A 55,507-nucleotide genomic window follows, 5' to 3' on the forward strand; every position below is an offset into this window, starting at 1 on the left:
TGCATTTCATCGCCGCGGACGATGGCGCCCACACCGGCCGGCGTGCCGGAAAAGATCAGGTCGCCCGCCTTAAGCGTGAACAATGTCGAGAGATAGGCGATGGTTTCCGGGACATTCCAGATCAGCTGCCTGAGATCACCGCGCTGGCGTTCCTGACCGTTCACCTTGAGCCAGATGGCACCGGACGATGGATGGCCGATCTTTGCAGCCGGAACGATAGCGGAACAGGGTGCGGAAGCCTCGAAAGCCTTGGCCACGTCCCACGGGCGCCCCAGTTTCTTGGCTTCCCCCTGCAAGTCGCGCCGGGTCATATCGAGGCCGACCGCGTAGCCGAAGACATGATCGAGTGCGCTGTCGACGGCGATGTCGGTTCCGCCCTTCCCTAGCGCAATGACCATTTCCATCTCATAGTGAACATCGCTGGAGCCGCTGGGATAGGGGAAATCGCCATTGCCGGTGACCAGCGCATCCGGATTCTTCTGGAAAAAGAACGGTGGCTCGCGGTTCGGATCATGACCCATTTCGATGGCGTGATCGGCGTAGTTTCGCCCGACACAGTAAATCCGGTGCACGGGAAACAGCTTTTCCGAACCGGTCACCTGCAAAACCGGCTGGGAAACGGGCTGGAAAACAAATTGATCGTTCGGCATTATGGGCCCTTCACATGAGATTGATGACCGTGATCGGATTCGATCTTGGCAAGCTGTTTGGCACGCTACACATGGTATAGAAGTCAGACAATCGTCCAATGCAATCCGGCAAATGCAGCGTCATTGTGCCCTGTAGCAGGAATGTTCAGCCTTTATGGATCAAAGATTCGTGCATGAAAGAACAGGCGTCACCGACGATGACGCGGGGTTGCTGGACCTGGTCCAGCATGCGTGCTTCCAGTATTTCTGGGATGGTGCTCATCCCCATAGCGGGCTGGCCCGCGACCGCACCGGTAAAAATGCCGACCCGAAGAACGATCTCGTTGCCGCAGGGGCAAGCGGATTCGGTTTCATGGCCATACTGGTGGCAATCGAGCGCGGCTGGATCGAGCGGCAGGCGGCCCTCGGCCGGATCGGAACAATGCTGACGGCGCTGGAACAGACCAAACGCTATCACGGCGTGTTTCCGCATTTCTTCCATGGCAGAGACGGGTCCACCATCCCCTTTTCCAGGCGCGATGACGGCGGCGACCTCGTCGAAACCGCATTCCTGCTGCAGGGTTTGATCTGCGTGCGGCAGTATTTTGGCGCACCAGTTCCGGAAGAAACTGCGCTGCGCGACCGTATCAACCATCTCTGGCACGCTGTCGAATGGACCGCACACATCAAGCATGACGAAAAGGTCCTGTACTGGCACCACAGCCCCCGCTATCACTTCGCCCGCAATGTACCGATCCGCGGCTGGAATGAAGCGTTGATCGCCTATGTCCTGGCGGCAGGCGCCCCAAGGCACGGCATTGATGCCGACATCTATCATGAGGGTTTTGCCACCGGCAGCCAGTTCATCAACGGGCGGGATTATTACGGCATCACCCTGCCGCTCGGCCCCGATTATGGCGGGCCGCTGTTCTTCGCCCATTATTCGTTCTGCGGCCTCGATCCGCACGGGCTTTCCGACCACTATGCCAATTACTGGCAGCAGAACTGCAACCATGCCCGCATCAATTACCAGCACTGCGTCGAGAACCCGCATGGGTATCGCGGTTATGGCCCGGACAGCTGGGGCCTGACCTCGAGCCACGGCCCCACCGGCTATGTCGTCAGCTCTCCGGCCTCGGATTTCGGCCTGATCGCGCCCACGGCCGCCCTTTGCAGCCTGCCCTATCTGCCCGAGGAGGCCATGAATGCCTTGCGGCACTTTTTCCAACTGCCCCAGGCCAAGATGTGGGGACGCTTTGGCTTTGTCGACGCATTTTCACCGACCAGCGGATGGTTTGCCCGTACCTATCTCGGTATCGATCAGGGACCCGTGGTTGCCATGATCGAGAACCATCGCACCGGCCTGTTGTGGAACCTGTTCATGAGCGCTCCGGAAATTCAGGACGGGTTGCGCAAACTCGGTTTTTCCAGCCCGCATCTCGCCGCTGCCCGGCAGGAAATTTTGGAACCATTGGGCTGATTGTGCATTGCCACAAGCGGAGCGGCCGGCCACATTCTGCCGGATCGCGGCAGCCATCGGGGAGTATTCATGCAGGTTCATGCCGTTTTCAACCGCGATGGCGGCACCTTTCGCACCCTCGACATTGCGGCATTCGCCCTGAAGGCAAAAGAAATCTTCGAACAGCATGGCCATACCTTCCAAAGCGATATCGTGGCCGGCAAGGATATCGTGAAGGCGCTCGAGAATGCGGCCGCGAGGGATCGGGACGGCGTGCTGATGGCAGGTGGCGGCGATGGAACCATTTCCGCCGCTGCAGCCGTCGCCTGGAAGACCGGAATTCCGCTGGCAGTGCTGCCCGCCGGAACCATGAACCTCTTCGCCCGGTCGCTGAAAATACCGCTTGAGCTGAATGCGGCGCTCGAGAGCCTCGCCAGCGGTGTGATTAGCGCAACCGATATCTCGACCGCCAATGAGCGCGCTTTCGTGCACCAGTTCGCCATCGGCTTTCAACCGCGGATGATCAAGCTGCGCAACACGCTGGAATACAGTTCCCAGTGGGGAAAGCGCCTGGCCAGCATGCGGGCATTTGCCAAGGTGATAGGGCGCCCGCCCCGCTTTGCCGTCCGGCTGACCATCGACGGCGCATCAACCGAGCGGACAGTCTCGGCGATTTCCGTCTCCAACAACCCCTATGGCCGGGGCTTGCTGCCGATCGCCGACAGCCTGGATCAGGGGAAGCTCGGTGTGTACATCGCCGACCGGATATCGCTTCCATCCCTCGCCAAATTGGCCGCCACCGTCCTGATGGGGTCATGGCGCAACAACAACGACGTGGACGAGATATTGGCCGGGGAGGTCGACCTGCATTTTCCGCATCTTCATGGCCGTAAAAGAGCCACCATAGATGGCGAGCTCATCCCGCTGGAACGCGACGTCGTCATCAAGGTGCATGCGGGCGCGTTGCGGGTGCTGGTTCCGGCAGAGCCTTCACCCAAATGAAAACGGCGTGACTCTCGCCACGCCGTTTGAACGAAAGCTGAAGGCAATCAGCCTTCCTGCTGCTGCGCCTGCTTCTTCTTCGACTTCTTGGTTGGAGCTGCCGTGCCGCCAGCGGCTTTCTTGGCAGCAGCCGCCTCTTCCGCGGCAACCTGGTCGGCGCTCTTGGGCATTGTGTCGACGACGGAGCGGACTTTGCCCTTGTCGGTGACGGTGCACAGCGCATTGCGGATATCGACTTTCAGGGAGACTTCGTTGACGCCACCGCCGACAGCGCGTTCATCGACGGCCTTGATATTGCTCGCCGAAAGCACGTATTTGCTCGCTGCGGCAGCAATGCACGGCGCTGCGAGTTCCGAACTGACGGGCGGGCGGACCGGAGAGAATGTTGCGAATGTCGGGCCTGCACTCGGCTCGCCGGTTGTGGAACATGCGGCAAGGGGAATGAGAACTGCCAAGGGGGCAATCCGGCTTAGAATAGAGGTAGGCAGGCGCATGGCTTTCTCCGCAAAGTCTCGTCGCAGGATGATGTCTGTTTAGGCCGGAAACTATTCGCTTTTACCCATTTGTCTAGTGGCACAATCGCCACAATGGGACTTTATTGCCACAATCCCCAGATCGCTCCTTATGGTGTAACAGTGAGCATCCAGTTCAGAACGCCGCGCCAATCCGACATGCGGATGGGCGTTCCGTGGTTGCCTGTCTCGAAACGGACGAACCGCACCGGATAACCTTTCGTCGTACTGCGTATTTTCTGGTAGAACGCTTCCTGATTGTCGATCGCGAACACCGGATCGCGGCTGCCGTGACCAAAGAAAACCGGTATGCGCCGCTTGTAGGCGGGCGAACCGATGAACTTGTCCTCCCACAGGGAACCCAGCATTACCAAGCCGGAAATGTTTTTCGCTGCTTCCGCATCCTGCGCCAGTCCCCAGCACAGCGAGCCACCCATGGAACCGCAGGCGACAAACAGCTTTGCCTGCGGCGATTGCGACTTGAAGTAGGCAATGAGCCCGGCAACCTGTGCCACACCCTTGTCGCCAAAGTCGCGGAAATCGGGCGTGAGATAGAGCCCGCCATTGAGAACCATCAGGTTCTTGATGCGGTTGAAATTGCCGCCGAAGGTAAAATCATTCATGCCCTGCTGGCGGTTGCCGCCCTGCCCGTGCAGATAGATCGTGATCACGGATGCGCCGGGCTCGATTTTCCCTGCAGCCATCACCTTGACCGGGCCGATGGCGGTGGTCACCACCAGATCCTTCTGCATCCGCTTGGCGGCAAGATCGATATACCGGCGCTTGACCCGCAGTTCCGGCACATCGTCGCGGCCATTGATATCGCGCATCTCATTGTAATCGACCACGGTGTAGTCGCCGCCATCGGCTGTCTTCATGATGCCGGGATAGGCGAACAAGTCATCCTTGAAAGGCGCAAGCTGCGCGGCACATGCCGCGCTGGAAAGACCGATGGCAGCCAGCGCGCCAAGAAAAATAGTCCTGAACAAATGCAAATCCCCTGATTATCGTGCCGCTGCCACGATGGTGCCTCCGGCCAGCCGAAGCATATCGGGCGTGTCGACGTCAATGGCCGCCGCTTCGCCAAGCTCTACATCAATGACCGGAATATCGCCACGCTCCACCAGATGCCGTGCGCCGACATCGCCGGCCAGCGTAAAAACCTCGTCGAAGAGGAAGCGCGGCAGGATGACGGGATTGCCACGTTTGCCCTTGAAGGTTGCGCGGACGACCGTTTGCCCGCCGACACCCTGGAATTGCCGGATCATGGTTTGCAGATCGGACGCGGACAAGGCAGGCATATCCGCGAGCATGATCATGACGCCGTCCGAGGATGCCGGAACGTGACGGATGGCCGCGTGCAATGACGAGGCAAGCCCGCTGGCATGATCCGTGTTGAGCACAATGTTCACGGGCAGCCCGTCCAGCGCGGCGCTGCATTCCTGCGCCATGTAGCCGAGGACGGCAATCACCGGCTCGCCTCCGGCCTGGACGGCCAGTTCCGCTGACCGGCGGATCAGCGGCACGCCATCGAATGTGGCCAATAATTTGTTGGCGCCGCCCATGCGGCTCGACCGCCCGGCGGCAAGAACGGCTATGGCGACCGCCGGCCTTGGCAGCGGCGGCCTGGGGTCTCTTGGCTGTGGCCGGGTCGGAATTTCCATCAGGAGGCCGCCAACGCCCATACCGACAATATCCGCCTTGGTGACCGGAATATCGGCCAGGAGCCGGTCGATCACCCAGTCAAATCCATTTTCCTTCGGGCTTCGGGCACAGCCGGGCGCGCCAATAACCGGCTTGCCGCCGAGTTCGCCCAGCACCAGCAGGTTGCCGGGATCGACGGGCATGCCAACATGATGAACAATGCCCCCCACGTCCCGGATGGCTGCGGGAACCACGTCATCCCCATCGACCACGGCGGACGCGCCGAAAATGATCACCATATCGCTGTTGCGATGCATCTGCCGGATGGATGCCGCCAGCGCGGCTGTCTCGTGGACCGGGCGTAATTCTCCGATCAGGCTCCCGCCGCTGGCGCTCACACGCGCATCGACAACCCGCATGGTCTTGTCGAGCACCGAGGATTTCACCGACGCGAGCGTCGTCTGGATCAGGCCGACGCGCGCACCGGAAAAGGCATGAACACCAAAAGCATCACGCTGGTGTGCAAGCGTGGCGATTTCATCGAGAACGGCCTTCGATACGGCAAACGGGATGATCTTGATGGTGACAACCATCTGCCCCGGCTCCACCCGCTCGAATGGTTTGAGCGTGGCTATCGTGACCGACGCATCCACCGAATTGATCGCATTGATCAGGTCGGCATCCACCGTAAAAAGCCCGGCGGTCTGCGCGTAGCAGTTCACCCGTCCGGTGGAGGCAGGGCCGGCCTGAATGCCGAAGCACTGCAGGGCAGCGGTTATCTGCCGGGCGGCAGCATTTTCCTCGACGTCACCGGCATCAAGGCGCGCCGCCGTGACATGGGTAACACCGGCACCGCGCAATTGCGCGATATCGTCTCCAGTCAGGACATGTCCCTTTTTCAGCTTGACCGCGCCCGCATGGGTGGAATGGGCAAGAATGGCGCCGATGGCCTGATCGAGGGGGGTATCGCCGAAAATCATGCGGTCTTTTCCAGTGTTTGGGCCGTACGCAGCCGGCGTGCCCGGAAGGCCTTGATGACTTCCGCCAGCACGGCGACGGCAATTTCCGCCGGACTTGCCGCACCGATGTCGAGGCCGATCGGCGCATGGATGGCGGCAATGCTTTGCTCGTCCAGGCCGAGTGCCTGCAACCGCTCCACCCGCTTGGCATGGGTTTTGCGGCTGCCGAGCGCACCGATATAGAAGCATCCGGCCTTCACGGCCTGTTCCAGCGCATAATCGTCAATCTTCGGGTCGTGAGTCACCACGGCAACAGCCGTATAGGCATCGAGCGGGCGGCCTTTCAGCGCATCCTGCGGCCATTCGGCCAGAAGCCGCACATCGGGAAAACGGTCCGGCGTGGCGAAGGCCGTGCGCGGATCGATGATCTCCATGTCATAGCCCGCCAGCCGTGCCATCGGCGCCAGCGCCTGGCTGATATGCACGGCACCGATCACCACGAGACGCGGCGGCGGCAGGTGAACGTTGAGAAAGAACGACCGGCCGTCCACCGCGGCGACGCCGGACTGTCCGGACAGGAATGCCTTCGCGATCACTTCACCCAGTTGCCCGGCGACAGGATCGCCCTCCCGGATGACCCGGTCGCGGCCGTCGCCGAGATCCGTCAACAGCAGCGCCGCCCTGCGGGCCCGGCGTTCAATATTCAGTTTCTTGAGGCAATAGGGATCCATGATGCAATCTCAGCCAAGCCGTTCAACATAGACTTTGATGCGGCCGCCGCAGGACAGGCCGACCTGCCATGCCGTTTCGTCGGCAACACCAAACTCCAGCAGCCGGGGTTCGCCGGTGGTGATCACATCCATGGCCTCGGCGATCACCGAACCCTCGACACAGCCGCCGGAAACCGAGCCTTCAAAATTGCCCTTTTCATCAATGACAAGGTGGCTGCCGACCGGACGCGGCGCCGATCCCCAGGTTTCGATGACCGTGGCAATGGCAACGTCACGCCCGCCGGACATCCAGCGCTCGGCGACGAGCAGCGGATCGTGTTCACTTGTGCTTTGCTGTGTCATGGCCATGCCTCCCGTACCATTATGCGTATAAGCTGGGTTGCTGGGAAGAACTTTGCAACCAGCGCTTGGGATCATCGCGCTTTTCCGATGGGCGGCTCAATGCCTGGCACAAATCCTCCAGCGCATCGAGATTGTGCACGGCGCGAAAATCATCGACATAGGGCAGCATGGCCCTGACGCCGCGGGCGCGCGGCTCGAAACCTTCAAAGCGCAGCAGCGGGTTCAGCCAGATCAGGCGGCGGCAGGATTTTGCCAGCCGTTCCATCTCCGCCTCAAGCCCGCTGGTTTCCTCGCGCTCAAGGCCATCGGTAATCAGCAGCACCACCGCCCCCTGCCCAAGCACCCGGCGCGACCACTGACGATTGAACACACGCAGCGTCTCGCCGATGCGCGTTCCGCCCGACCAGTCGTGCACGGCGCCGGTGCAGTGCGCAATCGCATCGTCCGGGTCGCGGTAACGCAGCGGGCGGGTGATATTGCTCAGGCGCGTTCCGAAGACAAAACAATGCACACGGCGGCGCTTGGCCATCATCGCATGCATGAAATGCAGGAAAATGCGGGTATACTGGCTCATCGAGCCGGAAATATCGGCAAGAACCACCAGGGGCGGGTGAATTTCCCGCCGCGACCGGAATTTCGGCAGGATGAGGTCGCCGCCGGTTTTCAGGCTCGACCGCATCATCGCCCTGGGATCGATGCGCGGGCCCTTCGGATCGGCCCGGAAGCGACGCGTCGCCACTTCATCGACCGGCAGGCGGAGCTGATCCATGGCGCGCCGCGCCTGCGCCAGTTCATCGGCAGTCATCTGGGCGAAATCCTTCGACCGCAGCACTTCCCTGCCGGAAAAGGTGAAACGCGCATCGATATCGATATCCGGCGGCCGCTCTTGCGGCGCGTTGCGGGCCGTGCCCTTGAACAGCGCTTCAGCAACACGGGCTTCCGCGGCCTTCGGCTTCGGCCGTTCCCGTGCCACGGCAACCGGCGAGAACATCGCCAGCATTTTCTCGATCAGCTCGCGCGAGCGCCAGTACAGCCGAAATGCCTCGTCAAAGGTGGCGTGATCCTCGCGCCTGGTGACAAGCACGCTGTGCAGCGTCCAGTAAAAATCGTCGCGCGAACCGATGCCGCCGGCAAGCACCGCCTCGATGGCGTCCTTGACCGCCGCCGGGCCGACCCGCAAACCCGCGTTGCGCAAGGTCCTGGCGAAATAGACGATGTTATCCGCCAGCCGGCTGTCCTGCCGGGGAGTTTGCGGGGAAGAAGCGAATGTCTCCATGTCAAGCCGCGTTCAATTCTGCCTTGACCTCATCGAGAATGCGCCGTCCTTCGCCCGTTGCGATGCGCGCAATATCGTCCTGATATTTGAGCAGCACGCCGATGGTGTCGGAGATGGTTTCCGGATCGAGCGCCAGCTTGTCCATCTCGGTCAAGGCACCCGCCCAGTCGATGGTTTCGGCAACGCCGGGCAGCTTGAAAAGGTCCATGTCGCGCAATTTCTGCACGTAGCGGACAATTTCCGCCGACAGCCGCTCATTGGCGGCAGGCACCTTGCGCCGGACGATTTCCAGCTCCCGTTCCGCCGAGGGATAATCCACCCAGTGATAGAGACAGCGGCGCTTCAGGGCGTCGTGGATTTCCCGCGTGCGGTTGGTGGTGATGATGACAATCGGCGGTTCGGCGGCGACAATGGTGCCGAGTTCCGGCACCGTCACCTGATAGTCCGACAGAACCTCCAGCAGAAAAGCCTCGAAGGCCTCATCGGTCCGGTCCAGCTCATCGATCAGAAACACCGGCGCCCGGCCAGGTTGGCCCGAAAGCGCCTGCAGAACCGGCCGCCGGATCAGGAATTTTTCAGAAAAGACATTGCGTTCGATGGCTGTCTTGTCGGCTATGCCGGTCGCCTCATCCAGCCTGATCTCGATCATCTGCGCGGCGTAATTCCATTCATACACGGCGGAGGAGATATCGAGGCCTTCATAGCATTGCAGGCGGATCAGCGGCCGATCCAGCGTCGACGCAAGAACCTTGGCAATCTCGGTCTTGCCGACGCCGGCTTCGCCTTCAAGAAACAAGGGCCGTTTCATCCGCAGGCTGAGAAACAGCACCGTCGCCAGCGCCCGGTCCGCCACATAGCCGCCGGTTTCAAGCAGTGCCAGCGTCGCGTCGATCGATTGCGGCAATGATGAAACAGTCTGGTCGGCCATGAAATCTCCGTTTTGGACCTATTCCCCTACACCATGATAGGAGCGGTTGAGATAGACAAGCGATTGGCCGCGTTCCCCGGTATTGAGCGCGGTGACCTTGCCGTAGATGACATAATGCGTGGCAACCTCATGGGTGGCAATGATGCGGCAATCAAAACTGGCGAGTGCGTTCATCAGCACTGGCGCACCGGTCTGCAGCGTTTGCCACTGCCCGAGGGCGAACCGGTCCTCCTGCGGCAAATCCCCCTTGCCGGAAAAGGCCTCGGAAATCGCCCGCTGGTCCGCCGAAAGCACGTTCAGCGCGAAAACCTGGTTTTCGATGAAAAGATGATTGAATTCGTGTTGCCGGTTCAAACAGACCAGAATGGTGGCCGGATTGTCGGATACGGAACATGCGGCAGAAATGGTCACGCCGCGTCTGCCCGCCGGTCCATCGGTGGTAATGACGTGGACCGCTTCCGCAAAATGACTCATGGCATTGCGGAATGCGAGAGGTTCTATTTTCTGGTCCTTGGCGATGAGCACAGTTTTATTTCCGTTGTCCAAATCATCACTAACGCAACACGCGGCCGAACTATAGCTGTAGAATATTTTTTCTGCGGCTTGGACTCTTTCCGGCGGAACGAGCCAATATTATCGCGCTATGCTTACCCTTTTATATAGAGCCGGATTGCACAGAGTGAAGGAAACAGTTACCCAAATCGAAAGTTTCGTCATCCGCCATCTCGAAGGTACGGCAATATCGCAATGAATCCCATGATACGAGCCGCGACGCTTGGTCTGTGCCTGTTGTTCGGCAGCGTCGCCTATGCACAGGACAAGATCGGCGTCATTGCACCGCTCTCCGGTTCCTTTGCGCGGCTTGGCAATCAGTTGGTCGACGGTGCCAATGCCGCGGTTGCCGGCAACAAGCAGGGGCAGGACATCAGCGTTGTGACCGCCGACGACAAATGCGATGCGGCAGGCGGGGCCGCCGCCGCCCGGGAAATGGTGCTGGCCAATGCGACGATTGTGGTCGGTTTTCTCTGCACGGAATCGCTTGAAGCCGCCCTGCCCATCCTCGGGCAGAAGGGCATTGCCGTCATTACACCCGGGGTTCGGGATTTGACCCTGACGGAAATGCGCGCGGATACGCCCTATCCGGTGTTCCGCATCGCCTCCTCCGAGCGCAATGCCGCCCGTGAGACCGGCGACATACTGGTGAACCTCTGGCGGACCACGCCCTTCGCCATCATCGATGACGGCACGATTTTCGGGCGTGAGATCGCCGCCACGGTGCGGGGGCGGCTGGAGGAAAAGGGCCTGAAGCCGGTGTTTGCCGATACCTACCGCCCCGGCCTCGACAATCAGAATGCGCTGGTCGGGCGCCTGAAGCGGGCCGGAGCGACACAGGTTTTCGTCGGCGGCGAACGGGATGACGTCGCTGCCATCGGCCGCAGCGCCGTGGCGCTCAACTATCCCCTGACGATCATCGGCGGTGAATCGCTCAAGGCAACCGCCAGCGGCGGCGATCTGTCCGTGGGAACGCTGATGATCGCACCGCGCGATCCGGAAACCCTCGAGAGCGCCCGCAATGCCAGCAACGCCATGGAACTCGCCGGCAAAGTGCCCGAAGGTTATGCCATTCCCGCCTACGCCGCAGCGGAAGTTGCTGTCCAGCTGCTGACGACCGCGCAGGCCCAGGCCGCTTCCCTGTCCGATCTTCTCAGGAAAAACGTCTTTGAAACCGCCATCGGGCCCGTGCAGTTCGACGCCCACGGCGAGCGCATTGCCGATACGTTTCGCCTGCAGCGCTATGATGGAAAACAGTTCGTGCAGGAGACCAACTGATGCCGCTGAAGACAGGACCGCGCAACCTCATCACCGATGTCGCTGGTCTGAGCATCGGCAATACAGCGGATGCAACCATCAAATCGGGAACCACCGTCATCCTCTGCGATGAACCCGCGACGGCCGCCGTACAGGTTCTTGGCGGCGCGCCCGGCACCCGGGAAACCGATCTGCTCGAGCCGCACAACACGGTTGAAACCATCAATGCACTGGTTCTGTCGGGCGGTTCGGCCTTTGGCCTCGATGCCGCATCGGGCGTGCAGGCGGCCCTGCGCGAAAAGCGCATCGGCTTCAAGGTGGGCGGCCAGCGCATTCCGATCGTCCCTGCCGCCATCCTGTTTGACCTGATCAACGGCGGCGACAAGGATTGGGGCCTTTATCCACCCTATCGCGAGCTTGGCTATCAGGCCGTGCAATCCGCATCGCGCGATTTTGCCCTCGGCAGCACCGGCGCCGGTACGGGCGCACTGGTGACCGGCCTGAAAGGCGGGCTCGGCTCGGCCTCATCCATCCTGCCGAACGGCGCGACAATGGGCGCGCTGGTGGCCGTCAATGCCCTGGGATCGGTGACCGTCGGGCGCAGCCGCCACTTCTGGGCCGCTCCCTTCGAAATTGGCGACGAGTTCGGCGGACTTGGCCTGCCGCATCCGCTTCCCGCCGACGCGGCAGAGATCAAGACAAAATTCAAGGAAGCGGCAGCAGATACCAACACGACCATCGGTGTCATCGCCACGGACCTGCAATTGACCAAGGCACAGGCCAAACGTCTCGCCATCGCGGCGCATGATGGTTTTGCCCGCGCCATCTGGCCCTCGCATACGCCATTCGACGGCGATCTGGTGTTTGCCCTTGCAACCGGCACCGCCGGCCGCGCGCCCGAGATCGACGAATTCATCGAATTGTGCGCAGCAGCGGCTTCCACCATGGCACGGGCCGTCGCGCGCGGCGTGTTTGCGGCAACAGCGGCTCCAAACGACCTGTTTCCTGTGTGGAACACCCGGCCCTGACGGTTTTCATTGTGCGGTCCGGACGCGCGTGGTAACGGGCGCGCACAACATTTCTACCGGAGAACGCCATGAGCCGCCCGCTTGTCATCGCCCCGTCCATTCTCGCTTCCGACTTTTCGAAGCTCGGTTCGGAAGTCACCACCGTGCTCAAGGCAGGGGCCGACTGGGTGCATATCGACGTCATGGATGGCCATTTCGTGCCGAACATCACCTTCGGTCCCGAAGTGGTCAAGGCCATCCGCCCGTTGACCTCAGCGGTTTTCGACACCCATTTGATGATTGCGCCGTGCGATCCCTATCTCGAAGCCTTTGCCAAGGCTGGCTCGGATATCATCACCATTCATGCGGAGGCTGGTCCGCACGCCCACCGCTCGCTGCAGGCCATTCGCGCCCTTGGCAAGAAAGCCGGCATCGCCATCAACCCCGGCACGCCAGAATCTGCCATCGAATATATGCTGAATGACGTCGATCTGATCTTGGTCATGACCGTCAATCCCGGCTTTGGCGGCCAGAAATTCATTTCCGAGACCCTGGACAAGATCCGCAAGGTCAAGGCGATGATCGGCGACCGCCCGATCGATCTGGAAGTGGATGGCGGGATCACCGCCGACACCGCCGGATTGGCAACACAGGCGGGCGCCAATGCGCTGGTTGCCGGTTCTGCCGTGTTCAAGGGCGGATCGGAAGCAAGCTACCGCGCCAATATCGAATTGATCCGCAACGCAACCATCAAGGGCTCGTGATGCGCCTTTCCCTCCTGCTTCGCGCCGCCCTCGCCGTTCTGGCCGTGGGTTTTTCGCCAGTGGCGGCACGGGCAGGCGATGTTGCAAAACTCGACATTCTTGGCTTTTCCAAAGACGGCAAGGTTTTTGCCTTCGAGGAATATGGTGTCCAGGATGGCTCCGGCTTTCCCTACGCCAACCGCTATTATATCGACACGGCGACCGACGCCTTTCTTCCCAAGACACCGGTGCGGGTGCGCCTCGACGATGAAAAGGCTTCTCTTGCCGATGCCCGCGAAAAGGCTGGCCGGGATGCACAGGGGCTCACCGGGCTTTCCGACACGGAACTGCGCGCCAATGCAGGCGATACGGTCGCAGCCAACCCGATCACCGAACTGTCGGCCGACAAGTTCAAGACAACGTTCAATCCGCGCCCGGTTTTCCCTCCCATGGATGAGCCGCTGACGGTGCAACTGCAGGAAATCGATGTCCCACGTCCGGACAAATGCCCGGAACCGGAGGGGTACAAGGGGTTTCGCCTGACGATCCAGCAGGGCGCATCCACCGATATCAGGACGCTACACGAAGATAAATCCATCCCGTCGAGCCGCAATTGCCCGCAAGGCTACAGCATCGGCGCCGTCCAGACTTTCTATCTGCCGGATGGCAAACCTGCCCTCGCCATTCTGATCGCTGTCCGTTCCATCGGCTTTGAGGGCCCCGATTACCGCTGGCTGGCGGTCACCACGCAGCACTGATTTCCGGTCATTTGCCCTGCCGGGCCGAAAAGGCGCGTTGAGTACGGCGCCTTCGTCTGTTAGAGCAGGTTTCACACTCATCCGCCCACCGATTGCCTATAGGAACACACAATGATCCCGCGTTATTCGCGGCCCGAAATGGTCGCCATCTGGTCCCCGGAAACGAAATTCCGCATCTGGTTCGAAATCGAGGCCTATGCCTGCGATGCACTGGCGGAACTCGGCGTCATTCCCAAGGAAGCCGCTGCGACAATCTGGGAAAAAGGCGGCGCCGCGACATTCGATATCGACCGCATTGATGAGATCGAGCGTGAGACCAAGCACGATGTCATCGCCTTCCTGACGCATCTGGCTGAGATCGTCGGTCCCGACGCACGCTTTGTGCATCAGGGCATGACCTCGTCCGATGTGCTCGATACCTGTTTCAACGTCCAGCTGATGCGGGCCAGCGACATCCTGCTGGCTGACCTCGACAAGCTGCTGGCAGCCCTGAAGAAGCGCGCCTTCGAGCACAAGGACACGGTCACCATCGGCCGCAGCCACGGTATCCATGCCGAGCCGACGACGTTCGGCGTCAAGCTGGCACAGGCCTATGCCGAATTCGAGCGCTGCCGCACCCGTCTCGTGGCCGCACGCGCCGAGATCGCCACCTGCGCCATTTCCGGCGCTGTCGGCACCTTCGCCAATATCGATCCCTATGTCGAAGAGCACGTGGCCAAGTCGCTGGGCATGGAGCCGGAACCGGTCTCCACGCAGGTCATCCCGCGTGACCGCCACGCCATGTATTTCGCCACGCTCGGCGTCATCGCCTCGTCCATCGAGCGCCTTTCGGTGGAAATTCGCCACCTGCAGCGCACGGAAGTTCTGGAAGCGGAGGAATATTTCTCCCCCGGCCAGAAGGGTTCCTCCGCCATGCCGCACAAGCGCAATCCGGTGCTGACGGAAAACATGACCGGCCTCGCCCGCATGGTGCGCGCCTTTGCCCTGCCTGCCATGGAAAATGTGGCGCTCTGGCACGAACGCGACATTTCGCATTCATCCGTCGAGCGCATGATCGGCCCGGACGCGACGATCACGCTTGATTTTGCCCTTGCCCGCATGACCGGCGTCATCGACAAGCTGCTGGTCTATCCGGACAACATGCTGAAAAACATGAACAAGTTCCGTGGCCTGATCCACTCGCAGCGCGTTCTGCTGGCCCTCACGCAGGCCGGTGTGTCCCGCGAGGATTCCTACCGCCTCGTCCAGCGCAACGCGATGAAGGTCTGGGAACAGGGCAAGGATTTCCTCGAGGAGCTGCTGGCCGACGCGGACGTCCGCGCCGCGCTGTCGGAACAGACCATCCGCGAGAAATTCGATCTTGGCTATCATACCAAGCATGTCGACACGATTTTCAGGCGCGTGTTCGGCGAAGCTTGAACACGTCACGTTGATCAAAAGAAAAGCCCGCGGTTTCGCGGGCTTTTTATTGGCAGAAAGCGATCAGGCCTTTGCCGGTACGATGCGCATGACATTGCCCCAGGGATCGACGATTTCCCGCTCGTCCCGGGCATCGCTCGACACGAATTCGGCCCAGGCGAGACCGGAACGGTCATTGTCCCGCTTGCCCGCACCCTTGCTCTGCCAGGAATTGGCAGCAACATGGTGATGGTAGCCGCCAGTCGACAGGAACACGGCACTACCGCCGAAACCAGCGACGGTCTGCATGCCGAGCTCACGATGCCACCATGCCTCCGCGTCCCCGGCATTGCCGACCCGCAGATGCAGATGGCCAACCATGGCGCCATCGGGCGCGCCATTCCATTCCGCCGTATCCGGCTTCAGCTCGCCAAGCAGATTACCGACATCCAGCGCAGCGGTGCCCATCTCGACGGATGAACCGTTCCATTGCCAGTTCTCATGCGGGCGATCCGCATAAATCTCGATGCCATTGCCTTCCGGGTCCGTCAGATAGATGGCCTCGCTGACAATATGGTCCGATGCACCGACAATCGGTGTGCGCTGGTCGATGGCGCGCCGCGCCCACCGGGCAAGATCGACCCGGCGCGGCAGCAGGAACGCCGTGTGATAAAGGCCGGCGCTGTGCGGATCGTCGGCACGGATCGCCGCCGCCTGCTCGATTTCGAGCAAAGGCATCTCACCTGCTCCAAGGATGATCGTCTGCCCCTTGCGGGAAAGCTCCCGCAAGCCGACAACCTCGCTGTAATATTTCGCCAGCTGATCGGCATCCCTCGCCTTGATGCCAACTTTTGACACATGGGTCGGGGCCGTTGCTGCAAAGGGAACGCTGTTCATATCTGTCTCCGCGCGGGCTGATCCCGCAATCGCCTGGAAAGCCAGCATTCCGGCACCGCTGACGACATCTCTGCGTGTGACCTTCATGTGCACTCCCGGCGATCCACCTGTTATACCGCATCTAAAATCGGCCGTTACATCAACGGATACAAGCCATGCAGCGGCGAACAGCATGTTCACCATTCGCGAACCATCAAATCCGGATTGTTTACAATCTTGTGGCGTTGCGGTTCCCCGATATTTTTCCTAAATGGGGAGCATGAAAGTCAAAGACGCTGATATCCTCATCATTCCCGGTTACACCAATTCCGGTCCCGATCACTGGCAGACACGCTGGGAGGCCAAGCTTTCCACGGCACGGCGCGTCGAGCAGAAGGAATGGTCGAAGCCCGTCCTTGCCGACTGGGTGGCGGAAGTGGTCAAGTCCGTCAACGAAGCGACCCTGCCCGTTGTCGTTGTCGCGCATTCCCTGGGGGTGCCGACCTTTGTGCACGCATTGCCGCAGATCGGCAGCAAGATCAAAGGCGCTTTCCTGGTGACGCCGCCTGACGTGTCAAATCCGAAAATCCGGCCGAAGCACCTGATGACATTCGGCCCCTACCCGCGCGAGCCTTTCACATTTCCATCCATCGTCGTTGCCAGCCGCAATGATCACTATTGCGAATATGCCGTTGCAGAAGACCTGGCGGCGGCCTGGGGATCCCTGTTCATCGATGCCGGTGAATCAGGCCACCTCAACGCCGAATCCGGCCATGGTCCGTGGCCGGAAGGCACGATGGTCTTTGCGAAATTTATTTCGCAACTATGATTTAATCGCTGCCAGCAATGTCTGCACACCCAGTTGCAGATAGGCCGTGTCGACGGAGATCGGCACATAGGTGAAACCGAGACCGGTGAACCGTTTTGCAAGCTCCGCATTGGGCGCGTAGATGCCGCAGAGTTTGCCTGCGGCGTGCGCCTTGGCGGCGATTTCCCGCAGCGGCTCGATGATCGCCTGCGACCCGGCATCCACCTCGGCACCGTTGCTCCAGCCGATGGAGAAATCCGCAGGGCCGACAAAAACGCCGTCGATACCATCGATGGCCAGAATACCGTCCAGCGCGGCAAAGGCGGCGCGTGTCTCGATCATGGCGAAAGCCAGCGTCTTGGCATTGACCTCAGTCAGATAGCCGCCGGAACCGCTGGCGCCATAGCTTGCCGGACGCCCGCGCAACTGCCCCCACGACCGCTCGCCGACTGGCGGATATTTCATGGAAGCAGCAAAACGCCGCGCATCTTCAACCGAATTGATCATCGGGGCGATAATGCCCTCGGCGCCGAAGTCCAGTGCCCGGCTTGCCATGTCGAACCGGTCGACGGGAATGCGCACCACCGTATGCTTGCCTGCGCTCTGGATGATACCGATGCTTTGCAGAACCGATTGCGTATCGAACGGGCCGTGCTGCATGTCGAGCATGAAGGCGGTGAAATCCGTCCGGCACAGGGTTTCCATGACCAGCGGATGAGGCAGGTTGCACCAGGCGGAAAAAACCGTTTCTCCCGCCCTCAGACGTGATGCTAGCGACATGATCTCTCCCGGAAATTGTTGCTTGTAGTCGAATCGCCTTGGAGTGAAGCAAAAACAACGGAATAGCACCAACAAAAAACCGCCCTGGAAGGGCGGTTTTTACGAAGACCGATCAGGACAGATCAGGATCCCTGGATCTGGCGGATGGCTTCTTCCAGCATTTCATCCATTGTACGGCGGATGCGGTGGTCGGATTTGTCGACACCTGCCGCATCGAAATCGGCACGGATCTTGCGGAAAACGTCGTCATCACCGGCTTCCTGGAAATCCGCCTTGATGACTTCAAGCGCATAGGCTTCCGCTTCTTCGCCGGTCTTGCCCAGCTTTTCCGCTGCCCAAAGGCCAATCAGCTTGTTGCGCCGTGCCTCTGCCCGAAAGCGAACCTCCGCGTCATGCGCATATTTGCTTTCAAAGGCATTTTCGCGATCTTCCATTGTCATCCTCTCTTGCTCCCGCAAAATGAATTGGTCATTCCGGTGAAAGATGCCTCCCCGGTCTTGGCGTTTTTAGGGCAAGTCCCTGATAGGCATTGTTTCTTAGGTTCATATAACCATTCTGCACGAAATCGGAAGTCTGAAATGAACCTCTTCAGGCAAACATGGGTCACATTGTCGTAAAAAGCCCATATAACCCATAAATCCGGGGACCTACTAAGGGATCGGCACCATTAATCTGGTCGAAATGGTACGAGGCCATTTGTTCGGATCCGAGGAGCAAAGGCGATGGGAATGTTTATCCATTCTCAAGTCCTTTGCGACGATGGAGCCGGGCAAATGGACCATATCCTACGGACGCCGAAACGGCTGCAAGCTGCAGTGTCGAGCCGCTCGGCCGGGGGAAAGACCCCGCCCTTCGCACCTCTCCTCGCATCTTCTTGCCGTTTCTGGCGCCATTTCGATCATATTAATGGTGCCGATCCCTAAAGTATCATTGTAGAATGCTTGCTTTTACGATAGTTAGCGCGCCAACATGACGGCTGTGACCAAGGCCGACCGATAACTCCAATACCAGAGACCTGCAATGAACCGTCGCCGCCGTGTCTACGAAGGCAAAGCCAAAATCCTTTACGAAGGACCCGAGCCAGGAACGCTTGTCCAACATTTCAAAGACGACACCACCGTGCTGCATCCAAAAAAGCACGAAGTCATTGATGGCAAAGGTGTTTTGAACAACCGGATTTCCGAGTACATTTTCACCCAGCTCAACCGCATGGGTATTCCGACGCACTTCATCCGCCGCCTCAACATGCGTGAGCAGCTGATCAAGGAAGTCGAAATCATTCCCCTGCAGGTGGTCGTCCGCAACATTGCGGCGGGTTCGCTGGCAAAACGTCTTGGAATCGAAGAGGGCACGGTCCTGCCGCGCTCGATCATCGAATTTTACTACAAAAACGACGTTCTGGACGATCCTATGGTCTCCGAAGAGCACATCACGGCCTTTGGCTGGGCTGCGCCGCAGGAAATCGATGACATCATGGCACTGGCCATTCGCGTCAACGACTTCCTCAGCGGCCTGTTCCTCGGCGTCGGTATCCAGCTCGTCGATTTCAAGATCGAATGCGGCCGTTTGTGGGAAGGCGATATGATGCGTATTGTCGTCGCCGACGAGTTTTCCCCCGATTCCGCCCGCCTGTGGGACAGCCAGACCAGCGAAAAGCTGGACAAGGACCGGTTCCGCCGTGATATGGGCGGTCTGATCGAGGCCTATCAGGAAGTCGCCCGCCGTCTGGGCATCATGAATGAAAATGAACAGTTGCGGCCAACCGGGCCGGTTCTCGTTAAATAATCGCTGATTGAACAATCTCGGAGAAGACGATCGATGAAGGCACGTGTCACTGTAACCTTGAAGAATGGCGTCCTTGACCCGCAGGGCAAGGCAATTGTCGGCGCGCTGGGCAGTCTTGGTTTCGATGGCGTTGCATCCGTACGCCAGGGCAAGATCTTTGATGTGGAGATCGACACCAAGGACCGCGCCGTTGCCGAAGCCAACGTCAAGGCGATGTGCGAAAAGCTGCTCGCCAATACCGTCATCGAAGATTACGCGGTGGAGCTCGTTTAAAAAATGAAATCAGCTGTCGTTCTTCTCCCGGGCCTCAATCGCGACCGTGACATGATTGCGGCGCTGACGAAAATCTCCGGCCAGGCACCGCAGACGGTCTGGCAGACGGACACGGAAATCCCCGATGTCGATCTGATCGTCATTCCCGGCGGGTTCTCCTATGGCGACTATCTGCGCTGCGGCGCCATTGCCGCGCGCATGCCCGTCATGCAGGCGATCCGCGAAAAGGCCGACAAGGGCGTCATGATCATGGGCGTGTGCAACGGCTTCCAGATTTTGCAGGAAGCAGGCCTCCTGCCCGGCGCCCTGATGCGCAACGCGTCGCTGAAATTTGTCTGCCGCGAAGTGAAGCTGGAAGTGACCAATGCCAACACCGCCTTCACCCGCGGCTATTCGCATGGCCAGATCGTCCGCTGCCCGGTTGCCCATCATGACGGCAATTTCTTCGCTGACGAAACGACTTTGGCCCGCATCGAAGGCGAAGGCCAGGTGGTTTTCCGCTATGCGGAGGGTACAAACCCGAACGGCGCCATGAATGACATCGCTGGTATCATCAGCGAAAAAGGCAATGTTCTCGGTATGATGCCGCATCCGGAGAACCTGATTGAGGCTGCCCATGGCGGCTCCGATGGCCGCGCCCTGTTTGCGGGCATTCTTGGGATTGCCGCCTGAGTAAAATTCTATACGCTTGAGCCATGCCGTTCCGGCCCGCCATGGGCCGGAACGGCACTCAAACGGAGGAATTGAGAATGAAACTGTATTCGCGGCCGCTCTCCCCCTACTCCTCGATTGTTCGTTGCATCGCCTATTACAAAAAGGCACCCATCAAGGTCGTAGCGCCGCCGCCGGGTTTTCCGATACCCGAAGAGTTCCGCAGCATTTCCCCGTTCAACCGTATTCCGGTGCTGATCACAGGCTCGGGCCTGACCATCATCGAAGCCACGGTAATCTCCGAATATCTCGAAGAACATTTTCCTCAACCGGTTCTGTTGCCGGCGGACTCGCGTGACCGCGCCGTGGTGCGCATGGCTGCCCGTATCGCCGAACTGGAAATCCTCGTTCCGGTCATGGAGCTTTTCGAGCTCGTTCACACCAAATCCAAGGACGATGCGCGCATCACCAAGCTTTTTGCCCAGCTGGAAGCCGGTTTGCGTGAAATCGAACACCGCATGGGAGATGGCCCCTATGCGCTGGGCAAGCAGATGACCATGGCCGATGCCTGGCTGACGCCGATCCGCTTCCTGTTCAACCATTTCCGGGTGATGACGCGCCGCTCGCGCCTGCTTGAACCATTTCCGAAATTCGACGCCTATGAGCAACTGATTGTTCAGGATCCGGTGCTATCGCTGGTCTGGTTCGAGATGACGGATGCCTTGAAAGTGTTCCTCGGGGAACTTGAGGCAAGCTGATCAACCGCCCTTGTATCATTGGAGATAGCTGGATGAAAATGCAGACGATTGGCGTTGCCATGATGATTTCGCTCGTGGCGCTCGCCGGATGCCAATCACCCAGCAAGCCGGGGCCTGGCTCTCTGGCCTTCGGTTCGGACAAGGCCGCCCTCGCCACCATGGAGAGGGTGGCCCTTGCCGCCAATAATTGCTGGTTCAAGTCGAAGGATTCGGCGTTCAAGCCCTACCATCTCGCGCCGGAGCTGAATTCCTATTCCGGCCGCCCGCGCATCCTCGTCGTCCCGGCGGGCAACCCCGGCGGCCGTCCGCTGCTGGTCGTTCACGCGGAAGGCAACCCGGCCAAGGTTGAGGCCTTCGGCCCGCTGATGGGACATTCCATGGGAAATCGCATTGAATCCGACATACGCCGTTGGGCAGCAGGGCAACCGTCCTGCACCGCGCGCGGCTGAAGAATGAAAACGCAAGCCGGTGCGGTTATGCACCGGCTTGAGGCATCACGTCGACAGATAACGGTCGAGATCGGCTTCGACATGATCGCGGGTCAAGGCAAGATCCTTGAGCCCTTCGTCGCTCAGCTTGCCGAGCTGCAGCCGCGTGCGCCGTTTCATCAGGGCGCTTTCCACCCAGCCGGCAAATTGTGACAGGAAGTCCGGCTGTGAAGCATAGGTCAGCCCCCGGATAGCGGGACGGTTAGGTTCTACAAAAGTCGTACCCATATGCGCCTCCCTGAAACGATTGAATATGCAATATATAGGTAAATCACAAAAGATTCATTCAATATTACTGAGGGCGGGTATCAGCGGTCCTGATCGCGGCGCGCAAGGCCGTTCGCACCGACCTGCAATTGTCCGCAGGGCTGCTGTTCAGCGCTTCGGTCCTGCCCTAATCCCAGAAGAAACGGCGTGACTCACGCAACGCGTCAAGAGGCGTCATTCCGATGTCCTTCAGCTGTTCAGCGGAAAGTTCACTCAGATGAATGCGGGTGTTGTGCTTTCTCACAGCCACGTACAACCATTCCATCATGCGGCGGAACGCCGTCGTATTGTCACCCAATACGCGTGTTGGCAAGCCACGGCTTGCACGCTTTACATCGGAGCATTCTCTTTCAATTGCATCAATTGTACTCATAACATCCATCCTATCAAGTCGAATTGACTCGAATTGTACCGCTAATTGTAATGGATTGACTCAATTGGAATCGCAATATACATAATTGTCACCATGACAAATTGGCTTCCAGAACTGAAACACGGCAAAGGCCCGCTCTATCTGCAGCTTGCGGAGCGGATTGAAGCGGACATTGCAGACGGCGTGCTTGCACCGGGCGCGAAATTGCCTCCGCAGCGCAATCTTGCCTTCGATATCGGGGTGACAATCGGCACGGTCGGTCGGGCGTACAATCTCATCCGCGAGCGCGGTCTTGTCAGCGGAGAAGTGGGTCGGGGCACCTATGTCATTGATCACAAGGAGACGAAGCTGATCGAGCTTCCACCCGCCCAGCACTCCGAACCCTTCGGCGGCACGCGCAGCGCCGTCATTGCGCCCGGCAATATCCGGCTCGACAGCACGGCTGCGATTGATGTCGGGCAATCGGTTGTGATGGACCGCTTTCTGCGGGATATCACCCGATCCTATCCCGGCGAAATCGCCAGCTATTCCCGCACCCTGCCCCCGTCATGGCAATGGGCGGGCAGCCGCTGGCTCGGGTCGGCGGACTGGCGGCCCGATGCCGCTTCGATTGTACCGACGCTCGGCGCGCATTCAGCCATTCTAGCGATCATTGCCGCGGTTACCACACCGGGCGATCGTATCGCCTTCGAGGATTTGACCTATTGTTCCGCCGCGCGCAGCGTCAATCTGATGGGGCGGCGCAGCATCATCATGAACACCGAGAACGGCAGTGCCACACCGGATGACTTTGAACGGCTCTGTGCGCAGCAGCACCCGAAGCTGGTGTTCCTGATGCCGTCGCTGCAGAATCCGACGGCCACAACCCTCTCCGAGGAACATCGCCGCGCCATTGTCGAGATTGCCCGGCGTTACAATGTCTGGATCATCGAGGACGAGATTTACGGTTCGCTCCTCTGCCTTGATCACGTCAAGCTTGCAGAACTGGCGCCGGAACGGACCTTCCACATTGGCGGCCTGTCGAAATCCGTTGCGGCGGGTGTACGCGGCGGCTGGGTTGCCTGCCCGCCGCATCTGGCATCGCGCGTGCTGACAGCCCACAAGATGGTCACCGGCGGTATGCCGTTCCTCATGGCGGAACTCGGGGCGCAACTGGTCAATTCCGGCGAGGCCGACGCCATCCGGGTCAAGGTCCGGGAAGAAACCACCGAACGGGAAGCGCTGGCAAGATCGATCTTTGCCGGTTTCGATATCAACTCGCATCCCTATTCGCCGTTTATATGGGTGAAACTGCCGGAACCATGGCTGTCGGCGACCTTCAAGAGCGCGGCGCTCAATGAGGGTGTCCTCATTGACGACGAGGACGAGTTCAAGCCGGGCCGGACGGAAAAGACCTTCCACCGGGTGCGGTTTGGCTATTCGGTGCCTGCAACGCGCGGTGAAGTGGAAAACGGCCTGTCCATCCTGCGCCGTCTGATGGAAACCGACAATGCGAGCTATGACAGCTATTCGTGAGTGCTCTGAAGGCTATTGCGTAAGCATTGTGCGTGGTTCGACAAGCTCACCATGAGGGAGGGTCAGGATTGCAAGGAGTTATATTCTGCAACCTTTGCGATTGGCATTGCAGCCAAACCACTCCCCTCATGGTGAGCTTGTCGAACCACGTACCAAGCGCCATGCAAGGCTGATACGATTTACCATCCGACACCACCTGTTGACGAAACGCGGCAAGCGACAATTTTTCCGCCTTAGACGGTGTATTCCCCGCGCGAATTGCTCTAAGAGAACCCAAGAAAAGCGCAATGGAATTGGTATTACCGATGGTTCTCTCCAACACAATCCAGATCACGCCGGAACTCGTTGCTTCGCACGGGCTCAAGCCGGACGAATATCAACGCATTCTCGAACTGATCGGACGCGAACCCAGCTTTACCGAGCTCGGCATCTTCTCGGCCATGTGGAACGAGCATTGCTCCTACAAATCCTCGAAGAAATGGCTGCGTACCCTGCCGACAACCGGACCGCAGGTCATTCAGGGCCCCGGCGAAAACGCCGGTGTTGTCGATATCGGCGATGGCGACTGCGTTGTCTTCAAGATGGAGAGCCACAACCACCCCTCCTATATCGAGCCCTATCAGGGTGCGGCGACCGGTGTCGGCGGTATCCTGCGCGATGTGTTCACCATGGGCGCGCGGCCGATTGCGGCCATGAATGCGCTGCGCTTCGGCGCACCGTCACACCCGAAGACGCGCCACCTCGTGTCGGGCGTGGTTGAAGGTGTCGGCGGTTACGGCAATTCCTTCGGCGTTCCCACAGTCGGCGGTGAAGTCAATTTCGATGCCCGCTACAACGGCAACATCCTCGTCAACGCTTTTGCCGCCGGCCTTGCCAAGACCAATGCGATCTTCCTGTCCGAAGCCAAGGGCGTCGGCCTTCCCGTTGTCTATCTCGGTGCCAAGACCGGCCGCGATGGCGTTGGCGGTGCCACGATGGCATCGGCGGAATTCGATGAATCGATCGAAGAGAAGCGCCCGACCGTTCAGGTCGGCGATCCCTTCACGGAAAAATGCCTGCTCGAAGCCTCGCTGGAACTGATGGCATCGGGTGCCGTCATCGCCATTCAGGACATGGGCGCGGCGGGTCTCACCTGCTCCGCCGTGGAAATGGGCGCCAAGGGCAATCTCGGCATCCGGCTGAACCTCGATGACGTGCCGGTGCGCGAAGAGCGCATGACCGCCTATGAAATGATGCTGTCGGAAAGCCAGGAGCGCATGCTCATGGTTCTGCGTCCGGAAAAGGAAGCGGAAGCCGAGGCCATCTTCAAGAAATGGGGCCTGGATTTCGCCATCGTCGGCTACACCACGGACGATCTGCGCTTCCGCGTCATCCATCAGGGTGAGGAAGTCGCCAATCTGCCGATCAAGGATCTTGGCGATCAGGCGCCCGAATATGACCGTCCTTGGATGGAACCCGGCAAGCATGCACCGCTGCCCGCTGCCAGCGTTCCCGATGTCGACGATTACGGCGCCGCACTGCTCAAGCTGATCGGCTCGCCCGATCTGTCGTCGCGCCGCTGGGTCTACGAACAATATGACACACTGATTCAGGGCAACTCGCTGCAGGTACCCGGCGGCGATGCCGGCGTCGTACGCGTCGAGGGTCACCGCAGCAAGGCGCTTGCCTTCTCGTCCGATGTCACCCCGCGCTACTGCGAAGCCGACCCCTATGAGGGCGGCAAGCAGGCTGTGGCCGAATGCTGGCGCAACCTGACCGCTGTCGGCGCTGAACCGCTCGCTGCCACCGACAATCTCAATTTCGGCAATCCGGAACGGCCTGAAATCATGGGACAGCTGGTCAAGGCCATTGGCGGCATCGGCGATGCCTGCCGCGCGCTCGCCTTCCCCATCGTTTCCGGCAACGTGTCGCTCTACAACGAAACCAACGGTCAGGCGATTCTACCGACACCCACCATTGCCGGTGTCGGACTGATCCCCAACTGGTCGAAGACAGCCAAGATCGGCGGCATGCACGACAGTGACGTGCTGATCCTGATCGGCGGCGACGGCACGCATCTCGGCCAGTCGGTCTACCTGCGCGACCTGCATGGCCGTGCCGACGGCCCGCCCCCGCCGGTCGACCTCAACATCGAGAAGCGCAACGGCAATTTTGTCCGCTCGGCCATCCGCAACGGCCAGATCACCGCTTGCCATGACCTGTCCGATGGCGGCCTTGGCATTGCGCTCGCGGAGATGTGCATGGCTGCGGCCAAGGGCGCCAAGGTCACCATCGGTGAAGGCCCGGCACATGCCCTGCTTTTTGGTGAAGATCAGGCGCGTTATCTCATTGCCGTTGCGCCTGACATGGCCAACTTCGTCACGCTCAATGCCGAGGGGTCGGGCGTTCCGTTCCGCAAGCTGGGCACGGTCGGCGGCAGCACATTGACGATCGAGGGCCTCGCCTCCATATCAGTAGCAGACCTGACAAAAGCACACGAATCGTGGTTCCCTGACTATATGAGCGGTCAGGACGGCGAAGAAACACAGGCTGCATGATCCTGTCCCGGTAAAGGACAGGCGAAAGTTTGGGAGACAGAACATGGCTATGGACGCGCGCGACATCGAGAAAATGATCAAGGACGCGATTCCTGACGCGCAGGTGACCATTCGCGATCTGGCAGGCGATGGTGATCACTATGCCGCGGAAGTCGTGGCCGAGAGTTTTCGCGGCAAGTCGCGCGTTCAGCAGCACCAGATGGTCTATGATGCGCTCAAGGGCAATATGGGGGGCGTCCTGCACGCCCTCGCCCTGCAGACCAGCGCCCCGGAATAATCCTTCGAATAATCACTTCTTTGCGAACACGGCGAGAATCGGCCCCACGGGGTCGATCCCGCCAATCAGGGTTTTGCGGTTATTGGCGACGGCCGAGATCGTACCGTCGAGAAAGAGCGCGTTGGCGCAATTCAGCCCATCCCTGAACAGACGGGCGAAACTTCCCAGACTCACCGGCTCGATGGATATCGCCAGGATGACCGTGTTGGCGTCACGAACGCCGACGGCGTTGCGGATCAGGCGTGATGTTCCGTTCGGCTCGAACCGCGGATGCACCTGCCCGTTGATGACCAGCATTGGCCCCGACTGGGTGGCTATGCGGACATCGGGTTTTGCGGCATCAAACGCCGCTGTTTCCAGAATCCCGGCGGAACCGTCCTTCCCGATGAAGAAAACCCCGTTCGGCTTCATGTAGAAATTGCCGTCGCCGTCATCGGTCTGCAGTTCCGATGTCTCCTTGCCATCCTCGACATAGAGGCCGACCGGAGAAAGGTCCTTTTCATACATGCCGGCATTCATCGCCAGGATCGGGCGTGTGTCCAGCAGACGGGATTCCATGAACGTCTTCAGCGATCCGTAGGGTTCGCCGTCAGTGCCCGTGCGCACCAGATCGATGCGATGCGAGCGCAGGTCGATCTCGCAGACGATGGAATCGACATCCTCGAAGGTCATCTTCCGGCAAATGTCGGGCAGATCGCCATCGGAGATATTGATCGGCGGGTTGGGCGCAGGCTTGGGCGGCGATACCGGACGCATGAACCAGAAAATTCCTCCCAAAATTGCCAGAACGACGAAGCTGACCGCTATAATGATACGAGATGACACAGTGACCAGCCTTGTTTTGCCAGATTTGAAGCGCTATTTGTTTAAACGAGATCAATTTGGACCATTGATGACGATTCGTTGTCATTTGGTATGAAAGGTTGCCGAAATGAGCGGTATCAATGAATTTATCGACAATGAGGTCAAGAGCAACGACGTCGTCCTTTTCATGAAGGGAACGCCGGGCTTTCCGCAGTGCGGCTTTTCGGGCCAGGTCGTGCAAATTCTTGACTACATCGGCGTCGATTACAAAGGCGTGAATATTCTGACATCCAATGAACTGCGTCAGGGTATCAAGGATTATTCCAACTGGCCGACCATCCCGCAGCTTTATGTGAAGGGCGAATTCGTCGGCGGTTGTGATATCATCCGTGAAATGTTCCAGGCGGGCGAGCTACAAACCCTGCTCAGCGAAAAAGGCATCGCCACCAAGGCGGCCTGACTACGCAACAGTTTCAATCGGTTCCGGGGAAATCCGGAATCATTTTCTCAAGGCGTCGGCTATTCCGACGCCTTTGTCTTTGTTTTGCAGGTCTCATAATGGATACCACCACACCAACGACAGCGCCGCGCCTGATGGGCATGGGCAAGGTCGAATTCATCGGAATGATGGCCATGCTCATGGCGATCAACGCGCTTGCCATCGACATCATGCTGCCCGGCTTGCAGCAGATCGGCGCAAGCCTTGGCGTAACGAATGAAAACCACCGGCAATACGTGATTTCAGCCTATCTGCTGGGTTTCTCGGTATCGCAGCTGTTCTACGGCCCGCTGTCCGATCGCTTCGGCCGCCGCAAGCCGCTTCTATTCGGTCTGGTTGTCTACGTCATCGCCGCAGCCAGCGCGGCCTTCGTCCCGAGCTTTGCCTCCCTGCTCCTCTTCCGCCTGATCCAGGGTATCGGTTCGGCAGCCACCCGCGTCATCACCATTTCCATCGTCCGTGACGTCTATGGCGGACGGCAGATGGCCGAAGTCATGTCGCTGATCATGATGGTGTTCATGATCGTACCGGTGATCGCACCGGGCACGGGTCAGGCCGTCATGCTGTTCGGCGACTGGCACCTGATCTTCATGTTCATGGCTGTCGTGGCGGCTGCTGTGACCGTCTGGATGTATTTCCGCCTGCCGGAAACCTTCGATCCAGCCGACCGGCGTCCGTTTACGCTGGCATCGGTTGCGCAGGGTTTCAAGATCGTTCTGACCAACCGGGTGGCGCTTTGCTATACGCTGGCCAGCGCCTTCCTGTTCGGCTCGCTGTTCGGTTTCATCAACTCGGCCCAGCAGATCTATATCGGCATCTATGATCTCGGCATCTGGTTCCCGGTGGCGTTTTCATCCATCGCGATCATGATGGCGTTTTCGTCGTTCGTGAACTCGCGCTTTGTCGGCCGGTTCGGCATGCGCCGCCTGTCGCATGGTGCGCTGATGGGCTTCCTGACGATCAACACGGTCTGGCTGCTCTTGACCATATTCGGTCCGCATCCGACACCGTTTCCGATCTACCTCCTGCTCTTCGCCATGGCGATGTTCCAGTTCGGCTGGATCGGCTCCAACTTCAATGCGCTTGCCATGGAGCCGCTCGGCCACGTTGCCGGCACGGCGTCGTCAGTGCTTGGGTTTATGGGAACGGCAGGCGGCGGCGCCATCGGCGCCATCATCGGCCAGTCCTATGACGGGACAACCCTGCCGCTGGTCATGGGCTTCTTCGTTGTTTCGGTGATCGGCCTGATGTTCGTGCTGATTGCCGAGAAGGGCAAGCTCTTTCATCCCCATAATCCGCGGGTTTAGGCCCGCGGATTATTCGGACCAGAGTATCGCGCGCAAATCCTGCCAGTTCGCCTTGTCAGGCGCAATCAGCAGGCCGCCGTCCAGATGCCTCGGAAGGTAGGCAGAACCATCGAAGCGGGCCGCATGACCGCCCGCTTCCTGATGGATGAGAACACCGGCCAGATGATCCCACGGCATCAGCTTGTTGAAGATGGCAAAATGCGCATTGCCCGATGCAATCAGCCGGTATTCATGCGCGGCACAGCGGAAACCGAACGATGCCTTGCACTTGGCATGGTTGCGCGCCAGCGTCGACCGCAGGGGATCGGCCAGGAACTGCCATGAAATGGCCCCCAGCATCTCGCTGACCGCTGCTGGCGGCGCGACAGACACTTTCCGCCTGACATTGAAGGCCGAGCGGATGTGGCTTCCCGCCCCTTTGACGCCGATGATCCAGTCCTTGCCGACGGGATCGTGAATGATCCCGGCCACCGTCTCGCCATTGACAACGACCGCAAGCATCACGCCGAACAGCGGCACGCCGGTGGCAAAATTATAGGTGCCGTCCACCGGGTCGATGATGAAAGCCAGCGGCGCGTCCTTCAGCTTGCCGAGCAGTGATGCATCGAGTTCGCAGGCTTCCTCCCCCAGCACGAAGGCATCGGGATAACGCTCGCGCAGCCGCGCCGTGATCACCCGTTCGGCGCTGGTGTCGGCTTCTGTCACCAGATCAAGCGCCGAGGTCTTCTGCTTGATATCGCCGGTGCCGAGCTGGCGAAAGCGCGGCATGATTTCCTGAACCGCAACGGCGGCAAGCAGATCACTCAACCAATCGACGTCATTGTCATTAAACTGCACTGGCTTCGGCTCCGTGTGTGACAAGACCGGCAAAGTCAAAAATGCTCCGGTCGAGAAGATGGCTTGGACGCGTATTGGCAAGCGCGCGGATCATGATTTCCTTGCGGCCCGGCATGCGCTTTTCAATATCGGTCAGCATTGCCTTCATCATGTTGCGCTGCAGGCCGTCCTGGCTGCCGCAGAGATCGCAGGGGATGATCGGAAACTGCATCGCGGCGGCAAATTTTTCCAGATCATCCTCGGCGCAGTAGCTGAGCGGTCGCAGCACCATGACGTCGCCCTCGTCATTGAGCAGTTTCGGCGGCATCGCCGCCAGCCTGCCGCCGTGGAAGAGGTTCATGAAGAAGGTTTCAAGAATGTCCTCGCGGTGATGGCCGAGCACCAGCGCCGAACAACCCTCTTCCCGCGCCACACGGTAGAGATGGCCGCGCCGCAGACGCGAGCAGAGCGAGCAATAGGTCTGGTTTTCCTGCACCTTGTCCGTGACGATCGAATAGGTGTCCTTGTACTCGATACGGTGCTCAATGCCGTTCCTTTCAAGGAATTCAGGCAGGATATGCTTGGGAAAATTCGGCTGTCCCTGATCGAGATTGCAGGCCAGCAGTTCGACCGGCAGCAGGCCCCGCCATTTCAGGTCGAGCAGCAATGCCAGGAGCCCGTAGGAATCCTTGCCGCCGGATAGCCCGATCAGCCAGCGCTCGCCCGGCTTGACCATGGCAAAGTCATCGATGGCCTGCCGCGTATTGCGCAACAGGCGCTTGCGCAGCTTGTTGAACTCGACGCTGGACGGCACCCCGAGAAACATCGGGTGGCAACCGGCAGCATCGGTCAATTCCTGATCGTGAATGGTCATCGTAACACCTCTGGCGCCTTCATTGCCTTGGCTTGAAGGCGAAGGCAAGGGATGATTGCGGCTCAATCACCCCCCTCTGGGTTGCCACCCATCTCCCCCACAAGGGGGGAGATCAGCCTTCACAATTGTTTCAGTTAATCTTCAACGCTGAAAATGACGCGATATCCCCAATGCCGATGTGATCTCCCCCCTTGTGGGGGAGATGTCCGGCAGGACAGAGGGGGGGTGAAAACCACCCTAATGCCCGAACACCGACCAGCCCGTCCGTTGCGCCAGCAGTTCCAGTGCAGCCGAACCAAGCAGTGAATTGCCGTTTTCGTTCAGCCCCGGCGACCAGGCGGCAATCGATGCCTTGCCCGGCGCAATGGCGAGAATTCCGCCGCCAACGCCGCTCTTGCCCGGAAGGCCGACGCGATAGGCGAAATCGCCCGAGCCGTCATAGTGCCCGCACATGAGCATCAGCGCATTGATGCGGCGTGCCCGGCCCGATGACACCACACTGCCGCCGCTGAGCGGATTGCGGCCCGCCGAGGCCAGATACAGCCCCGCATGGGCCAGTTGCCGGCAGGACATGGCAATCGCGCAATGGTGGAAGTAGACGCCAAGCACGTGTTCGGCCGGATGGTTGAGATTGCCGAAGGAACGCATGAAATTGGCCAGCGCCACATTGCGATAACCCGTATTGGTCTCCGACCGCGCCACATCGTGGTCGATGGCGATGGTCTCGTCATCGGCGAGATAGCGGATGAACTGGACGATTTCGCCGATTGCCTCCTTCGGCAGGTGTCCGGCTAGGACGACATCGGCCACGGCAATCGCTCCGGCATTGATGAACGGATTGCGCGGCTTGCCCTTCTCCTGTTCGAGCTGGACAATGGAATTGAAGGCATTGCCCGAGGGCTCGCGGCCAACGCGCTTCCACAACCCGTCGCCGATCTTGCCGAGCGCCAGCGTCAGCGTGAACACCTTGGAAATACTCTGGATGGAAAAGGACGTATCCGCATCGCCTGCCGTATGCACCTGACCATCGACGGTGCACAGGGCCAGCCCGAACTGTTTCGGATCGACCGTGGCCAGTTCCGGAATATAATCCGCCAGCTTGCCCTCGCCGATGCGGCTGGCAAGATCCTGATAGACACTGTCGACGACATCCTGAAGATCGGTCATGCGCGCTCCGGCAAGGGATAAGACAAAAAAAGCCGCCCGGATTTCTCGGGGCGGCTTTTCTTAAACTCAGAACTGCGTACTGCGCCATGCGTCCTATTGGACGCATAAAGGACGCAGTACCAACATGAGTGACGCATAATCCTTTCCAAAAATTCAAGAAGATTTTTGGGGTTATGCGTTACCGCGAATAGAATTCGACAACCAGGTTCGGTTCCATCTGTACGGCGTATGGCACATCGGAGAAGGCCGGAACGCGGGTGTACTTGGCAACCATCTTGTTGTGATCAACTTCGAGATATTCAGGAACGTCACGCTCAGCAAGCTGAACGGCTTCCAGAACGATCACGAGCTGCTTCGACTTTTCGCGCACTTCAATCACGTCACCTGCCTTGCAGATGTAGGACTGGATGTTGACGCGGCGGCCGTTGACGTTGACGTGGCCGTGGTTGACGAACTGGCGCGCAGCGAAGATCGTCGGAACGAACTTGGCGCGGTATACCACTGCATCCAGGCGCGACTCGAGCAGGCCGATCAGCTGTTCGCCGGTATCGCCCTTGCGGCGGGCGGCTTCTTCATAGGTCTTGCGGAACTGCTTTTCCGAGATGTCGCCGTAGAAGCCCTTGAGCTTCTGCTTGGCGCGCAGCTGTACGCCAAAATCGGAAAGCTTGCTCTTGCGGCGCTGACCGTGCTGGCCGGGACCATATTCACGACGGTTAACCGGGGACTTCGGACGGCCCCAGATGTTTTCGCCCATACGGCGATCAATTTTATACTTGGACGATTCGCGCTTGCTCATCGCATTTCCTTTCAACCAAACACAAATCGAAGCTTGCGCCCCGATTCAAGGAAACGCGCCCTCCTCTGCCTCCTGTTTTTGAAGACTGACAGAATGATTCACGCACGCTTTGCGAAATCACTCACGGGACACGTCAAATGAAACGCAGAGCTGTTAAGCCCTGCGCTGGGGTGGCTTCTAGTGTGAAGGTTTCGCGATGTCAAGCGAGACGGCGCATTTCACGGGTTTATAAAGTTTGAAACCGATCCGGCGCATCAGACGTTAGGCTAGACGCTTAACAGGAGTAGAGCCGGAAATGACCCTATCCTTACAGCAGTCGCGCTGCTCGACATTGATCCTTTTATCCCTCACCGCATGTTTTGCAACAACGGCTTTGCTCGGCACGGCTGACATTGCCGATGCGCGCCAGCGGCGGCATCACAATGCCGCCAGCCGGCCCGCGCTACCCGTTGTACCGCCGGTCCCGCAAAGCAAACCGGGCAGCGAGCCTGCACAGGAAACGCCCAAACCGGAAGAAAAGCCCGAGGTAAAACCGGCGGAGCAGTTCGGCCCGGATCGTCCGGCGGATGCCAAGTCTGATTCAAAGCCGGATGACGAAGACACGGCGGAGAAAGCCGATCCCGCAACGTCTCCCGACCGGGTATACCAGAACGCCTGCCCCGCGCTGATGAACGGCGATGTCCAGGGTGAAATTGTCCCGCCGCTTGCCGAAGGCACCTGCGGTGAACGCTCTCCGCTCAGGATCACCGCCATCGGCAAGGACAATCCCGTAAAGTTTGCCGCGCCCATCACCACCAACTGCACCATGGCCGGAACGCTCGCCGGCTGGATCGGCGATGTGGAGAAAGCCGCGCAGGCATCCTTCGGCGCCGGGATCGCAAGCATTGCAACCGGTTCCGACTACCAGTGCCGCAAGGTCAACAACGGCAATAAGGGCCGCGTATCGGAACACGCTTTTGCCAATGCCCTCGATATCGTTTCATTCAAGTTCACCAACGGCAAAACCACGGAACTCGGCTCCGGCTGGAAAGGCACGCCGGAGGAGCAGGACTTCTGGCGCTCGATCCACAAGACGAGCTGCGAGCGGTTCATGACGGTGATCGGGCCGGAGGGTGACGCCGCGCATCAGGGCAATCTGCATCTCGATCTCGGCTGCCACGGCAAGGCATGCAAGGCGCGCATCTGCCAGTAGCGGCAGATGCGCCGCCATGTCATGTCTTCGGTTTGACCTTCTCGGGCAGACCTTTACGCGCCGTCTCGGCAAACTCTTCCAGCTGCTCTTCGCTCATCGATTCATACATGCTCTTCGATGCACCCTTAAGCTGGCTTTTCCGGGCTTCGCCGCGCTTGGCCGACAAGGCGGCCCCTGCGGCCTTCTGCTGCGCCTGGGATTTTGCAGGCATTGTCTGTCTCCCTGTCCGTTTCATACAGGGAAAACGCCCGTAATACGGGAGGGTTCCGAGACAGCAACCTGCAAAACCATCATGCGTGGTTCGACAAGCTCACCATGAGGGAGAGTGAGGATTGCAGGGAACTATATTCTCCAGCACGGATAATTGCCGTGTGCTGCAATGGCGGAGATTTGTATTGCAGCCAACCCCTCTCCCTCATGGTGAGCTTGTCGAACCACGCACAACATCCGATGCAGCAGAGTGTCTGAATCCCTATCCCTGCACTGCCTCGTCGAAAACCGTGCGGGCTTGCCGCAAATGATCACGATTCTTCACTGCCCAGTCGCCCAGGGCACCGATGGGAACGGCAATCGAATGGCCGATCGGGGTCAGCGCATAGGTGACCTCCGGCGGCGATGTCGGCTTGACGGTGCGCGATACCAGACCGTCACGCTCCAGCGAACGCAGCGTGACCGTCAGCATGCGCTGCGAAATCCCCTCCACCATGCGGCGCAGCACATTGAAGCGGCGCGGACCGTCCTGAAGATTGATGATCACCAGAAGGCTCCAGCTGTCGCCGACAATGTCGAGCACTTCCCGCATCGGGCATCTGCCTGCACTGTCGGCGACCATCGCAGCCGAGGTTGACAGCAGAGGCACATCGCCATTGGTTTTCGCATGTATACTCATCGGATAAAACCTCCAGTGTTTCCAGGCCGGTTACCTCAGTGTTCCCTGAAACGGAAAAAGTGCGTTCTTCACAGGAAGCAGCTTCTAGCATAGATGGTTATGAATAGTAACCAGAAAACAAACCGTACCCAAGCACTCAGGAGATCAAAATGAAAATCGCACTGATCGGCGCCACCGGCTTCATTGGCAAGGAACTGCTGCCGGAAGCTGTCTCGCGCGGCCATAGCGTGACAGCGCTCGTTCGCAATGCCGACAAGGTTGAAAAGCGCGAGGGCGTCAAGGCCGTCAAGGCGGATGTGCTCGATGTCGCCGACCTCACTGAAAAGCTGAAGGGCCACGACATCGTACTCTCGGCCTACAATCCGGGCTGGGGCGAGCCTGATATTCAGGCCATTCATATCAAGGCGAGCAAGGCAATCACCGAGGCCGCCAAGCAGGCGGGCGTCAAGCGCCTGATCGTCGTCGGCGGCGCTGGCAGCCTGTTGAATCAGGAAGGCAAGCAATTTGTTGATGGCCCTGATTTTCCTGCCGAATATCGTGAAGGCGCCCTCGGTGCCCGTCAGGCCCTGAACGACCTGAAGACGGAAAACGGTCTGGACTGGAGCTTTGTCTCTCCGCCATTCGCCCTCGTGCCTGGCCCACGCACCGGCACCTACCGGCTTGGCAAGGACAATCCCGTGGTCAACGCCGAAGGCCACAGCACCGTCAGCGTGGCTGACCTTGCCGTCGCCATTCTCGATGAAGCCGGGACGCCAAAACACGTCAGGCAGCGTTTCACCGTCGGATACTGATATCTGATGGCATGACCACACAGCCGCCCCATCCGGGGCGGTTTCCTTTTGGTGCCTCGGCAACTCCAATGTGCGTTCTTCACAAGCAACCGGGCTGTGCTTACCTAAGCAGCAACACAAGACATGAAGGTGAAGATCATGGAACTCGGCATCTATACATTTGCGGGCATGAGCCCTGACCCGACGAGCGGCATTGCCATCGATGCGCACCAGCGCATGCAGAACCTGCTGGAAGAGATGGAACTGGCGGATCAGGTTGGCCTCGACGTGTTCGGCATCGGCGAGCATCACCGCCCGGATTTCGTCATTTCCACACCCGCCGTGGTTCTGGCGGCGGGTGCTGCACGCACCAGGAATATCCGGCTGACCAGCGCCGTGACCGTCTTGAGCTCGGAAGACCCGGTTCGCGTATTCCAGGAATATGCGACGCTCGACCTGATCTCCTCGGGCCGTGCGGAAATCATGGCGGGGCGCGGCTCGTTCATCGAGTCCTTCCCCCTGTTCGGCTATGACCTCAACGACTACGACGAACTGTTCACGGAAAAGCTTGACCTTCTGTTGAAGCTGCGTGCCAGCGAACGCGTGACCTGGAAAGGCAATCTGCGTGCGCCGATCAGCAATCTCGGCGTTTATCCGCGCCCGCTGCAGAACCCGCTGCCCGTATGGATTGCCGTTGGCGGCACCCCTGCTTCGGTCATTCGTGCGGGCACGCTCGGCCTGCCGCTCGCCATTGCCATCATCGGCGGCGAGCCGCACCGCTTTGCACCACTGGTCGATCTCTACCGTGAAGCCGGGGCCAAGGCCGGTCATGCGCCGGAGACGCTGAAGGTCAGCATCAACTCGCATGGCTATGTCGCCGAGACATCGCAGGCCGCAGCGGATGGCTACTGGCCGTCCTATGAAGTGGTGATGAACAAGATCGGCCGCGAACGCGGCTGGCCGCCAAGCAACCGGGCGCAGTTCGAAGCAGGCCGCACGCCGCGCGGTGCGCTCCTGGTCGGCTCACCGCAGGAGGTTATCGACAAGATCATGCTGCAGCACAGCTACTTCAAGCATGATCGCTTCCTGCTGCAGATCGATCTGGGCAGCCTGCCGCATAGGAACACGCTGAAGGCCATCGAGCTGTTCGGAACAAAGGTCGCCCCGGTCATCCGCAAGGAGCTTGGCCAGCCCGTGAAGGCGGAAGAAACGGCATTGGCATAGTATCAGCGGCGGCGGGATTTCAGCCCCGCCGTTCACTGGAAATCAAGCCATGGCGAGCCCGAAACCCTGCATCAGGCGCCGGGTGGAAAAGTCGGGATTGCCCGAGGTGAACACGGCAATGTCGTCGCCATGCTCCGGTTCGCTGCCCGCACCGTTCGGCTTGAGCAGCGACAAGGCGCGGCGGGCGATCGCTTCAGCCGGATCGAGCCAATCCACCGGCCACGGCGCAAGGCGACGGAACACATTGGCCAGAAACGGATAATGCGTGCAGGCCAGAACGACGATATCGGTGCGCTTGCCATCCATTTCGACAAAGCATGGCGCGATTTCCGCCTCTATCGCCGCATCGTCGAGATGATCGCCGCGTATATGCGCTTCCGCCATGCGCGCCAGGTTCTGGCTGCCGACGAGCCGCACATGGCATTTCGTGGCAAAAGACTGGATGAGATCGCGCGTATAGGCACGCTTGACGGTGCCCGGCGTTGCCAAAACGGTAATGAGGCCGGACGAGGTGCGCTCTGCCGCCGGTTTGATGGCGGGAACAGTGCCGACAAAGGGCACGGCCGGAAAGGCCCGGCGCAGATCATCCAGCACCAGCGTTGACGCCGTATTGCAGGGAATGATCACGATCTCCGGATCGTAGGTGGCAATGAAGCCCTCGAACAGGCCGAGAATGCGGGCGCGCAGCGGCTCTTCGTCCCAGTCGCCATAGGGGAAACCGGCATCGTCGGCGATATAGACAAAGCGCCGGTCGGGGATGAGCACCCGCGCCTCGCGCAGGACGGTCAAGCCGCCAATGCCGCTGTCAAACGCAATGATCGGCCGGTCCGCTGTGTCATTCATCGCCTGGTATGTCCTCGCGTCCCGCTGGCTTGGCGGCCGTTTTCTTGGCCGCCGGCTTTTCCCGCTTGCGCCCTTCCGGCGCGCCGGAGCCGCGCGGCGTCTTCGGGCTGAAATAATCCAGCGAGACAACGACACCGCGCAGGAGCCTCAGTTCCGAGTCGGAAAAACCGGCACGGGTCAAAACGCCGCGCAGATTGTTGACCATGATTTCCTTGCGGGCCATGGGCCGGAAATAGCCGCGCGCCTGCAGCGCGTCTTCCAGATGGTTGAAAAAGCCCTGCAGCTGTTCCTTTGGCGCGGGCTCGAGTTCGGGACCGCGGAAAGCCGTGTCCGTTTCCTTCTCCAACCCTGACTTCATCCACTCATAGGACATGAGCAAAACCGCCTGTGCGATGTTCAGCGACGAAAATGCCGGGTTGACCGGAAATGTCACCAGTTCATCGGCGAGACTGACTTCGTCATTATTGAGGCCGAAGCGCTCGCGCCCGAAAAGAATCCCAGTTTTCTCGCCCCGGTTGAAGCGCTGGCGCAGTGTCTGCCCTGCTTCGACGGGTCCGCGCACCTGCTTGAACGCATCGCGTTCCCGCGCGGTCGTCGCGTAGACGAAATGCAGATCCTCGATAGCCGACGGCAGATCGTCATAGACCTTTGCCCCATCGATGATGTGGTCGGCACGGCTTGCGGCGGAGCGCGCCTTGTCGTTGGGAAATTCCTCGCGCGGCTTGACGAGGCGCAGTTCCGCCAGCCCGAAATTGGCCATGGCCCGCGCCACCATGCCGATATTCTCCGGCAATTGCGGCTCGACCAGGATGATTGCCGGCCCTTCGGCAATGAGTGTGCGCTGTCTGTCTGTACCTGCCATGATCAATCCATTGTGAATGCCGCCCTCATACAACGCGTTTTTTCAACGGGCAATCGTGCATCGGGCCTGTGCCCGGCTCATATTCCGCCAAGATTGCGATTAAACACTTAAAGCCAGTCTTTGCGTTCTGGTTTGCGAGTGCTATAGGGGCGCGAACCCTCAATGAAAACCGATGCTGGCATTCCCAGACCAGTAATAAAGAGGCTGATTATTCATGGCAAAGATCAAGGTTGCAAACCCGGTCGTCGAACTTGACGGCGACGAGATGACCCGCATCATCTGGCAGTACATCAAAGACAAGCTGATCCATCCCTATCTCGACATCGACCTGAAATATTACGATCTGGGCATCGAACATCGCGATGCGACCGACGATCAGGTGACCATCGATGCGGCCAATGCAATCAAGCAGTATGGCGTCGGCGTCAAGTGCGCCACCATCACGCCCGACGAACAGCGCGTTGAGGAATTCGGCCTGAAGAAGATGTGGAAGTCGCCCAACGGCACCATCCGCAACATTCTCGGCGGCGTCATCTTCCGCGAACCGATCATTGCCAAGAATGTTCCCCGTCTGGTTCCCGGCTGGACCCAGCCGATCATCGTTGGTCGCCATGCCTTCGGCGATCAGTACCGCGCCACCGATTTCCGGTTCCCCGGCAAGGGCAAGCTGTCGATCAAGTTTGTCGGCGAAGACGGCAAGACCATCGAACACGACGTCTATGATGCGCCAAGCGCCGGCGTTGCCATGGCCATGTACAATCTGGATGATTCCATCCGCGATTTTGCCCGCGCCTCGCTCAACTATGCCTATAACCGCGGCGTTCCCTGCTATCTGTCGACCAAGAACACCATCCTCAAGGCCTATGACGGCCGCTTCAAGGATATCTTCCAGGACGTGTTCGACGCCGAATTCAAGGACAAGTTCGCCGAGAAGAAGATCACCTATGAGCATCGCCTGATCGATGACATGGTTGCCTCGGCGCTGAAGTGGTCCGGCGGTTATGTCTGGGCCTGCAAGAACTATGACGGCGACGTGCAGTCCGACATCGTGGCACAGGGCTTTGGCTCGCTCGGCCTGATGACCTCCGTGCTGATGACGCCGGATGGCCAGACGGTGGAAGCGGAAGCCGCTCACGGTACGGTGACACGCCACTACCGCCAGCACCAGAAGGGCGAGGAAACCTCGACCAACTCCATCGCCTCGATCTTCGCCTGGACGCGTGGCCTTGCCCACCGCGCCAAGCTCGACGGCAACACCGAACTCGACCGCTTTGCCAACACGCTGGAAAAAGTCTGCGTCGATACGGTTGAATCCGGTTACATGACCAAGGATCTGGCGCTGCTGATCGGTCCGGACCAGCCCTGGCTGTCCACCACGGGTTTCCTCGACAAGATCGACGAGAACCTGCGCAAGGCCATGGCCGCCTGATCAGGGGCCGCCTGATCTGGGCCGCCTGATCAGGCATCGCCATCGAACAACACAAGCCCCGGTTCGCCGGGGCTTTTCTTTGACCGCTTGGCTTTCCCCGCGGGGCTTCCCGGCCTCGATTCCTGGCCGGTCATTTCCCCGGCAGCTTTCCCGCAGCTCCATCTCCCTGCGGTTTTGCGATCCGGGAGCCCTTTTCACAGGACCTCCGGCCTGCCGGTTTCCATATCCGGTCATCCGATTATTCCGCAGTCTTTTTCGCCGGCTCCCTATCGACCAGCGCCCACATCTCCCCATCCGCCGCCCGATCCGCCGGGATTGCCGCCCTTCTCATTGAGCCGGCTTTGCCTCAGCGATACCGCAAGCTGGTGGGCTGCGGGCACTATTCGTCGTCTACAATGCCGTCCTCTTCGGCAGGCGCCTGCGCTTTTGCCGGTGGCGCCTTGTTTGCGGCCGCGGGCGGCAGTTTCATGCTCGATTTGAGATCCAATACCCGGCGGAAGGCATGGGCCGGAATCCTGCCGACAATTTTCCCGGCCTTGCCCGCCAGTTCGAAGTCCAGCCCCTTCGTGGCGGCGGCAACAAAATCGGCCTCATCCATGGCCACCACGCCGGTTTCCTCGCGTGTGGGCAGGCAGGGCCGAAAGAAACAGGCCACCCGTCTGCTCACCCCCTTTTCGAACCGCATCTGCCGGCCATAGCTCCAGGCCTGGGAGAGGTGACTTTTGCCCTGGCCGGTATAAAGCGTCTTGAATCCATATCCCACCGTTGTCGAATAGTAGGGCTGCGCGTTCAGCGACATGAACAGATCCAGATAGGCCAGGACATCCGGCCCGAAGGCCGTATCGCTGCGCATATGAACATCCTTGACGACCGTCGAGGTCTGGCAGGAAACAAGCAGCACCGCGGCGAGCAGAAGAGCCAGTATTGTCTTCACGTCAGTTCTCGAAATGGATAATTAAAAACAGTTTTTGAAAATGCGAAACAAAATTGCGATGCAGCAAAAATACCGGAAAATCAATCTCTTGCCCACCCAGCAATTAGTATGAGCGGGTGGCATTTCCGGCCGCATCACGCTGCGGCCGGAAAGACAATGCCTGGTGTCAGCCGGCGAGCGCGTCGCGCACGGCAGCCACGGCCGCCTCGGCCTTGGAGCCATCGGGACCGCCGGCCTGCGCCATATCGGGGCGGCCGCCGCCGCCGGCACCGCCGAGCGCGGCGGACGCGATCTTGACCAGGTCGACGGCGCTGAACGTGCCGACAAGATCGTCGGTGACGCCGACGACCGCGCTGGCCTTGCCATCTTCCGAGACGCCGATGAACGTCACGATGCCGGAACCGACGGTCTTCTTGGCATCGTCGGCCAGCGGCTTCAGGTCACGTGGATTGACGCCGGTGACCACCTTGCCGATGAAGCCGACACCATTGACCGTTTCGGACTGCGCGGCGCCATTGCCGGAGCCGCCAAGCGCCAATTGCTTGCGGGCCTCGGTGAGTTCGCGTTCCAGCTTGCGGCGCTCATCCAACAGCGCCGTCACGCGCGCCAGTGCGTCGGCAGGCGTGGACTTCAACGCACCGGCAATCGCCTTGACCCGGTCGTCCTGTTCTTCGAGGTAGCGGCGCGCGGCTTCGCCGGTCAGCGCCTCCATGCGGCGCACACCCGCCGCCACGGCGCTTTCCGAGACAATGCGGATCAGGCCGATATCGCCGGTGGCGCGCACATGCGTGCCGCCGCACAGTTCCGTCGAATAGCTCTTGCCCGATTTCTCACCGTGCAGTGCGGTTCCCATGGAAACCACGCGCACTTCATCGCCATACTTCTCACCGAACAGCGCCATGGCGCCTTCCGCAATGGCATCGTCGACCGCCATCAGGCGGGTGCTGACCGGTGCGTTCTGCAGGACGATTTCGTTGGCGAGGTCTTCGATGACGGCCAGTTCCTTGTCCGAAATCGGCTTCGGATGGGAAAAATCAAAACGCAGGCGATCCGGCGCAACGAGCGATCCCTTCTGCGCGACATGCGTGCCGAGGGTTTCGCGCAGCGCCTCATGCAGCAGGTGTGTCGCCGAGTGGTTGGAGCGGATACGCGTGCGGCGGGCGCTGTCGACCGTCAGTTCCACCGGAACATCCAGCTTCACCGTACCCTTGAGCACCTTGCCCAGATGCACGAACACCCCGTCATTCTTCTTCTGAGTGTCGGTGACAACAACGGTGAAGCCGTCACCGGAGATGATGCCGGTATCGCCCTGCTGGCCGCCGGATTCGCCGTAAAATGGCGTCTGGTTGACCACGAGGGCAATGGCCTCGCCTTCCCCGGCGCTGTCCACCTGCGCACCGTCCTGCACCAGCGCGGTGATGACGCCTTCGGCCTTTTCCGTCTCGTAGCCGAGGAATTCGGTGGCGCCGACCTTGTCGCGCACCGCAAACCAGACCGTTTCTGTCGCCGCATCGCCGGAACCGGACCAATGGGCGCGGGCTTCCGCCTTCTGCCGCTCCATGGCCGCCGCAAAAGCATCGGTATCGACAGCGATACCGCGCTGGCGCAGCGCATCCTGGGTGAGATCCAGCGGGAAACCGAAGGTGTCATAGAGCTTGAACGCGGTTTCGCCATCGAGACGATCGCCTTCGTCAAGACCTTCCGTCGCATCGCTGAGCAGACCAAGGCCGCGGTCCAGCGTCTTGCGGAAGCGGGTTTCCTCGAGCTTCAGCGTTTCGGAAATCAGCGATTCAGCGCGGATCAGTTCCGGATAGGCCTGCCCCATCTCGCGGATCAGTGCCGGCAGCAGGCGCCACATCAGCGGCTCCTTGGCACCCAGCAACTGCGCATGGCGCATGGCGCGGCGCATGATGCGGCGCAGCACATAGCCGCGGCCTTCATTCGACGGCAGCACGCCATCGGCAATGAGGAAGCTCGATGAGCGCAGGTGATCGGCGATCACCCGGTGGCTGGCGCGGAATTTTCCTTCCGCCTTGACGCCGGTCGCATCTTCCGACGCGCGGATAAGCGCCCGGAACAGGTCGATATCGTAATTGTCGTGCTCGCCCTGCAGCACCGCGGCCAGACGCTCGAGACCCATGCCCGTATCGATGGACGGGCGCGGCAACTCGATGCGCTGCTCCTTGGTGATCTGCTCGAACTGCATGAAGACGAGGTTCCAGATCTCGATGAAGCGGTCGCCATCCTCGTTGGCGCTGCCGGGAGGGCCGCCCCAGATGTCTTCGCCATGGTCGTAGAAAATTTCCGAGCACGGGCCGCACGGGCCGGTATCGCCCATGGCCCAGAAATTGTCGCTGGTGGCGATACGGATGATGCGGTCATCGGACAGACCGGCGATCTTCTTCCAGAATCCGGCCGCCGCATCGTCCGTGTGGTAGACGGTGACGAGCAGCTTGTTCCTGTCGAGACCATATTCCTTGGTGATCAGGTTCCAGGCCAGACTGATCGCCTCTTCCTTGAAGTAATCGCCAAAGGAAAAATTGCCCAGCATTTCAAAAAACGTATGGTGCCGGGCGGTATAGCCGACATTGTCCAGGTCATTGTGCTTGCCGCCGGCGCGCACGCATTTCTGCGATGTCGTGGCGCGGCTGTAGGGCCGCTGCTCCAGACCGGTGAAAACATTCTTGAACTGCACCATGCCGGCATTGGTGAACATCAGCGTCGGGTCGTTGCGCGGCACAAGCGGGCTCGACGCCACGATCTCATGGCCGTTCTTCTTGAAATAGTTCAGAAATGTCGACCGGATTTCGTTGACGCCACTCATGTGCATTGCCTTCTGACTTGTCTCTAACCAAAGCGAAATAGCCCCTTTCTGCAACAAAAGGGCGGAACGCAACGCTTGTAGCGATGCGACCGCGGCCTGTCCAGAAAATCCCTGTGATAATGGGCCTTGCTTATGAACAACACAGTCTTCGAATACGTGCACTCTCCCTCATGCTGAGCTTGTCGAAGCACGCAGAGCAGTTGTGCGTGCTTCGACAAGCTCAGCATGAGGGAGGCCTGCTCAATATGTGGGAAGGTAGCGCTGCGTGCGGTGAAGCACAGCCTCGGCCCGAGGGATGTTCTTACAGCGTGAGAGCATTTCAAAAGAAAAACCCGCATCCGGCGGCCGGATGCGGGTTTGAATTGCAGACCGCAACGGTCCGTCCTGGGAAATCAGCCTTCGGCGGCCTCGGGTCCGTCATTGTCCTCGATATCGTCCGGGCCCTTGTCCAGCATCTGCTCGGCAATCAGACCGGCATTCTGGCGCAGGACCAGCTCGATCTCATTGGCGACTTCGGGATTGTCCTTGAGGAAGAGTTTCGCATTGTCGCGGCCCTGCCCCAGACGCTGGGAATTGTAGGAGAACCACGAACCGGATTTTTCAACGATACCCGCCTTGACGCCGAGATCGACCAGTTCGCCCGTCTTGGAAACGCCTTCGCCATACATGATGTCGAATTCGACCTGCTTGAAGGGGGGCGCCAGCTTGTTCTTGACCACCTTGACGCGGGTCTGGTTGCCGACCACCTCGTCACGTTCCTTCAGCGCACCGATGCGGCGGATATCGAGACGCACCGACGCATAGAATTTCAGCGCATTGCCGCCCGTCGTGGTTTCAGGCGAACCGAACATCACGCCGATCTTCATGCGGATCTGGTTGATGAAGATGACCATGCAATTGGAGCGGGAAATGGATGCGGTCAGCTTGCGCAGCGCCTGGCTCATCAGGCGGGCCTGCAGGCCGGGGAGAGAATCGCCCATCTCGCCTTCGATTTCCGCACGCGGGGTCAAGGCGGCAACGGAATCGACCACGAGAACATCGATCGCACCGGAACGCACCAGCGTATCGGTGATCTCCAACGCCTGCTCGCCCGTATCGGGCTGCGAGATCAGAAGATTCTCCAGATCCACGCCCAGCTTGCGGGCATAGACCGGGTCCAGCGCATGTTCCGCATCGACGAAGGCACAGATGCCGCCCTTTTTCTGGGCTTCGGCAATCGTATGCAGCGCCAGGGTTGTCTTACCGGAGCTTTCCGGCCCGTAAATCTCGACAATGCGGCCTTTCGGCAGACCGCCAACGCCAAGGGCTATATCCAGGGAAAGCGACCCGGTCGATACCGTCTCGATTTCCACAACCTGCTCATTGCGTCCAAGCCGCATGATCGAACCCTTACCAAAGGCTCTCTCGATCTGTGACAATGCCGCATCCAGCGCTTTCGTTTTATCCACCGAATTACCCTCAACTAACCGCAAAGAATTTTGCGCCATGTTACACTACCCCTGTGCTATCCATGAAGCCCGGATGCTCCGGCCTTTGAAGATATTTGTATCTGTTTTGTTCTCATTTGGCAATATGCACAAGCCATTGAAAAACAATAATAACACAAAAATGTTCTTAAAATGTTCCGAAAATGGACTGCCTGCGCTTGTCCACATGTTCCTCGTGTCCGGGCAGCATGAACGGGAAAACCGCGGCCGGCAAATTCGAATCGTTGCGGCGATTGCGTCGGGGCAGCAGGCCATCTAGAGAAGGAAAGGACCAAGTGTCTTGCAACCGATCATTTTGTTCAGCAAAAGCCACCAACCATGACTCAGGATTACACACCGCTGCTGTTTGCTGTCGGCGGCGCCCATATGGACCGGCGCGGCCAGAGCAGCGTTCCCTTCATTCCCGGCGCGTCCAACCCCGGCATCATGCGCGAAGAGCCCGGCGGCGGCGTGTTCAATGCTTTGCGCCTTGCCGTGCGGCGCGGTGTGCGGGCTGAAATGCTGTCGGTACGCGGCGGCGACCGGGTTGGCGATGTCATCGGCGCCGCCTTTGAGGCCGCCGGAATCAAGGACAGTTCCGCCGTGTTCATCGACCGGGCGACCCCGAGCTATACGGCGATTCTCGATGAACAGGGCGATGTGGTTGCGGCCATTGCCGATATGGCGTTGTATGAACTCGCCCTGCCCCGGCAGCTCAGGCGGCGCAAGGTGCGCGATTCCATCGATGCCGCCGATGCGGTTTTCGGCGATGCCAACCTGCCATCGGAAGCGTTGCAGAAACTGGCGGAGCTTGCCGGCGGCAAACCGCTCTATGCGCTGGCGATTTCCCCGGCCAAGGCGGTGCGGCTGCGGCCGGTTCTCGGCGGTCTCGCCTGCCTGTTCCTCAACCGGCGTGAAGCCTTTGCCCTGACGGGGCTCGGCGCCGATGCCAGCCTGCCCGCTCTGCACCGCGCCCTGATGGCAGAGGGGCTGCAGGCGGCCGTTGTCAGCAATGGCGGCCAGGCTGCACTGGTCTATTCCAGCGGCGGTGCATTCTCCCTTCTCCCGCCCGCGCTGACCGGTATTGCCGATGTGACCGGCGCGGGTGACGCACTGGCCGGCGGCACCATATCGGCGCTGATGCGCGGCCTTCCCCTCGTCGAAGCCGTGCGCGAAGGCTTTGCCGCCTCGGCGCTGACACTGCAAACCCATTCGGCAACGCCGGTCTTCACATCCAGGATTTTCGACGCGGCCCTCGCGACCATACCGGAGGCCATCCCGCTCGCATGAGCCAACGGCCTGATACGACAAAGGAAAGAACCATGACCACAACAGCCCTCAACCCGTTCACTGACATTGCACCGGAGGTACAGAAAGCGCTTGCCGCCGGGCAGCCGGTGGTGGCGCTGGAAAGCACGATCATCACCCACGGCATGCCCTACCCGGACAACAGCCGCATGGCCGCCGATGTCGAGACGATCATCCGCGATGGCGGCGCAGTCCCGGCGACCATCGCCATTATCGATGGCCGCCTGAAGATCGGCATTTCGGCTGAGGAACGTGAGGCGCTGGCGCAGGTCAAGGGCGCGATGAAGCTGTCGCGCGCCGATCTGGCGTTTGCACTGTCGGAAGGCCGCACCGGCGGCACCACCGTTGCCGCCACCATGCTGGCCGCACACATGGCCGGCATCAAGGTATTTGCCACGGGCGGCATTGGCGGCGTGCACATGGGCGCGGAGACCAGTTTCGACATATCGGCTGATCTGGAAGAATTGGGCCGCACCCCGGTGATCGTCGTCTCGGCGGGCGCCAAGGCGATTCTGGATATTGAAAAGACGCTGGAAGTGCTTGAAACCAAAGGCGTACCCGTTGTGGTGCATGGGGCGGACGTTCTGCCGGCCTTCTGGTCGCGCCAGTCGCATCTCAAGGCCCCGTTGCGTCTCGACACGCCGGAAGCCATCGCCAGGTTCCAGGCAACGCGCAGCGCCATCGGCGTCAACGGCGGCATGCTGATCGCCAACCCGATTCCGCTGGAAAGCGAAATTCCGGCCGACATCATGGGCGGATACATCCGTGAAGCCCTGTCGCGCGCCACAAAAAATGGCATCACGGGCAAGGCCGTGACGCCATATCTTCTTTCGGAAATTCTCGACATCACCAAGGGCGAAAGCCTGAAGGCGAATATCGCCCTGGTGGAAAACAATGCACGCCTTGCAGCGCGCATTGCTGTCGCCCTGACACTGGTCAGGTAAGCGGCGAAATCTGCAGTTCGACGCGGCGATTCTGCGACCGGCCGGCTTCCGAATTGTTGGAAGCAATCGGCCGGTCCATGCCCAAGCCGCGAACGGAGAAGCGCCGGTTGTCGATGCCCTGCTGGGTCAGGTAGTTCGAAACGGACAGCGCGCGGCGCTCGGACAGGAGCTGGTTGTACTGCTGGCCACCGACATTGTCCGTATGGCCATAGACATCGATGATGCTCCGGTCGAACTTGCGCAGCACCACTGCAACCGAATTCAGCGTTGCAAAGAACTGCGGCTTCACCGCATCCTGGTCGGTAGCGAAGGTGATGTTCGACGGCATGTTCAGGATGATCTGGTCGCCGTTACGGGTCACCGACACGCCGGTGCCCTGCAGCTGGGCCCGAAGCTCCGATTCCTGGCGGTCCATGTAATTGCCGACGGCACCGCCGGCCAGTGCGCCGATACCAGCACCGATCAGCGCCGCGTTGCGGCCGGATTTGCCACCGCCGCCAACGGCGAGACCACCCAGCGCACCAACCGCTGCGCCAATTGCCGCGCCACCGGCAGTATTCGATATTTTTTGCTCGCCGGTATAGGGATCGGTGGTGGTGCAACCGGCCAAAAACGTCGCGGCAAGACAGCCGATGGCAAACTTCTTGATCATGGAATCAGGTCCCCGTTGGAAATGTTGCGAAATATAGCATCGAATACGGCAAAATATGGAAAGCAAACGGCTAAATCAGCCGTAGCCGCGCCATGGCCAAAGCGTCGACAAATCGCCCGTTCTTGAAGGCATAATCCCGGTGCACGCCTTCCCGTTCGAAGCCGCATTTTTCGTAGAGACCGATGGCTTTGGCATTGTCGGCATGGACCGTCAATTCCAGACGCCGGATGTTGAGCCAGTTGTCCGCCGCATCGATCAGGGCAAGCAGCAGCGCCTTGCCGATGCCACGCCCGGTGAAATCGTCATGCACGCCGAGCCCGAGATGCGCCGTATGGGCGCGCCTGCCATCGGAGCGATGCAGGCCCGCGTGACCAACGATCTGCTGATCGATCTCGGCAACGATGCTTGTCGTCCCCGCGCCCAGACTTTCGAGCCATTTGCGGGTCTGCTCCGCACTTTGAAAGGGCAGGCGCAGAGTACCGGCACGAAAACCGGGTAAATTGGTCAATGCGTTGATCTGTTCAAAATCGGCGACACGCGCCGCCCGGATCGAGAACGCGCTATCGTGGGGTGGTGATAAAGGTTGGTCTTGCATCTTGCTCTCCGTTTGTTCGAGGAGAGCGAAGGTCAGACCCTGCTCGCCTCGTGGCAGGGTCTGGTGAAAGATCGCGTCGACGTCAGCGCAACAGCTCTCCACCACCCCTGAAAAGGAGTGCGGTACCAAGCATCATGATATTCGAACGACGGATCATGCCGCCATCTTTCACCACAATATCAGTGATTTCAAGAGCGTTTCTGATTCAAAACCTGATCCCGGTTCAAAAATTTTGACTGATATGCCGGGCGGAATTCGTTTGCGCCGGCGGTCTTATTCCAACATGCTCCGCGGCACCCAAACGACACCGACAGGATTTCGCATGACTGAGACCTCACAATCACCCGTAGCAATCATCACCGGCGGCGGACGCGGCATGGGCGCAGGCATAGCGCGCGAGCTGCACGCCAGAGGCTACCGGCTCGGCCTGATGTCGCCGTCCGGCAGCGCCATCGAGCTGGCAGCGGAATTGGGTGCAATCGGCATCAAAGGTTCGGCTGGAGAAGCCAAGGATCTGGAAACGCTCGTAGCCAGGACAGCGGAAGCCTATGGGCGTATCGACGCCGTGGTCAACCATACGGGCCATCCGCCGAAGGGTGACCTCATCGACATCACTGACGAGAAATGGGCGCTCGGCAATGATCTGATGGTGCTGAGCGTCGTGCGCATGGCGCGGCTCGTCACACCCTATATGCTGAAGCAGGGCAAAGGCGCCTGGGTGAACATCACCACCTTCGCCGCTTTCGAGCCAAGCCTCGTCTTCCCGGTGTCCTGCGCCTATCGCGCCGCCGTTGGCGCCTATACAAAACTCTACGCGGATCGCTACGCCGCCGACAATATCCGAATGAATGCCTTGCTGCCAGGCTTTATCGACAGCCTCGATCACAAGCCGGGCACCGAGAGCGGCATCCCGATGAAACGCGTCGGCACCATGAACGAAATCGCCAAGACAACCGCGTTCCTGCTGTCGGACGATGCGGGTTACATCACGGGGCAGAACATTCGCGTGGATGGCGGGATCACCAAACACGTCTAGACAGCGTTAAGGGCAGCACATCGAAGGCTGCCCTGCCATATCGTGCGTGGTTCGACAAGCTCACCATGAGGGATGGAGTGGGTTGCAGGGAGCTAATCCTGCAATGTTTCCTAGTAGCCTTGCAGGCAAACCACTTCCCTCATGGTGAGCTTGTCGAACCACGCACCTCTTAATCCCGATCTACATCAGGTTGACGCCGAGGGCTTCACGCAGATGCCGCTGGCCGTTCGGCGTCACGGATACGGCGCGCGTGCCGTCGACGCGCCGGATCCAGCCCCTGTCGAAGCAGTGGCTGCACAATGCGGCACCGATGGCACCGGCCAGATGCGGGCGCCGCTCGCTCCAGTCGAGACAGGGGCGGCACAGGATGCGCCCCTTCTTCTGATGGATCGCACCGACATCCATGCCCAGCCTGTCGAAAAGCGACAGGCCGCTATCCGTCAGTTCACCCGCATCGAGCCCGAGTTCCAGATGCCCGGCCCCGACGAGCGCATCGGTGATCGACACACCGAGCTTTCCCGCCAGATGGTCATAGCAGGTGCGCCCGGCCCGCAATGCGGCATCGCGCGGCCCGGTGCGCACGGTCTTGCTGGGCGTGCCGGGTGTTGCAATCTGCATGATGCTTTCGATCATCTGTGCAACCGCTGGTGATGCGAGCCGGTGATAGCGGTGCCTGCCCTGCTTTTCCACCTGCAGAAGCCCGGCCTCCGTCATGCGCGTGAGATGGCTGCTGGCCGTCTGGGCCGTAATCCCGGCGAGCTGCGCCAGTTCACCCGCTGTCAGCGCGCGTCCATCCATCAGGCCCGTGAGCATGCTGGCGCGGCCGGGATCTCCGGCCAGCGCGGCGATTTCGGCAAATCTGGCGGTGTTCGACATGGCATTCTTCCGTGACTGCTTCCGGGCCGATACTGGCCTATCCACGGCAAGGATGCTTCGAAAACGCTCGAAGTATCAAGTGCGCCCTCTATTCGCTTTCCAGCATTTCCTTGACCGACGTCGCCAGCTGCTTCAGCGAGAAGGGTTTTGGCAGGAAGCCGAATTTGGCATCTTCCGGCAGGTTGCGGGCAAAGGCGTCTTCCGCATAACCGGAAACGAAGATGAACTTGATATCCCCGTATTCCTTGCGCAGTTCGCGCAGCAGCGTCGGGCCGTCCATCTCCGGCATCACCACGTCGGACACGATGATATCGACCTTGCCACCCAGTTCCTTCATCACTTCAAGCGCTTCGACGCCGCTGGACGCCTCGTGCACGGTATAGCCGCGCGATTGCAGGGCCCGGACACCGCCCATGCGCACCGCATCCTCGTCCTCGACGAGGAGAACCGTTGCGGAGCCGGAAAGATCGGTGGCCTTCTCGACCTTCTTTTCCTTCTTCGGCGCTTCAACCGCAATCACTTCACCTGCCGCGTTGAGGACCGGAGCCTCCACATGGCGCGGCAGGAAGATGCGGAATGTGGTGCCCTTGCCAAGTTCGGATTCGCAATGGATCGAGCCGCCGGTCTGCTTGATGATACCGTAGACCATGGAAAGCCCGAGACCGGTGCCCTTGCCGACTTCCTTGGTGGTGAAGAACGGTTCGAAAATCTTCTCGATGACCTCGGGCGGCATGCCGGTGCCGCTGTCCTGCACCTCGACCAGGACATAGTCGCCCGGCAGGAGATCGCGGTAGTTCAGCGCCGCGCTTTCGCTCTCGCCGATATTGCGGGTGCGGATGGTCAGATCGCCGCCCTCCGGCATGGCATCGCGCGCATTGACGGTCAGATTGACCACCACCTGCTCGAACTGGCCGAGATCGGCACGCACTGGCCACAGGTCGCGGCCATGCTCGATCTTGAGGTTGACCTGCGTTCCCGCAAGCCGTGTCAGCAGCATGCGCACATCGGCAATGACATCGGTGAGGTCAAGCACTTCCGGACGCAGGGTCTGGCGCCGCGAGAATGCCAGGAGCTGCCGCACCAGCGATGCCGCGCGGTTGGCGTTCTGCTTGATGTTCATGATGTCGGCAAAGGATGGATCGGACGCCCGGTGATTGGTGAGCAGCAGGTCGGACGACATGATGATTGCCGTCAGCACATTGTTGAAGTCGTGGGCGATACCGCCCGCAAGCTGGCCGACGGCCTGCATCTTCTGGCTCTGGGCCATGGTGGCTTCCAGCGCCTTTTGCTCCGTGGTTTCCACGACGGAAACGATGGCAGCCTCCTCGGCACCCTCTTCCGAGCCGGCATCGAAGACCGGACTGATGTAGAAGCGCAGATGACGCTCCTCATGCCCGGGAATGACCGTATCCACCGGCGAAATTTCCGCCTTGCCGGCAAAGGCAGCGGCCAGCGCCCGGTCGAAAGCTTCTCTGTCGCGCTCATGCACGACGGTTTCCAGTGGCGTGCGCCGGTCGATGGCATCGCGGTCCACCACGGGCGAGAACAGGCCGAGGAACCGCGCATTGGTGCGCAGGATCTTGCCTGAAGCATCGACGGCGGCAATCGCCATGGATGCCGAGTTGAAGAAGCGGGTGAACCGCACTTCGGCGGCGCGCAGGGCGGCGGAATTGTCTTCGCCTTCGGCGCGGTTGAGCACGATTGTCCGGGTCGGGCCGCGCTTGCCGTCGCGCTGCGCCTGCACACGGTGATAGAAGCGCACGGCGAGGCTCTGGCCGTTCGCCTTGGCCAGATCGAGATCGATCACCGTGTTGCGGCTGGTACCCGGTTCCGTCTTCACAGCATTGATCAGCGCCATGCCGTTGCCCGCGACGACATCGCGGACCGTCATGGAACCCGGCGTGAACTTGGTCAGGTCAATCCCCAGCCATTCGGCCAATGTCGCATTGATATAGGTGATGCGCCCGTCAGGGTCGGCGGAGAAAAAGCCCGCCGGGGCATGGTCGAGGTGATCGATAGCCTCCTGAATATCCTGGAAATAGCGCTCCTGCTCGGCGCGCTCGGCGGAGATATCGGCGATCTGCCATGCAAAAACCGGCGCTGTCTGACCGGGAATACCCGCAACGGCACGGGCCTTGACGCGATACCAGGTCGGTATCGGCGCGCGCGCGGGGTCGAGCGGCCGCGACAGGCGCAGCTCCTCCTGGCCGGAAATACCGTCCCGCACCGCATTGGCCAGCCGGTAGATCGGATCGGAAGCGGCGCTTTCACTGGAAAGGATGTGCTCTATCGCCCGGACATCGCTGGAATTGGTCACGCCAGTCAGCTGGGCATAGGCGCGGTTGGCGTAGACGATACGGCCCTTCTGATCGGTGACAACCGTGCCCTCGGGAAACGTATCGACAAAGGCGCGCGTCAGTTCATCGCTGGTGCCGCGCGGTGTAAACTGGATGACATTGATGGCCGAACCGAAGAGATAGAACACGCCGGTCATGGCCAGCGTGCCGAGCAGTCCCAGCAGGAACTGCTGCCCCAGCTGGTCGCGATAGATGAAATAAAGGATGGAAACGCCGACCAGCACAATGCCGAGAATGACAAGACGCAAGGCCGCCTTGATCGACTTTGTGTTCGCAATGATCGGTTCTGGATAAAGATCGTTGTTCGTCTCTTGAGACATCCGTCTCAAACCCCTTCTTTTCATCGCGGAAGCTGCCCGGGCAGGCCACAATATTTTGAACCGGCTGAGGTCCGTATGACCAATGCTGGTTCCGAATCGTTTGGATCATATCTTTGATGCCGTATAAACCCCAAGCGTGCAGAACCAGCCATTATTTCACGGTTTCGCACGGCAATTGCGGCACAAGATCGGCACGACCAGCCGATAGCCACAGGCCAGACGATGCGTCAGGGTTGCAGCAGGCAAAGGCTCGCACTAGTGTCACACAGATTATTGCTCCGGGTTCCATGTCGGGGGACGTGCCTTTTGGCCCGGAGAATGTAAAGGAGAGTTCGTCATGCATAATTGGCTGGTCGCTGTCGTCGGCGAAACCGCTGCCCCGATTGTCGGGTTCATCCTTCTTTTCGCACTGGTCATTGTCCTTCTGCTGCTGGTCTTTGCCGTTTTGCGGCGCGTCACCGGCGGAACCTTCGTCGCCGGCGGGCGCAACCGTCAGGTCCGCCTGTCGGTGACCGATGCCGCCGCTGTCGATAATCGCCGCCGTCTGGTTCTGGTGCGGCGCGACGACGTGGAGCACCTGATCCTGATCGGCGGCCCCAGCGATTTGGTGATCGAGCAGAATATCCGTCAGTTTGCCAAGCCGCAGTCCCGCGTCGAACCCGCAGCCACCATTGCTCCGGCGGATGCCGAGCCGAAGGCCGAGGCGCGGCCGGTTGAGGCACCCCGCCCGCAGCCCGTGGCTCCGGCGCGCGTTTCACCGCCCGTCACTCCGGTCAGCCGGCCCGCAGCGCCGGTGCAGCCTGCAACACCGCCCGCGCCGGTTCGTCCGGCCGCTCCGGTTCAAGCGGCGGCTCCGCAACGCGAAACGGTGCAGCCTGAACCACAGCGCCCCATCACGGCAGCAACGCCGCTGCCGCCCGTTCCACCCATGGCGCCCATTCCTCCGATCGCCAGTGCGCCCGATCCCGTCTCGCCGCCCGCCGCCGTGCAGCAGCCTGCCGGGTCACCCCATATCGAGGCGCCGCATAGGGACAATGGCTGGCAGCGGACGGCCTCGCCGTCCTTTGGTGCAAGCCAGCGCAGCGAACCGCACATCGATGCCCTGCCGCATTTTGACGAGACACATCCGGAAACCAAGACGCCGGTGGAAACCAGAACCACCACAGCGGCGGCATTCCCGTTCGCCGTGCAGAGTGAAGGCGTAAGGTCCATCCACGAAGATTCGTCGCTGGAAATTCTCGGGCCGGCCAAGGCGAAGGAACCGGACATCAATCTGGCGGACCTTGATTTCGGCGATGCGTTCGAGTCGGATCTCGAAGGCGAGCTCCACATCACGCCCGATGAGGAAGTGCGCAAGGAGACCGGCAGCATCGAGGACGAAATGGAGCGCCTGCTCGGCGATCTGTCCAGGCCGGAAAAGCGTTAGTCTTCAAAAAGACTTCTCCAATAAAAAAGCCCGGAACGATCCGGGCTTCTTTATTGGTTTCATCAAGGTCGCATCAATCGTCGCGGTAGACTTTCTCGCGTCGTTCGTGACGTTCCTGCGCCTCGATGGAAAGTGTAGCTATCGGCCGTGCATCCAGACGCTTCAAGCTGATCGGATCACCGGTCTCCTCGCAAAACCCGTATGTTCCGTCATCAATGCGCTGCAAGGCTGCATCGATCTTTGAGATCAGTTTGCGCTGCCGGTCACGCGCCCGCAACTCGATCGCACGGTCCGTTTCGGACGATGCACGATCAGCGATATCTGGCAGGTTCGCATTTTCCTGCTGCAGGATCTCAAGCGTTTCACGCGCCTCCCGCAGAATGTCGTTCTTCCAGTTGATTAGTTTTTCACGAAAATAGGATTTCTGCCGATCACTCATGAAAGGCTCGTCATCCGTGGGCTTATAGTCAAGATCGATAAGTTTATTCATCTTTGAATCACCCTGCACCTATGAGACGCGAGGAGGCCTATATAGGTCGTGTCACAAAGCCGCACAACTGCAAAACGACAGGCTGTTAAGGGATTCGAACAAAGCGATTTTGCTTAAATAATCGGCAAACAATCCGCCAAATACGGGCCATCTCGACATAAAATGCGATATTCCAGCCGAAAATACGGCAAAATCTCGGTTTTGGCCGCCAGTATCCGCTGG

General features: G+C 60.0%; 57 protein-coding genes (1 of these 57 cut by a window edge). 26 read left to right on the plus strand and 31 right to left on the minus strand.

Annotated features, from left to right (window positions below; genetic code table 11):
* Positions 1–650, minus strand: the 5' portion of a protein-coding gene (locus ACIQWS_RS10250) for a fumarylacetoacetate hydrolase family protein (RefSeq protein WP_403176025.1). 46 nt of this gene lie to the left of the window's left edge; only the first 650 of its 696 coding nucleotides appear in the window; it begins with the start codon at positions 648–650; the stop codon falls past the left edge of the window.
* A 154-nt stretch (positions 651–804) separates the two neighbouring features.
* On the opposite strand from ACIQWS_RS10250, the gene ACIQWS_RS10255 reads away from it, so the two are divergent.
* Positions 805–2,109, plus strand: coding sequence for a glucoamylase family protein (locus ACIQWS_RS10255; protein ID WP_403176028.1), 1,305 nt, complete (start codon positions 805–807; stop codon positions 2,107–2,109).
* Between the two features lie 69 nt (positions 2,110–2,178).
* Positions 2,179–3,090, plus strand: coding sequence for a diacylglycerol/lipid kinase family protein (locus ACIQWS_RS10260; RefSeq protein ID WP_403176032.1), 912 nt, complete (start codon positions 2,179–2,181; stop codon positions 3,088–3,090).
* A 47-nt stretch (positions 3,091–3,137) separates the two neighbouring features.
* Here the strand turns inward: ACIQWS_RS10260 and ACIQWS_RS10265 are convergent, their stop codons facing one another.
* The 8 genes from ACIQWS_RS10265 to ACIQWS_RS10300 form a co-directional block, all read right to left on the minus strand.
* Positions 3,138–3,584 carry a hypothetical protein gene (locus ACIQWS_RS10265; protein ID WP_403176035.1) on the minus strand — a complete coding sequence of 149 codons (447 nt, stop codon included), beginning with the start codon at positions 3,582–3,584 and terminating at the stop codon, positions 3,138–3,140.
* A gap of 128 nt (positions 3,585–3,712) precedes the next feature.
* Positions 3,713–4,591, minus strand: coding sequence for an alpha/beta hydrolase (locus ACIQWS_RS10270; RefSeq protein ID WP_346308079.1), 879 nt, complete (start codon positions 4,589–4,591; stop codon positions 3,713–3,715).
* A gap of 15 nt (positions 4,592–4,606) precedes the next feature.
* On the minus strand, positions 4,607–6,226 hold the full coding sequence (locus ACIQWS_RS10275) for a molybdopterin-binding/glycosyltransferase family 2 protein (RefSeq protein ID WP_346308080.1): 1,620 nt from the start codon (positions 6,224–6,226) through the stop codon (positions 4,607–4,609).
* Positions 6,223–6,936, minus strand: a complete 714-nt coding sequence (locus ACIQWS_RS10280; RefSeq protein WP_346308081.1) for an XdhC family protein — start codon at positions 6,934–6,936, stop codon at positions 6,223–6,225. Before ACIQWS_RS10280 ends, ACIQWS_RS10275 begins: the two co-directional genes overlap by 4 nt.
* 9 nt (positions 6,937–6,945) lie before the next feature.
* Complete coding sequence (locus ACIQWS_RS10285; protein ID WP_223612986.1) at positions 6,946–7,278, minus strand: XdhC family protein; 333 nt, start codon at positions 7,276–7,278, stop codon at positions 6,946–6,948.
* Between the two features lie 19 nt (positions 7,279–7,297).
* The gene (locus ACIQWS_RS10290; RefSeq protein ID WP_403176045.1) at positions 7,298–8,554 is read right to left on the minus strand and encodes a VWA domain-containing protein; all 1,257 of its coding nucleotides are present in this window, start codon (positions 8,552–8,554) and stop codon (positions 7,298–7,300) included.
* Between the two features lies 1 nt (position 8,555).
* Positions 8,556–9,482, minus strand: coding sequence for an AAA family ATPase (locus ACIQWS_RS10295; protein WP_403176049.1), 927 nt, complete (start codon positions 9,480–9,482; stop codon positions 8,556–8,558).
* An 18-nt stretch (positions 9,483–9,500) separates the two neighbouring features.
* Positions 9,501–10,001 (minus strand): flavin reductase, encoded by a 501-nt coding sequence (locus tag ACIQWS_RS10300; RefSeq protein WP_374042771.1) that lies wholly within the window; start codon positions 9,999–10,001, stop codon positions 9,501–9,503.
* A gap of 237 nt (positions 10,002–10,238) precedes the next feature.
* Here ACIQWS_RS10300 and ACIQWS_RS10305 point away from each other — a divergent pair, with 237 nt between their 5' ends.
* From ACIQWS_RS10305 to purB, 5 genes are all read left to right on the plus strand, one after another.
* Positions 10,239–11,312 (plus strand): branched-chain amino acid ABC transporter substrate-binding protein, encoded by a 1,074-nt coding sequence (locus tag ACIQWS_RS10305; RefSeq protein ID WP_403176053.1) that lies wholly within the window; start codon positions 10,239–10,241, stop codon positions 11,310–11,312.
* Positions 11,312–12,319: a P1 family peptidase gene (locus ACIQWS_RS10310; protein WP_403176056.1), complete on the plus strand. Its 1,008-nt coding sequence runs from the start codon at positions 11,312–11,314 to the stop codon at positions 12,317–12,319. Before ACIQWS_RS10305 ends, ACIQWS_RS10310 begins: the two co-directional genes overlap by 1 nt.
* A 68-nt stretch (positions 12,320–12,387) precedes the next feature.
* Complete coding sequence (rpe, locus tag ACIQWS_RS10315) at positions 12,388–13,062, plus strand: ribulose-phosphate 3-epimerase (protein WP_346305302.1); 675 nt, start codon at positions 12,388–12,390, stop codon at positions 13,060–13,062.
* Positions 13,062–13,799 (plus strand): DUF2259 domain-containing protein, encoded by a 738-nt coding sequence (locus tag ACIQWS_RS10320; protein ID WP_403176063.1) that lies wholly within the window; start codon positions 13,062–13,064, stop codon positions 13,797–13,799. Before rpe ends, ACIQWS_RS10320 begins: the two co-directional genes overlap by 1 nt.
* A 111-nt stretch (positions 13,800–13,910) precedes the next feature.
* Positions 13,911–15,218 carry an adenylosuccinate lyase gene (gene purB, locus ACIQWS_RS10325; protein WP_403176066.1) on the plus strand — a complete coding sequence of 436 codons (1,308 nt, stop codon included), beginning with the start codon at positions 13,911–13,913 and terminating at the stop codon, positions 15,216–15,218.
* A gap of 63 nt (positions 15,219–15,281) precedes the next feature.
* On the opposite strand, the gene ACIQWS_RS10330 is transcribed toward purB, so the two are convergent.
* Positions 15,282–16,181 carry a VOC family protein gene (locus ACIQWS_RS10330; protein ID WP_403176070.1) on the minus strand — a complete coding sequence of 300 codons (900 nt, stop codon included), beginning with the start codon at positions 16,179–16,181 and terminating at the stop codon, positions 15,282–15,284.
* A 172-nt stretch (positions 16,182–16,353) separates the two neighbouring features.
* Here ACIQWS_RS10330 and ACIQWS_RS10335 point away from each other — a divergent pair, with 172 nt between their 5' ends.
* Positions 16,354–16,902 (plus strand): alpha/beta hydrolase, encoded by a 549-nt coding sequence (locus ACIQWS_RS10335; protein WP_223612977.1) that lies wholly within the window; start codon positions 16,354–16,356, stop codon positions 16,900–16,902.
* On the opposite strand, the gene ACIQWS_RS10340 is transcribed toward ACIQWS_RS10335, so the two are convergent.
* Positions 16,897–17,661: an aldolase/citrate lyase family protein gene (locus ACIQWS_RS10340; protein WP_346305300.1), complete on the minus strand. Its 765-nt coding sequence runs from the start codon at positions 17,659–17,661 to the stop codon at positions 16,897–16,899. The genes ACIQWS_RS10335 and ACIQWS_RS10340 overlap by 6 nt on opposite strands.
* A gap of 122 nt (positions 17,662–17,783) precedes the next feature.
* Positions 17,784–18,101 carry a DUF1476 domain-containing protein gene (locus ACIQWS_RS10345; RefSeq protein WP_223612975.1) on the minus strand — a complete coding sequence of 106 codons (318 nt, stop codon included), beginning with the start codon at positions 18,099–18,101 and terminating at the stop codon, positions 17,784–17,786.
* A 580-nt stretch (positions 18,102–18,681) separates the two neighbouring features.
* Here ACIQWS_RS10345 and purC point away from each other — a divergent pair.
* From purC to ACIQWS_RS10370, 5 genes are all read left to right on the plus strand, one after another.
* A complete protein-coding gene (gene purC, locus ACIQWS_RS10350; protein WP_105732451.1) occupies positions 18,682–19,446 on the plus strand; it encodes a phosphoribosylaminoimidazolesuccinocarboxamide synthase in 765 nt (254 codons plus the stop codon).
* 33 nt (positions 19,447–19,479) lie between these two features.
* Entirely contained in the window at positions 19,480–19,719 is a 240-nt protein-coding gene (purS, locus tag ACIQWS_RS10355) for a phosphoribosylformylglycinamidine synthase subunit PurS (RefSeq protein ID WP_105732450.1), read from the plus strand.
* A gap of 3 nt (positions 19,720–19,722) precedes the next feature.
* Entirely contained in the window at positions 19,723–20,391 is a 669-nt protein-coding gene (gene purQ / locus ACIQWS_RS10360) for a phosphoribosylformylglycinamidine synthase subunit PurQ (protein ID WP_346305299.1), read from the plus strand.
* 77 nt (positions 20,392–20,468) lie between these two features.
* The gene (locus tag ACIQWS_RS10365; protein WP_403176091.1) at positions 20,469–21,128 is read left to right on the plus strand and encodes a glutathione S-transferase family protein; all 660 of its coding nucleotides are present in this window, start codon (positions 20,469–20,471) and stop codon (positions 21,126–21,128) included.
* A gap of 32 nt (positions 21,129–21,160) precedes the next feature.
* Positions 21,161–21,577: a hypothetical protein gene (locus ACIQWS_RS10370; protein WP_223612973.1), complete on the plus strand. Its 417-nt coding sequence runs from the start codon at positions 21,161–21,163 to the stop codon at positions 21,575–21,577.
* 45 nt (positions 21,578–21,622) lie between these two features.
* Here the strand turns inward: ACIQWS_RS10370 and ACIQWS_RS10375 are convergent, their stop codons facing one another.
* Positions 21,623–21,844, minus strand: a complete 222-nt coding sequence (locus ACIQWS_RS10375; protein ID WP_346305298.1) for a DUF1127 domain-containing protein — start codon at positions 21,842–21,844, stop codon at positions 21,623–21,625.
* A 166-nt stretch (positions 21,845–22,010) separates the two neighbouring features.
* Positions 22,011–22,256 carry a DUF1127 domain-containing protein gene (locus tag ACIQWS_RS10380; protein ID WP_403176096.1) on the minus strand — a complete coding sequence of 82 codons (246 nt, stop codon included), beginning with the start codon at positions 22,254–22,256 and terminating at the stop codon, positions 22,011–22,013.
* Positions 22,257–22,349: 93 nt separating this feature from the next.
* Between ACIQWS_RS10380 and ACIQWS_RS10385 the strand changes: the two genes are divergently transcribed.
* The 3 genes from ACIQWS_RS10385 (at position 22,350) to ACIQWS_RS10395 (ending at position 26,585) form a co-directional block, all read left to right on the plus strand.
* Positions 22,350–23,771, plus strand: a complete 1,422-nt coding sequence (locus tag ACIQWS_RS10385) for a PLP-dependent aminotransferase family protein (protein WP_346305296.1) — start codon at positions 22,350–22,352, stop codon at positions 23,769–23,771.
* Between the two features lie 305 nt (positions 23,772–24,076).
* Positions 24,077–26,308 (plus strand): phosphoribosylformylglycinamidine synthase subunit PurL, encoded by a 2,232-nt coding sequence (purL, locus tag ACIQWS_RS10390; RefSeq protein ID WP_403177678.1) that lies wholly within the window; start codon positions 24,077–24,079, stop codon positions 26,306–26,308.
* A 43-nt stretch (positions 26,309–26,351) separates the two neighbouring features.
* Positions 26,352–26,585 (plus strand): BolA/IbaG family iron-sulfur metabolism protein, encoded by a 234-nt coding sequence (locus ACIQWS_RS10395; RefSeq protein ID WP_223612969.1) that lies wholly within the window; start codon positions 26,352–26,354, stop codon positions 26,583–26,585.
* Between the two features lie 12 nt (positions 26,586–26,597).
* Here ACIQWS_RS10395 and ACIQWS_RS10400 read toward each other — a convergent pair whose 3' ends face one another.
* Positions 26,598–27,341, minus strand: a complete 744-nt coding sequence (locus ACIQWS_RS10400; RefSeq protein WP_403176100.1) for a phosphodiester glycosidase family protein — start codon at positions 27,339–27,341, stop codon at positions 26,598–26,600.
* Between the two features lie 175 nt (positions 27,342–27,516).
* Between ACIQWS_RS10400 and grxD the strand changes: the two genes are divergently transcribed.
* On the plus strand, positions 27,517–27,849 hold the full coding sequence (gene grxD, locus ACIQWS_RS10405) for a Grx4 family monothiol glutaredoxin (RefSeq protein WP_105732441.1): 333 nt from the start codon (positions 27,517–27,519) through the stop codon (positions 27,847–27,849).
* 140 nt (positions 27,850–27,989) lie between these two features.
* Positions 27,990–29,195 (plus strand): multidrug effflux MFS transporter, encoded by a 1,206-nt coding sequence (locus ACIQWS_RS10410; RefSeq protein ID WP_346305307.1) that lies wholly within the window; start codon positions 27,990–27,992, stop codon positions 29,193–29,195.
* A gap of 9 nt (positions 29,196–29,204) precedes the next feature.
* Here the strand turns inward: ACIQWS_RS10410 and ACIQWS_RS10415 are convergent, their stop codons facing one another.
* The 4 genes from ACIQWS_RS10415 to rpsD form a co-directional block, all read right to left on the minus strand.
* Complete coding sequence (locus ACIQWS_RS10415) at positions 29,205–30,032, minus strand: inositol monophosphatase family protein (protein ID WP_403176108.1); 828 nt, start codon at positions 30,030–30,032, stop codon at positions 29,205–29,207.
* Complete coding sequence (ttcA, locus tag ACIQWS_RS10420; protein ID WP_403176112.1) at positions 30,022–30,885, minus strand: tRNA 2-thiocytidine(32) synthetase TtcA; 864 nt, start codon at positions 30,883–30,885, stop codon at positions 30,022–30,024. The genes ACIQWS_RS10415 and ttcA overlap by 11 nt, the downstream gene beginning before the upstream one ends.
* A 237-nt stretch (positions 30,886–31,122) precedes the next feature.
* The gene (locus tag ACIQWS_RS10425) at positions 31,123–32,052 is read right to left on the minus strand and encodes a glutaminase (protein WP_346305292.1); all 930 of its coding nucleotides are present in this window, start codon (positions 32,050–32,052) and stop codon (positions 31,123–31,125) included.
* Positions 32,053–32,230: 178 nt separating this feature from the next.
* A complete protein-coding gene (gene rpsD / locus ACIQWS_RS10430; protein WP_105732437.1) occupies positions 32,231–32,848 on the minus strand; it encodes a 30S ribosomal protein S4 in 618 nt (205 codons plus the stop codon).
* A gap of 295 nt (positions 32,849–33,143) precedes the next feature.
* On the opposite strand from rpsD, the gene ACIQWS_RS10435 reads away from it, so the two are divergent.
* Positions 33,144–34,040 carry an extensin family protein gene (locus tag ACIQWS_RS10435; protein ID WP_403176124.1) on the plus strand — a complete coding sequence of 299 codons (897 nt, stop codon included), beginning with the start codon at positions 33,144–33,146 and terminating at the stop codon, positions 34,038–34,040.
* 19 nt (positions 34,041–34,059) lie between these two features.
* Here ACIQWS_RS10435 and ACIQWS_RS10440 read toward each other — a convergent pair whose 3' ends face one another.
* Together ACIQWS_RS10440 and ACIQWS_RS10445 are read right to left on the minus strand one after the other, a co-directional pair.
* A complete protein-coding gene (locus ACIQWS_RS10440; RefSeq protein ID WP_403176127.1) occupies positions 34,060–34,251 on the minus strand; it encodes a DUF3008 family protein in 192 nt (63 codons plus the stop codon).
* Between the two features lie 261 nt (positions 34,252–34,512).
* A complete protein-coding gene (locus ACIQWS_RS10445) occupies positions 34,513–34,929 on the minus strand; it encodes a winged helix-turn-helix transcriptional regulator (RefSeq protein ID WP_403176132.1) in 417 nt (138 codons plus the stop codon).
* 149 nt (positions 34,930–35,078) lie between these two features.
* On the opposite strand from ACIQWS_RS10445, the gene ACIQWS_RS10450 reads away from it, so the two are divergent.
* A complete protein-coding gene (locus tag ACIQWS_RS10450) occupies positions 35,079–35,720 on the plus strand; it encodes an NAD(P)-dependent oxidoreductase (RefSeq protein ID WP_346305288.1) in 642 nt (213 codons plus the stop codon).
* A gap of 138 nt (positions 35,721–35,858) precedes the next feature.
* The gene (locus ACIQWS_RS10455; RefSeq protein ID WP_403177688.1) at positions 35,859–36,923 is read left to right on the plus strand and encodes an LLM class flavin-dependent oxidoreductase; all 1,065 of its coding nucleotides are present in this window, start codon (positions 35,859–35,861) and stop codon (positions 36,921–36,923) included.
* A 42-nt stretch (positions 36,924–36,965) separates the two neighbouring features.
* Here ACIQWS_RS10455 and murI read toward each other — a convergent pair whose 3' ends face one another.
* Together murI and ACIQWS_RS10465 are read right to left on the minus strand one after the other, a co-directional pair.
* The gene (gene murI / locus ACIQWS_RS10460; RefSeq protein ID WP_288192477.1) at positions 36,966–37,766 is read right to left on the minus strand and encodes a glutamate racemase; all 801 of its coding nucleotides are present in this window, start codon (positions 37,764–37,766) and stop codon (positions 36,966–36,968) included.
* Entirely contained in the window at positions 37,759–38,628 is an 870-nt protein-coding gene (locus ACIQWS_RS10465) for an RNA methyltransferase (RefSeq protein WP_403176141.1), read from the minus strand. The genes murI and ACIQWS_RS10465 overlap by 8 nt, the downstream gene beginning before the upstream one ends.
* A gap of 214 nt (positions 38,629–38,842) precedes the next feature.
* On the opposite strand from ACIQWS_RS10465, the gene ACIQWS_RS10470 reads away from it, so the two are divergent.
* Positions 38,843–40,057 (plus strand): NADP-dependent isocitrate dehydrogenase, encoded by a 1,215-nt coding sequence (locus tag ACIQWS_RS10470; RefSeq protein ID WP_223612958.1) that lies wholly within the window; start codon positions 38,843–38,845, stop codon positions 40,055–40,057.
* 379 nt (positions 40,058–40,436) lie between these two features.
* Here the strand turns inward: ACIQWS_RS10470 and ACIQWS_RS10475 are convergent, their stop codons facing one another.
* The 3 genes from ACIQWS_RS10475 to recA all read right to left on the minus strand — a co-directional run bounded on the left by ACIQWS_RS10475 (position 40,437) and on the right by recA (position 45,302).
* On the minus strand, positions 40,437–40,991 hold the full coding sequence (locus ACIQWS_RS10475; RefSeq protein WP_403176148.1) for a hypothetical protein: 555 nt from the start codon (positions 40,989–40,991) through the stop codon (positions 40,437–40,439).
* Positions 40,992–41,157: 166 nt separating this feature from the next.
* Entirely contained in the window at positions 41,158–43,815 is a 2,658-nt protein-coding gene (gene alaS, locus ACIQWS_RS10480; protein ID WP_403176150.1) for an alanine--tRNA ligase, read from the minus strand.
* Between the two features lie 392 nt (positions 43,816–44,207).
* Positions 44,208–45,302: a recombinase RecA gene (gene recA / locus ACIQWS_RS10485; protein ID WP_403176154.1), complete on the minus strand. Its 1,095-nt coding sequence runs from the start codon at positions 45,300–45,302 to the stop codon at positions 44,208–44,210.
* A 318-nt stretch (positions 45,303–45,620) separates the two neighbouring features.
* On the opposite strand from recA, the gene ACIQWS_RS10490 reads away from it, so the two are divergent.
* Both ACIQWS_RS10490 and ACIQWS_RS10495 read left to right on the plus strand, forming a co-directional pair.
* Entirely contained in the window at positions 45,621–46,571 is a 951-nt protein-coding gene (locus tag ACIQWS_RS10490) for a carbohydrate kinase family protein (RefSeq protein ID WP_403176158.1), read from the plus strand.
* Between the two features lie 32 nt (positions 46,572–46,603).
* On the plus strand, positions 46,604–47,533 hold the full coding sequence (locus ACIQWS_RS10495) for a pseudouridine-5'-phosphate glycosidase (RefSeq protein ID WP_223612954.1): 930 nt from the start codon (positions 46,604–46,606) through the stop codon (positions 47,531–47,533).
* On the opposite strand, the gene ACIQWS_RS10500 is transcribed toward ACIQWS_RS10495, so the two are convergent.
* Complete coding sequence (locus ACIQWS_RS10500) at positions 47,526–48,185, minus strand: OmpA family protein (protein ID WP_403176163.1); 660 nt, start codon at positions 48,183–48,185, stop codon at positions 47,526–47,528. The genes ACIQWS_RS10495 and ACIQWS_RS10500 overlap by 8 nt on opposite strands.
* Before the next feature lie 70 nt (positions 48,186–48,255).
* Complete coding sequence (locus ACIQWS_RS10505; RefSeq protein WP_403176171.1) at positions 48,256–48,780, minus strand: GNAT family N-acetyltransferase; 525 nt, start codon at positions 48,778–48,780, stop codon at positions 48,256–48,258.
* Between the two features lie 322 nt (positions 48,781–49,102).
* On the opposite strand from ACIQWS_RS10505, the gene ACIQWS_RS10510 reads away from it, so the two are divergent.
* Entirely contained in the window at positions 49,103–49,816 is a 714-nt protein-coding gene (locus ACIQWS_RS10510; RefSeq protein WP_403176174.1) for an SDR family oxidoreductase, read from the plus strand.
* 180 nt (positions 49,817–49,996) lie between these two features.
* Here ACIQWS_RS10510 and ACIQWS_RS10515 read toward each other — a convergent pair whose 3' ends face one another.
* Both ACIQWS_RS10515 and cckA read right to left on the minus strand, forming a co-directional pair.
* Positions 49,997–50,692 carry a winged helix-turn-helix domain-containing protein gene (locus ACIQWS_RS10515; protein ID WP_346308045.1) on the minus strand — a complete coding sequence of 232 codons (696 nt, stop codon included), beginning with the start codon at positions 50,690–50,692 and terminating at the stop codon, positions 49,997–49,999.
* 88 nt (positions 50,693–50,780) lie between these two features.
* A complete protein-coding gene (gene cckA / locus ACIQWS_RS10520; protein WP_403176182.1) occupies positions 50,781–53,369 on the minus strand; it encodes a cell cycle histidine kinase CckA in 2,589 nt (862 codons plus the stop codon).
* A 337-nt stretch (positions 53,370–53,706) separates the two neighbouring features.
* On the opposite strand from cckA, the gene ACIQWS_RS10525 reads away from it, so the two are divergent.
* A complete protein-coding gene (locus tag ACIQWS_RS10525) occupies positions 53,707–54,795 on the plus strand; it encodes a hypothetical protein (protein ID WP_346308043.1) in 1,089 nt (362 codons plus the stop codon).
* 73 nt (positions 54,796–54,868) lie between these two features.
* Here ACIQWS_RS10525 and dksA read toward each other — a convergent pair whose 3' ends face one another.
* Positions 54,869–55,285, minus strand: a complete 417-nt coding sequence (gene dksA, locus ACIQWS_RS10530; RefSeq protein WP_091877580.1) for an RNA polymerase-binding protein DksA — start codon at positions 55,283–55,285, stop codon at positions 54,869–54,871.
* Positions 55,286–55,507: the final 222 nt, after the last annotated feature.

It is taken from the genome of Phyllobacterium sp. NPDC097923 (assembly GCF_044760925.1).
Taxonomy (GTDB): Bacteria; Pseudomonadota; Alphaproteobacteria; order Rhizobiales; family Rhizobiaceae; genus Phyllobacterium; species Phyllobacterium calauticae.

Coding starts and splice junctions, on each gene's coding strand:
- ACIQWS_RS10255 (WP_403176028.1), top strand. CDS start 805: ATGGATCAAAGATTCGTGCATGAAAGAACAGGCGTCACCGACGATGAC.
- ACIQWS_RS10260 (WP_403176032.1), top strand. CDS start 2,179: ATGCAGGTTCATGCCGTTTTCAACCGCGATGGCGGCACCTTTCGCACC.
- ACIQWS_RS10265 (WP_403176035.1), bottom strand. CDS start 3,584: ATGCGCCTGCCTACCTCTATTCTAAGCCGGATTGCCCCCTTGGCAGTT.
- ACIQWS_RS10275 (WP_346308080.1), bottom strand. CDS start 6,226: ATGATTTTCGGCGATACCCCCCTCGATCAGGCCATCGGCGCCATTCTT.
- ACIQWS_RS10280 (WP_346308081.1), bottom strand. CDS start 6,936: ATGGATCCCTATTGCCTCAAGAAACTGAATATTGAACGCCGGGCCCGC.
- ACIQWS_RS10285 (WP_223612986.1), bottom strand. CDS start 7,278: ATGACACAGCAAAGCACAAGTGAACACGATCCGCTGCTCGTCGCCGAG.
- ACIQWS_RS10290 (WP_403176045.1), bottom strand. CDS start 8,554: ATGGAGACATTCGCTTCTTCCCCGCAAACTCCCCGGCAGGACAGCCGG.
- ACIQWS_RS10295 (WP_403176049.1), bottom strand. CDS start 9,482: ATGGCCGACCAGACTGTTTCATCATTGCCGCAATCGATCGACGCGACG.
- ACIQWS_RS10305 (WP_403176053.1), top strand. CDS start 10,239: ATGATACGAGCCGCGACGCTTGGTCTGTGCCTGTTGTTCGGCAGCGTC.
- ACIQWS_RS10310 (WP_403176056.1), top strand. CDS start 11,312: ATGCCGCTGAAGACAGGACCGCGCAACCTCATCACCGATGTCGCTGGT.
- rpe (WP_346305302.1), top strand. CDS start 12,388: ATGAGCCGCCCGCTTGTCATCGCCCCGTCCATTCTCGCTTCCGACTTT.
- ACIQWS_RS10320 (WP_403176063.1), top strand. CDS start 13,062: ATGCGCCTTTCCCTCCTGCTTCGCGCCGCCCTCGCCGTTCTGGCCGTG.
- purB (WP_403176066.1), top strand. CDS start 13,911: ATGATCCCGCGTTATTCGCGGCCCGAAATGGTCGCCATCTGGTCCCCG.
- ACIQWS_RS10330 (WP_403176070.1), bottom strand. CDS start 16,181: ATGAAGGTCACACGCAGAGATGTCGTCAGCGGTGCCGGAATGCTGGCT.
- ACIQWS_RS10335 (WP_223612977.1), top strand. CDS start 16,354: ATGAAAGTCAAAGACGCTGATATCCTCATCATTCCCGGTTACACCAAT.
- ACIQWS_RS10340 (WP_346305300.1), bottom strand. CDS start 17,661: ATGTCGCTAGCATCACGTCTGAGGGCGGGAGAAACGGTTTTTTCCGCC.
- ACIQWS_RS10345 (WP_223612975.1), bottom strand. CDS start 18,101: ATGACAATGGAAGATCGCGAAAATGCCTTTGAAAGCAAATATGCGCAT.
- purC (WP_105732451.1), top strand. CDS start 18,682: ATGAACCGTCGCCGCCGTGTCTACGAAGGCAAAGCCAAAATCCTTTAC.
- purS (WP_105732450.1), top strand. CDS start 19,480: ATGAAGGCACGTGTCACTGTAACCTTGAAGAATGGCGTCCTTGACCCG.
- purQ (WP_346305299.1), top strand. CDS start 19,723: ATGAAATCAGCTGTCGTTCTTCTCCCGGGCCTCAATCGCGACCGTGAC.
- ACIQWS_RS10365 (WP_403176091.1), top strand. CDS start 20,469: ATGAAACTGTATTCGCGGCCGCTCTCCCCCTACTCCTCGATTGTTCGT.
- ACIQWS_RS10370 (WP_223612973.1), top strand. CDS start 21,161: ATGAAAATGCAGACGATTGGCGTTGCCATGATGATTTCGCTCGTGGCG.
- ACIQWS_RS10375 (WP_346305298.1), bottom strand. CDS start 21,844: ATGGGTACGACTTTTGTAGAACCTAACCGTCCCGCTATCCGGGGGCTG.
- ACIQWS_RS10380 (WP_403176096.1), bottom strand. CDS start 22,256: ATGAGTACAATTGATGCAATTGAAAGAGAATGCTCCGATGTAAAGCGT.
- ACIQWS_RS10385 (WP_346305296.1), top strand. CDS start 22,350: ATGACAAATTGGCTTCCAGAACTGAAACACGGCAAAGGCCCGCTCTAT.
- purL (WP_403177678.1), top strand. CDS start 24,077: ATGGTTCTCTCCAACACAATCCAGATCACGCCGGAACTCGTTGCTTCG.
- ACIQWS_RS10395 (WP_223612969.1), top strand. CDS start 26,352: ATGGCTATGGACGCGCGCGACATCGAGAAAATGATCAAGGACGCGATT.
- ACIQWS_RS10400 (WP_403176100.1), bottom strand. CDS start 27,341: ATGCGTCCGGTATCGCCGCCCAAGCCTGCGCCCAACCCGCCGATCAAT.
- grxD (WP_105732441.1), top strand. CDS start 27,517: ATGAGCGGTATCAATGAATTTATCGACAATGAGGTCAAGAGCAACGAC.
- ACIQWS_RS10410 (WP_346305307.1), top strand. CDS start 27,990: ATGGGCAAGGTCGAATTCATCGGAATGATGGCCATGCTCATGGCGATC.
- ttcA (WP_403176112.1), bottom strand. CDS start 30,885: ATGACCATTCACGATCAGGAATTGACCGATGCTGCCGGTTGCCACCCG.
- ACIQWS_RS10425 (WP_346305292.1), bottom strand. CDS start 32,052: ATGACCGATCTTCAGGATGTCGTCGACAGTGTCTATCAGGATCTTGCC.
- rpsD (WP_105732437.1), bottom strand. CDS start 32,848: ATGAGCAAGCGCGAATCGTCCAAGTATAAAATTGATCGCCGTATGGGC.
- ACIQWS_RS10435 (WP_403176124.1), top strand. CDS start 33,144: ATGACCCTATCCTTACAGCAGTCGCGCTGCTCGACATTGATCCTTTTA.
- ACIQWS_RS10440 (WP_403176127.1), bottom strand. CDS start 34,251: ATGCCTGCAAAATCCCAGGCGCAGCAGAAGGCCGCAGGGGCCGCCTTG.
- ACIQWS_RS10445 (WP_403176132.1), bottom strand. CDS start 34,929: ATGAGTATACATGCGAAAACCAATGGCGATGTGCCTCTGCTGTCAACC.
- ACIQWS_RS10450 (WP_346305288.1), top strand. CDS start 35,079: ATGAAAATCGCACTGATCGGCGCCACCGGCTTCATTGGCAAGGAACTG.
- ACIQWS_RS10455 (WP_403177688.1), top strand. CDS start 35,859: ATGGAACTCGGCATCTATACATTTGCGGGCATGAGCCCTGACCCGACG.
- murI (WP_288192477.1), bottom strand. CDS start 37,766: ATGAATGACACAGCGGACCGGCCGATCATTGCGTTTGACAGCGGCATT.
- ACIQWS_RS10465 (WP_403176141.1), bottom strand. CDS start 38,628: ATGGCAGGTACAGACAGACAGCGCACACTCATTGCCGAAGGGCCGGCA.
- ACIQWS_RS10470 (WP_223612958.1), top strand. CDS start 38,843: ATGGCAAAGATCAAGGTTGCAAACCCGGTCGTCGAACTTGACGGCGAC.
- alaS (WP_403176150.1), bottom strand. CDS start 43,815: ATGAGTGGCGTCAACGAAATCCGGTCGACATTTCTGAACTATTTCAAG.
- recA (WP_403176154.1), bottom strand. CDS start 45,302: ATGGCGCAAAATTCTTTGCGGTTAGTTGAGGGTAATTCGGTGGATAAA.
- ACIQWS_RS10490 (WP_403176158.1), top strand. CDS start 45,621: ATGACTCAGGATTACACACCGCTGCTGTTTGCTGTCGGCGGCGCCCAT.
- ACIQWS_RS10495 (WP_223612954.1), top strand. CDS start 46,604: ATGACCACAACAGCCCTCAACCCGTTCACTGACATTGCACCGGAGGTA.
- ACIQWS_RS10500 (WP_403176163.1), bottom strand. CDS start 48,185: ATGATCAAGAAGTTTGCCATCGGCTGTCTTGCCGCGACGTTTTTGGCC.
- ACIQWS_RS10505 (WP_403176171.1), bottom strand. CDS start 48,780: ATGCAAGACCAACCTTTATCACCACCCCACGATAGCGCGTTCTCGATC.
- ACIQWS_RS10510 (WP_403176174.1), top strand. CDS start 49,103: ATGACTGAGACCTCACAATCACCCGTAGCAATCATCACCGGCGGCGGA.
- ACIQWS_RS10515 (WP_346308045.1), bottom strand. CDS start 50,692: ATGTCGAACACCGCCAGATTTGCCGAAATCGCCGCGCTGGCCGGAGAT.
- cckA (WP_403176182.1), bottom strand. CDS start 53,369: ATGTCTCAAGAGACGAACAACGATCTTTATCCAGAACCGATCATTGCG.
- ACIQWS_RS10525 (WP_346308043.1), top strand. CDS start 53,707: ATGCATAATTGGCTGGTCGCTGTCGTCGGCGAAACCGCTGCCCCGATT.
- dksA (WP_091877580.1), bottom strand. CDS start 55,285: ATGAATAAACTTATCGATCTTGACTATAAGCCCACGGATGACGAGCCT.